Annotated in this window: 59 protein-coding genes, 1 tRNA gene and 1 pseudogene (1 of these 61 running past the window's edge); 36 read left to right on the top strand and 25 right to left on the bottom strand. The window is 63.7% G+C overall.

From position 1 onward, the window contains the following. From ACN0S5_RS05350 to ACN0S5_RS05360, 3 genes and pseudogenes are all read left to right on the top strand, one after another. A pseudogene (locus tag ACN0S5_RS05350) lies at positions 1-200 on the top strand (succinyl-CoA--3-ketoacid-CoA transferase); the annotation flags it as partial. A 318-nt stretch (positions 201-518) separates the two neighbouring features. Continuing rightward, a complete protein-coding gene (locus tag ACN0S5_RS05355) occupies positions 519-785 on the top strand; it encodes a hypothetical protein (protein ID WP_417206678.1) in 267 nt (88 codons plus the stop codon). Between the two features lie 102 nt (positions 786-887). Then, positions 888-1,733: a hypothetical protein gene (locus tag ACN0S5_RS05360; protein ID WP_417206680.1), complete on the top strand. Its 846-nt coding sequence runs from the start codon at positions 888-890 to the stop codon at positions 1,731-1,733. Between the two features lie 119 nt (positions 1,734-1,852). Here ACN0S5_RS05360 and ACN0S5_RS05365 read toward each other — a convergent pair whose 3' ends face one another. From ACN0S5_RS05365 to ACN0S5_RS05375, 3 genes are all read right to left on the bottom strand, one after another. After that, on the bottom strand, positions 1,853-2,308 hold the full coding sequence (locus tag ACN0S5_RS05365) for a phasin, PhaP (protein ID WP_417206682.1): 456 nt from the start codon (positions 2,306-2,308) through the stop codon (positions 1,853-1,855). A 241-nt stretch (positions 2,309-2,549) separates the two neighbouring features. Continuing rightward, complete coding sequence (locus ACN0S5_RS05370) at positions 2,550-2,999, bottom strand: phasin, PhaP (protein ID WP_417206684.1); 450 nt, start codon at positions 2,997-2,999, stop codon at positions 2,550-2,552. 122 nt (positions 3,000-3,121) lie between these two features. Then, positions 3,122-4,924 carry a PHA/PHB synthase family protein gene (locus tag ACN0S5_RS05375; protein ID WP_417206685.1) on the bottom strand — a complete coding sequence of 601 codons (1,803 nt, stop codon included), beginning with the start codon at positions 4,922-4,924 and terminating at the stop codon, positions 3,122-3,124. Positions 4,925-5,058: 134 nt separating this feature from the next. Between ACN0S5_RS05375 and phaZ the strand changes: the two genes are divergently transcribed. Next, positions 5,059-6,336, top strand: a complete 1,278-nt coding sequence (gene phaZ, locus ACN0S5_RS05380; RefSeq protein WP_417206687.1) for a polyhydroxyalkanoate depolymerase — start codon at positions 5,059-5,061, stop codon at positions 6,334-6,336. Positions 6,337-6,524: 188 nt separating this feature from the next. On the opposite strand, the gene ACN0S5_RS05385 is transcribed toward phaZ, so the two are convergent. From ACN0S5_RS05385 to ACN0S5_RS05400, 4 genes are all read right to left on the bottom strand, one after another. Further along, complete coding sequence (locus ACN0S5_RS05385; RefSeq protein WP_417206689.1) at positions 6,525-7,064, bottom strand: adenine phosphoribosyltransferase; 540 nt, start codon at positions 7,062-7,064, stop codon at positions 6,525-6,527. Between the two features lie 115 nt (positions 7,065-7,179). Further along, positions 7,180-7,800, bottom strand: a complete 621-nt coding sequence (locus ACN0S5_RS05390) for a LysE family translocator (protein WP_417206690.1) — start codon at positions 7,798-7,800, stop codon at positions 7,180-7,182. A 3-nt stretch (positions 7,801-7,803) separates the two neighbouring features. Then, positions 7,804-8,484, bottom strand: coding sequence for a DUF2927 domain-containing protein (locus ACN0S5_RS05395; RefSeq protein ID WP_417206692.1), 681 nt, complete (start codon positions 8,482-8,484; stop codon positions 7,804-7,806). A 10-nt stretch (positions 8,485-8,494) separates the two neighbouring features. Then, on the bottom strand, positions 8,495-9,376 hold the full coding sequence (locus tag ACN0S5_RS05400; RefSeq protein ID WP_417206694.1) for an S-methyl-5'-thioadenosine phosphorylase: 882 nt from the start codon (positions 9,374-9,376) through the stop codon (positions 8,495-8,497). Positions 9,377-9,704: 328 nt separating this feature from the next. Between ACN0S5_RS05400 and ACN0S5_RS05405 the strand changes: the two genes are divergently transcribed. Beyond that, complete coding sequence (locus ACN0S5_RS05405) at positions 9,705-11,339, top strand: SulP family inorganic anion transporter (protein WP_417206695.1); 1,635 nt, start codon at positions 9,705-9,707, stop codon at positions 11,337-11,339. Between the two features lie 80 nt (positions 11,340-11,419). On the opposite strand, the gene ACN0S5_RS05410 is transcribed toward ACN0S5_RS05405, so the two are convergent. Then, positions 11,420-12,073, bottom strand: coding sequence for a CatB-related O-acetyltransferase (locus tag ACN0S5_RS05410; RefSeq protein WP_417206697.1), 654 nt, complete (start codon positions 12,071-12,073; stop codon positions 11,420-11,422). Between the two features lie 228 nt (positions 12,074-12,301). Continuing rightward, complete coding sequence (locus ACN0S5_RS05415; RefSeq protein ID WP_417206699.1) at positions 12,302-12,907, bottom strand: flavin reductase family protein; 606 nt, start codon at positions 12,905-12,907, stop codon at positions 12,302-12,304. Between the two features lie 85 nt (positions 12,908-12,992). On the opposite strand from ACN0S5_RS05415, the gene ACN0S5_RS05420 reads away from it, so the two are divergent. Beyond that, the gene (locus ACN0S5_RS05420; RefSeq protein WP_417206702.1) at positions 12,993-13,478 is read left to right on the top strand and encodes a GNAT family N-acetyltransferase; all 486 of its coding nucleotides are present in this window, start codon (positions 12,993-12,995) and stop codon (positions 13,476-13,478) included. Positions 13,479-13,528: 50 nt separating this feature from the next. Beyond that, positions 13,529-14,293 carry an EcsC family protein gene (locus ACN0S5_RS05425; protein ID WP_417206705.1) on the top strand — a complete coding sequence of 255 codons (765 nt, stop codon included), beginning with the start codon at positions 13,529-13,531 and terminating at the stop codon, positions 14,291-14,293. 321 nt (positions 14,294-14,614) lie between these two features. On the opposite strand, the gene ACN0S5_RS05430 is transcribed toward ACN0S5_RS05425, so the two are convergent. The 5 genes from ACN0S5_RS05430 to ACN0S5_RS05450 all read right to left on the bottom strand — a co-directional run bounded on the left by ACN0S5_RS05430 (position 14,615) and on the right by ACN0S5_RS05450 (position 20,603). Further along, positions 14,615-15,043, bottom strand: a complete 429-nt coding sequence (locus tag ACN0S5_RS05430) for a c-type cytochrome (protein WP_417206707.1) — start codon at positions 15,041-15,043, stop codon at positions 14,615-14,617. Then, the gene (locus tag ACN0S5_RS05435; protein ID WP_417206708.1) at positions 15,040-16,350 is read right to left on the bottom strand and encodes a multicopper oxidase family protein; all 1,311 of its coding nucleotides are present in this window, start codon (positions 16,348-16,350) and stop codon (positions 15,040-15,042) included. The genes ACN0S5_RS05430 and ACN0S5_RS05435 overlap by 4 nt, the downstream gene beginning before the upstream one ends. After that, positions 16,347-16,781, bottom strand: a complete 435-nt coding sequence (locus ACN0S5_RS05440; RefSeq protein WP_417206710.1) for a c-type cytochrome — start codon at positions 16,779-16,781, stop codon at positions 16,347-16,349. The genes ACN0S5_RS05435 and ACN0S5_RS05440 overlap by 4 nt, the downstream gene beginning before the upstream one ends. Positions 16,782-16,881: 100 nt before the next feature. Further along, positions 16,882-19,134: a phosphoenolpyruvate--protein phosphotransferase gene (gene ptsP, locus ACN0S5_RS05445; RefSeq protein ID WP_417206712.1), complete on the bottom strand. Its 2,253-nt coding sequence runs from the start codon at positions 19,132-19,134 to the stop codon at positions 16,882-16,884. Between the two features lie 230 nt (positions 19,135-19,364). Further along, positions 19,365-20,603 (bottom strand): aspartate kinase, encoded by a 1,239-nt coding sequence (locus ACN0S5_RS05450; RefSeq protein ID WP_417206714.1) that lies wholly within the window; start codon positions 20,601-20,603, stop codon positions 19,365-19,367. Between the two features lie 225 nt (positions 20,604-20,828). On the opposite strand from ACN0S5_RS05450, the gene ACN0S5_RS05455 reads away from it, so the two are divergent. Next, positions 20,829-22,460, top strand: coding sequence for an FAD/NAD(P)-binding protein (locus ACN0S5_RS05455; protein WP_417206716.1), 1,632 nt, complete (start codon positions 20,829-20,831; stop codon positions 22,458-22,460). A 4-nt stretch (positions 22,461-22,464) separates the two neighbouring features. Here the strand turns inward: ACN0S5_RS05455 and ACN0S5_RS05460 are convergent, their stop codons facing one another. From ACN0S5_RS05460 to ACN0S5_RS05475, 4 genes are read right to left on the bottom strand one after another with little or no spacing between them, the layout of a single operon-like run. Continuing rightward, complete coding sequence (locus tag ACN0S5_RS05460) at positions 22,465-22,947, bottom strand: YybH family protein (protein ID WP_417206718.1); 483 nt, start codon at positions 22,945-22,947, stop codon at positions 22,465-22,467. Beyond that, positions 22,931-23,575, bottom strand: a complete 645-nt coding sequence (locus tag ACN0S5_RS05465; protein WP_417206720.1) for an SDR family oxidoreductase — start codon at positions 23,573-23,575, stop codon at positions 22,931-22,933. The genes ACN0S5_RS05460 and ACN0S5_RS05465 overlap by 17 nt, the downstream gene beginning before the upstream one ends. Before the next feature lie 55 nt (positions 23,576-23,630). Next, the gene (locus ACN0S5_RS05470) at positions 23,631-24,053 is read right to left on the bottom strand and encodes a DUF1178 family protein (protein ID WP_417206722.1); all 423 of its coding nucleotides are present in this window, start codon (positions 24,051-24,053) and stop codon (positions 23,631-23,633) included. A gap of 52 nt (positions 24,054-24,105) precedes the next feature. Continuing rightward, positions 24,106-25,335 carry a 3-deoxy-D-manno-octulosonic acid transferase gene (locus tag ACN0S5_RS05475; RefSeq protein ID WP_417206724.1) on the bottom strand — a complete coding sequence of 410 codons (1,230 nt, stop codon included), beginning with the start codon at positions 25,333-25,335 and terminating at the stop codon, positions 24,106-24,108. 927 nt (positions 25,336-26,262) lie between these two features. Here ACN0S5_RS05475 and ACN0S5_RS05480 point away from each other — a divergent pair. From ACN0S5_RS05480 to ACN0S5_RS05505, 6 genes are all read left to right on the top strand, one after another. Further along, a complete protein-coding gene (locus ACN0S5_RS05480; RefSeq protein WP_417206725.1) occupies positions 26,263-27,438 on the top strand; it encodes a tyrosine-type recombinase/integrase in 1,176 nt (391 codons plus the stop codon). Further along, positions 27,429-28,025 carry a hypothetical protein gene (locus ACN0S5_RS05485; RefSeq protein ID WP_417206727.1) on the top strand — a complete coding sequence of 199 codons (597 nt, stop codon included), beginning with the start codon at positions 27,429-27,431 and terminating at the stop codon, positions 28,023-28,025. Before ACN0S5_RS05480 ends, ACN0S5_RS05485 begins: the two co-directional genes overlap by 10 nt. Before the next feature lie 95 nt (positions 28,026-28,120). Next, positions 28,121-28,318, top strand: coding sequence for a helix-turn-helix transcriptional regulator (locus tag ACN0S5_RS05490; protein ID WP_417206730.1), 198 nt, complete (start codon positions 28,121-28,123; stop codon positions 28,316-28,318). 125 nt (positions 28,319-28,443) lie between these two features. Further along, positions 28,444-30,957, top strand: a complete 2,514-nt coding sequence (locus tag ACN0S5_RS05495) for a bifunctional DNA primase/polymerase (RefSeq protein WP_417206732.1) — start codon at positions 28,444-28,446, stop codon at positions 30,955-30,957. A 413-nt stretch (positions 30,958-31,370) separates the two neighbouring features. Beyond that, positions 31,371-31,988 (top strand): recombinase family protein, encoded by a 618-nt coding sequence (locus tag ACN0S5_RS05500; RefSeq protein ID WP_417206735.1) that lies wholly within the window; start codon positions 31,371-31,373, stop codon positions 31,986-31,988. Beyond that, a complete protein-coding gene (locus ACN0S5_RS05505) occupies positions 31,981-32,514 on the top strand; it encodes a hypothetical protein (RefSeq protein WP_417206737.1) in 534 nt (177 codons plus the stop codon). The genes ACN0S5_RS05500 and ACN0S5_RS05505 overlap by 8 nt, the downstream gene beginning before the upstream one ends. A gap of 13 nt (positions 32,515-32,527) precedes the next feature. On the opposite strand, the gene ACN0S5_RS05510 is transcribed toward ACN0S5_RS05505, so the two are convergent. After that, the gene (locus ACN0S5_RS05510) at positions 32,528-34,207 is read right to left on the bottom strand and encodes an AAA family ATPase (protein WP_417206739.1); all 1,680 of its coding nucleotides are present in this window, start codon (positions 34,205-34,207) and stop codon (positions 32,528-32,530) included. Between the two features lie 299 nt (positions 34,208-34,506). Here ACN0S5_RS05510 and ACN0S5_RS05515 point away from each other — a divergent pair, with 299 nt between their 5' ends. Further along, complete coding sequence (locus ACN0S5_RS05515) at positions 34,507-35,259, top strand: hypothetical protein (RefSeq protein ID WP_417206741.1); 753 nt, start codon at positions 34,507-34,509, stop codon at positions 35,257-35,259. Beyond that, on the top strand, positions 35,259-35,639 hold the full coding sequence (locus tag ACN0S5_RS05520) for a hypothetical protein (protein ID WP_417206743.1): 381 nt from the start codon (positions 35,259-35,261) through the stop codon (positions 35,637-35,639). The genes ACN0S5_RS05515 and ACN0S5_RS05520 overlap by 1 nt, the downstream gene beginning before the upstream one ends. A gap of 105 nt (positions 35,640-35,744) precedes the next feature. On the opposite strand, the gene ACN0S5_RS05525 is transcribed toward ACN0S5_RS05520, so the two are convergent. The 4 genes from ACN0S5_RS05525 to ACN0S5_RS05540 form a co-directional block, all read right to left on the bottom strand. Next, positions 35,745-36,098: a hypothetical protein gene (locus ACN0S5_RS05525; RefSeq protein WP_417206745.1), complete on the bottom strand. Its 354-nt coding sequence runs from the start codon at positions 36,096-36,098 to the stop codon at positions 35,745-35,747. Positions 36,099-36,216: 118 nt separating this feature from the next. Then, a complete protein-coding gene (locus ACN0S5_RS05530; RefSeq protein WP_417206748.1) occupies positions 36,217-37,338 on the bottom strand; it encodes a DNA cytosine methyltransferase in 1,122 nt (373 codons plus the stop codon). A gap of 69 nt (positions 37,339-37,407) precedes the next feature. Beyond that, positions 37,408-38,325, bottom strand: coding sequence for a NotI family restriction endonuclease (locus ACN0S5_RS05535; protein ID WP_417206750.1), 918 nt, complete (start codon positions 38,323-38,325; stop codon positions 37,408-37,410). A 259-nt stretch (positions 38,326-38,584) separates the two neighbouring features. After that, a tRNA-Thr gene (locus ACN0S5_RS05540) sits at positions 38,585-38,659 on the bottom strand. A gap of 274 nt (positions 38,660-38,933) precedes the next feature. On the opposite strand from ACN0S5_RS05540, the gene ACN0S5_RS05545 reads away from it, so the two are divergent. From ACN0S5_RS05545 to arsC, 5 genes are all read left to right on the top strand, one after another. Continuing rightward, positions 38,934-39,104 (top strand): hypothetical protein, encoded by a 171-nt coding sequence (locus ACN0S5_RS05545; protein ID WP_417206752.1) that lies wholly within the window; start codon positions 38,934-38,936, stop codon positions 39,102-39,104. Between the two features lie 7 nt (positions 39,105-39,111). After that, positions 39,112-40,383 (top strand): UDP-N-acetylglucosamine 1-carboxyvinyltransferase, encoded by a 1,272-nt coding sequence (gene murA, locus ACN0S5_RS05550; protein WP_417206754.1) that lies wholly within the window; start codon positions 39,112-39,114, stop codon positions 40,381-40,383. After that, positions 40,380-40,859 carry a DUF2948 family protein gene (locus tag ACN0S5_RS05555; RefSeq protein WP_417206756.1) on the top strand — a complete coding sequence of 160 codons (480 nt, stop codon included), beginning with the start codon at positions 40,380-40,382 and terminating at the stop codon, positions 40,857-40,859. Before murA ends, ACN0S5_RS05555 begins: the two co-directional genes overlap by 4 nt. A gap of 137 nt (positions 40,860-40,996) precedes the next feature. Further along, positions 40,997-42,298, top strand: a complete 1,302-nt coding sequence (gene hisD / locus ACN0S5_RS05560) for a histidinol dehydrogenase (protein WP_417206758.1) — start codon at positions 40,997-40,999, stop codon at positions 42,296-42,298. Between the two features lie 9 nt (positions 42,299-42,307). After that, entirely contained in the window at positions 42,308-42,655 is a 348-nt protein-coding gene (gene arsC, locus ACN0S5_RS05565; protein ID WP_417206760.1) for an arsenate reductase (glutaredoxin), read from the top strand. Positions 42,656-42,696: 41 nt separating this feature from the next. Here the strand turns inward: arsC and ACN0S5_RS05570 are convergent, their stop codons facing one another. Further along, positions 42,697-43,104 carry a hypothetical protein gene (locus tag ACN0S5_RS05570; RefSeq protein ID WP_417206763.1) on the bottom strand — a complete coding sequence of 136 codons (408 nt, stop codon included), beginning with the start codon at positions 43,102-43,104 and terminating at the stop codon, positions 42,697-42,699. 195 nt (positions 43,105-43,299) lie between these two features. Between ACN0S5_RS05570 and ACN0S5_RS05575 the strand changes: the two genes are divergently transcribed. The 13 genes from ACN0S5_RS05575 to ACN0S5_RS05635 all read left to right on the top strand — a co-directional run bounded on the left by ACN0S5_RS05575 (position 43,300) and on the right by ACN0S5_RS05635 (position 52,228). Then, entirely contained in the window at positions 43,300-43,779 is a 480-nt protein-coding gene (locus ACN0S5_RS05575) for a UPF0262 family protein (RefSeq protein WP_417206766.1), read from the top strand. 1 nt (position 43,780) lies between these two features. Continuing rightward, on the top strand, positions 43,781-44,227 hold the full coding sequence (locus ACN0S5_RS05580; protein WP_417206769.1) for a low molecular weight phosphatase family protein: 447 nt from the start codon (positions 43,781-43,783) through the stop codon (positions 44,225-44,227). A 52-nt stretch (positions 44,228-44,279) separates the two neighbouring features. After that, a complete protein-coding gene (locus ACN0S5_RS05585) occupies positions 44,280-44,693 on the top strand; it encodes a ketosteroid isomerase-related protein (protein ID WP_417206772.1) in 414 nt (137 codons plus the stop codon). Then, positions 44,693-45,274 carry a GNAT family N-acetyltransferase gene (locus ACN0S5_RS05590; RefSeq protein ID WP_417206773.1) on the top strand — a complete coding sequence of 194 codons (582 nt, stop codon included), beginning with the start codon at positions 44,693-44,695 and terminating at the stop codon, positions 45,272-45,274. Before ACN0S5_RS05585 ends, ACN0S5_RS05590 begins: the two co-directional genes overlap by 1 nt. A 12-nt stretch (positions 45,275-45,286) precedes the next feature. Then, entirely contained in the window at positions 45,287-46,183 is an 897-nt protein-coding gene (locus ACN0S5_RS05595) for a carbon-nitrogen hydrolase family protein (protein WP_417206775.1), read from the top strand. A gap of 69 nt (positions 46,184-46,252) precedes the next feature. Next, positions 46,253-46,471, top strand: coding sequence for a translation initiation factor IF-1 (gene infA, locus ACN0S5_RS05600; protein ID WP_005978431.1), 219 nt, complete (start codon positions 46,253-46,255; stop codon positions 46,469-46,471). A 135-nt stretch (positions 46,472-46,606) separates the two neighbouring features. After that, complete coding sequence (locus ACN0S5_RS05605) at positions 46,607-47,197, top strand: Maf family protein (RefSeq protein WP_417206778.1); 591 nt, start codon at positions 46,607-46,609, stop codon at positions 47,195-47,197. Next, on the top strand, positions 47,194-48,225 hold the full coding sequence (locus ACN0S5_RS05610) for a ribonuclease E/G (protein WP_417206780.1): 1,032 nt from the start codon (positions 47,194-47,196) through the stop codon (positions 48,223-48,225). The genes ACN0S5_RS05605 and ACN0S5_RS05610 overlap by 4 nt, the downstream gene beginning before the upstream one ends. After that, a complete protein-coding gene (locus ACN0S5_RS05615; RefSeq protein WP_417206782.1) occupies positions 48,222-48,404 on the top strand; it encodes a DNA gyrase inhibitor YacG in 183 nt (60 codons plus the stop codon). Before ACN0S5_RS05610 ends, ACN0S5_RS05615 begins: the two co-directional genes overlap by 4 nt. Further along, positions 48,404-49,648, top strand: a complete 1,245-nt coding sequence (locus tag ACN0S5_RS05620; RefSeq protein WP_417206783.1) for an aminotransferase class V-fold PLP-dependent enzyme — start codon at positions 48,404-48,406, stop codon at positions 49,646-49,648. The genes ACN0S5_RS05615 and ACN0S5_RS05620 overlap by 1 nt, the downstream gene beginning before the upstream one ends. Positions 49,649-49,707: 59 nt before the next feature. Further along, the gene (locus ACN0S5_RS05625; RefSeq protein ID WP_417206785.1) at positions 49,708-50,451 is read left to right on the top strand and encodes a 5-oxoprolinase subunit B family protein; all 744 of its coding nucleotides are present in this window, start codon (positions 49,708-49,710) and stop codon (positions 50,449-50,451) included. Continuing rightward, positions 50,448-51,455 carry a biotin-dependent carboxyltransferase family protein gene (locus ACN0S5_RS05630; protein ID WP_417206786.1) on the top strand — a complete coding sequence of 336 codons (1,008 nt, stop codon included), beginning with the start codon at positions 50,448-50,450 and terminating at the stop codon, positions 51,453-51,455. Before ACN0S5_RS05625 ends, ACN0S5_RS05630 begins: the two co-directional genes overlap by 4 nt. Beyond that, the gene (locus tag ACN0S5_RS05635) at positions 51,452-52,228 is read left to right on the top strand and encodes a LamB/YcsF family protein (RefSeq protein ID WP_417206788.1); all 777 of its coding nucleotides are present in this window, start codon (positions 51,452-51,454) and stop codon (positions 52,226-52,228) included. The genes ACN0S5_RS05630 and ACN0S5_RS05635 overlap by 4 nt, the downstream gene beginning before the upstream one ends. On the opposite strand, the gene ACN0S5_RS05640 is transcribed toward ACN0S5_RS05635, so the two are convergent. After that, positions 52,225-53,193, bottom strand: a complete 969-nt coding sequence (locus tag ACN0S5_RS05640; protein WP_417206790.1) for a zinc ABC transporter substrate-binding protein — start codon at positions 53,191-53,193, stop codon at positions 52,225-52,227. The genes ACN0S5_RS05635 and ACN0S5_RS05640 overlap by 4 nt on opposite strands. Positions 53,194-53,285: 92 nt before the next feature. On the opposite strand from ACN0S5_RS05640, the gene ACN0S5_RS05645 reads away from it, so the two are divergent. After that, a complete protein-coding gene (locus ACN0S5_RS05645) occupies positions 53,286-53,765 on the top strand; it encodes a transcriptional repressor (RefSeq protein ID WP_417206792.1) in 480 nt (159 codons plus the stop codon). Then, positions 53,762-53,909 carry the 5' portion of a metal ABC transporter ATP-binding protein gene (locus ACN0S5_RS05650; protein WP_417206794.1) on the top strand. It continues 653 nt past the right edge of the window, so the window shows 148 of its 801 coding nt (coding positions 1-148); the start codon lies at positions 53,762-53,764; its stop codon lies off the right edge, out of view. The genes ACN0S5_RS05645 and ACN0S5_RS05650 overlap by 4 nt, the downstream gene beginning before the upstream one ends.

Here is a 53,909-nt window from a genome sequence, read left to right on the forward strand (position 1 = left end):
TGGACCACACCAACAAGCACGGCGACAGCAAGGTGCTGAAGGCATGCACCCTGCCGCTGACCGGCAAGGGCGTGGTCGACCGCATCATCACCAACCTCGGCGTGCTGGACGTGGTCGAGGGCGGCTTGCAGATCGTCGAGACCGCCGAGGGTATCAGCGAGCAAGACCTGCGCGCCGCCACCCAGGCGACAATCCTGTAACCCCCCCTTGCCCCGCGCCGTTTCGGATGCGGGGCAAGGCCCAAGGGTAGGGCGGCGGTGAAGCTGACCGGGTGCCCGCAAACGCGATGGCCTGTCGTCGCGCCGCCGATGGAATCGCCTGAGTGACGCACGTCATGGGCGATCACCCTTTTCCTCGCTTTCGGAAAAATTGCATTTTCAGTGAATTCTCAAGACCGGCGCATAAATCGGTTGCGCCGTTGCGCGCGCGGGAGGAACCGTGATGGCGGGACAACTGCGCCTGTCATCGGTTGCCCGCCTGACATTATTTTCAAAACCGACAGTTTGAAAGGATATCCGATGCGTTCATTTGTTATCGCGCTTGTTTGCAGCCTGTGTGCCTCTGCCGTTTCCGCCAGCCCCCTGACCTGCTGGTACAACTCTACAGGGGCGTTTACCGGCGCCGATGGCGGCAGCAGGGGGCTGCCAGAGTCCAAATGGGGGATGTCCTATGCCATCCCCAATCCGGAGGGCAGCGGCTCTGACGACTATGCCTATGTCATCATCCTGCCGACCTACGACAGCGGCAATGACTGCCCGGAAAGCGCGGAGTTGCGCAACGAATAGTGCGCCGCGACCGCGGATAACCGACTTTATGCCCGGCCCGCCAGTGACGGCGGGCCGGGCAATGAAGTCACGTCAAACGCTTGAATGGATAGGAGATCCATGATGGGCTTTTTGCGAAACGTGGCGGTTGCGGTGGTCTTGGCCTGTGCCGGCCCCGCGATGGCCGATGGAGTTGACCCGCTTTACGATCAAAACGGCAACTACCTTGGCGATGTCGAGATTGTCGGGGATGTCGTCGATCAGACCGGGACCGAATATGCGCGCCTTGATATCCGGTCATTGCGCCTGACGCTCTATGTCGATCCGGACGCCGTCTATGTGATGCTGGACCCGAACAATCCGATCATCCGGGGGCAGACGCCGTTTCATGGCTACTGGATCGGGTGGAATCCGGATCCGAGCGGCAACTGGCGGCGGTGTGATTATGGCGTCTACCCCGATCATACCGGGCGTGAACACCAATTGTACGGTGATCTTACGTGGACCAACCTCCGGTATTCTGAGCAAGACGGCTTGGTGTTTGCGATCGATCTGGGCAAATGCGGTGATCAGGTCACAAATTGGGCGACCAACTATGCCGGAGCGGCCCTCGGCGGTCACGGCGCAGCGGCGATGGACCCGTGGGATTTCGGTCATGTGCGGGAGATTTGCGGCAATGCGTCGGACTGGCAGGAGCGCGTAACTGGCTGTTCCCGCGTCATTGCGCACCCGGAGGCCACCGTCGAGGATGTGACCTGGGGTCTTTGGAACCGCGCCTATGTGCGGTGCGGGCAATCGGTTCCAGACACAGAGATCGTCGCCGACCTGATGTCCGCTGTCCGGCTCGAACCTTATGTGTGGCAGGAGTATTTCCGCACCGCGGGCGGCTATGCCGGGCCGATCAATGGCGAGGTCTCATACGAGCTGTATGAGGCGGTGGGACGCTACGTGATGGGAGGGTGCCGCTAGGTCGTCGTCAGGATGCGACAGCGGCCATAAAAACGGGGCAGGATCCGAAGACCCTGCCCCATCTCATTGCGCCCGATTTGGGAGGAGAGGGCGCAAATGCCGGTTCGACCTGGGTCGAATTACTTGGCTTTGGCTGCGGCGGTCGCTTTCTTGGCGTTCGCTGCAACGTCGTCCGTGGCTTTCTTGACGGCGGCCGAGGCGTCCTGCGAGAAATCCTTGCCAGCGGCCATCAGCAGTTCGACGGTGTCCATCTGAACTTTCTTGGCGATCTCGGCAAAGTTGTTGGCGTTCTCGGCGGCGATTTCGGCCTGCGCCGAAGCGAAGTCGGACAGCGCCTTTGCATAGTCAGCGGGCTCTGCCTTGGCTTTGGACATGTCGGCCATCTTGGCCAGTGTGTCCTTGGTCCAGGCGGCCGACAGCTCGGTCGACTTCTTGGCGGCTTCCAGCGCGACGCTGGACAGCTTTTCGCTCAGCGTGGCGGTGGTCTTGAATGCGCCTTCCATGGCTTTGGTGTCCACGGGGAATGCGCCCATCATGTCTTTCATCATGGCGGAGAAATCGTCGGTCTTTGTCATTTGTTCAGGTCCTTGATTCTGGTGTTGCCGGGGCGGCGTTTGGTACTGATGAGAAGATGGATGCTGCGGTGCAGCATTTCAAGGGGAACCTCTGCGGTGCGTCAAAAAGTCGAGGAAAATTGCGCCTGGAGCACGATCAACGCAGGCAAAGAAAAAGGGGCAGGATCCGAAGATCCTGCCCCAGGACATTGCGCCTGATTGGGAGGAGAGGGCGCAATTTCTGTTTCGGTCGAAACCGAAATTACTTGGCTGCTGCGGTCGCTTTCTTGGCGGTCGCGGTCATCTCGTCGGTGGCTTTCTTGACGGCGGCGGTGGCGTCTTCGGAGAAGTCCTTGCCAGCGGCCATCAGCAGTTCGACGGTGTCCATCTGGACCTTCTTGGCGATCTCGGCAAATGCGGCCATGTTCTCGGCAGCCACTTCGGCCTGAGCCGAAGCAAAGTCGGTCACGGCTTTGGCGTAGTCAGCAGGTTCAGCCTTGGCTTTGGACATGTCGGCCAGTTTGGACAGCGTGCCTTTGGTCCAGGTTGCCGACAGGTCGGCGGACTTTTCGGCGGCTTCCAGCGCAACAGAAGACAGCTTTTCGTTCATGGCGGCGGTGGTTTTGAACGCGCCTTCCATTGCCTTCGTGTCGATGGGGAATGCGCCCATCATGTCTTTCATCATCGCGGTGAAGTCCTGAGTCTGTGCCATCTTGATAAATCCTTGTCTGTCGCTGTCTCGGGCCCGCCCCGTGTTCAGCAGCTATCAAGAATATGCATGCTGCGGCGCAGCATTTCAAGTGAAATTCTGCGCCGCAGCATATGACACGCAAGCTATTGAATTTGCTTCGCGGCCTTCAGTTTCACATAGGTTCCGGGTGCCGGACAGATCGGTTCATAGCCCGAATCACCGGGAATGCGGGCCGGTACTTTCTTGCCTGACCGCTTCTTCAGCCAGGCTTCCCAGTGCGGCCACCAAGAGCCGTCATGGAACTCTGCGGTCTTTTTCCAGCCTTCGAAATCAAGGCTCATGTCTTCGAGCACGTAGTGCCCGTATTTGCCCTTGGACGGTGGGTTGACGATGCCGGCGATGTGGCCGGACTGTCCCATGACAAATTGCTTGGAGCGTGAGCCCATCAACTGCACCCCGCGATACACGTCCCGCGCGGCGGCGATGTGATCGGTCTCTGTCGCGATGGACATCACCGGGACATCCACATCCTTGACGCTCAAGGTCTCTCCGAACATCTCGAACGTGCCTTCGGCGAATTCATTGCGCTGGCACAGGCCGCGCAGGTACTGGCTGAACATGCGACCGGGCAGGTTGGCGCCGTCGCCATTCCAGTACAGCAGGTCAAAGGCGGGCGGTGTCTCACCCATCATGTAGGACCGGATTGCAGGCCCGTAGATCAGGTCGTTGGAGCGCAGGAACGAAAAGGTGCGCGCCATGATGAAGGAGGGCAGGATACCTTCCTGATTGATTTCCTCTTCGATGCCATCGGCAAAGTCGTCTTGCAGGAAGGGCGTGAATTCGCCTTGATCGCTGAAGTCGGTGAGCGCGGTGAAGAACGTGGCCGAGCGCACGGATTTGTCGCCGCGCTTTTTCATCAGCGACAAGGTCAGGCTGAGCGTTGTGCCGGCGATGCAGTAACCGACCGCATTGACCTTATCGACGTCGCAGACATCCTTGGCGATCTCGATGGCTTTCAGGAAACCCTCTTCGACATAGGCCTCCAGCCCGACATCGCGATACTTGGCGTCCGGGTTGATCCAGCTGACAACAAACAGGGTATACCCCTGATCGACGACCCAACGGATCATGCTGTTCTGAGGCTTGAGATCGAGGATATAGAACTTGTTGATCCAGGGCGGGAACAGAACCACCGGGGTTTCCTGAACCTGCTCGGTGGTGGGGCTGTACTGGATCACTTCCATCATGCGGTTGCGATAGATCACTTCGCCCTGCGCGGTGGCGATGTTCTCGCCGATCTCAAAGGCATTATCATCCGCCAGCCGCACCACCAGTTCGCCATTGTTGGCCTCAAGGTCCGCGACAAGGTTTTCCAATCCGCGCACCAGACTTTCACCCTCTGTCTCGACGGCTTTCATCAATGCGTCGGGGTTGGTGGCAAGGAAGTTGGTGGGGGCGAACATGTCGACGATCTGCTGGCTGAAGTACCGCAGCCGACGCTTTTCCTTTTCGTCCATGTCCTCGATCGCATCGACGGCCTGATGAATGGCGTCGGCGTTGATGAGATACTGCTGCTTGACGTAGTTGAAATAGGGGTGGTTGTCCCAAAGCGGGTTCTTGAAACGTTTGTCGCTGGGGCCGGGATCCTCGGGGGCCTCCAGCTTGCCGCGCGCCAGCTGCTGCTGGGCCTCGACAAAGGTGGTGACGGTCTTGCCCCAAAAGCTGACCTGTTGCTCGATCAGTTTGGCAGGGTTGTTCACCCATTCCTGAACATAGGCCTGCGCCGCCTTGGCATACAGCGCGCTGTCGGGACCATTCAACGCCTGCGGCGTCGGGTGGCGTCGGGTCAGTGCCGAAACAAGTCGCTTGCTGAGTTCTTCAACTCTATCAAGGTTCTCCTCCAGCCGCGCACGACTTTCGCCTGCGGCAACCTCGTTTATTGTCATCGGAACTAAATCCCCCTATCCTTCGCAGTTGCAGAAACTACCGTCGTGGGTTTCGGGGGGCAAAGCGACGAATTGGCTCGGGCTTGGGTTTGCGGATACCCGCCGACCCCACGAAACGAAAAGGAGCAGCCGTCGTGCGCTACATGGCCACCTACGACCTGATGGAAAGCATTCGCAACACGAATGCCTGGATGGGCGCGACCGCGCGCACACTTGCATCTTACCCGATTTTCGCTGCTGTTCCTAATCCGGCGTTGACCTGGATGGCAGCCTGGGGTGCCGTTACCGAACGGACCTTTGAACGTATGGTGGTCAAGCCGGACTGGGGCATCCATACCTTCACCTGCGAAGACGGCAAGGACCACCTTGTCGATATCGCCACCGTGGTGGAAAAACCCTTTGGCAACCTTATACATTTCAACGTCTCCGGTCGTGCCGAACAGCCGCGCAAGATCCTGCTGGTCGCTCCAATGTCGGGCCACTATGCCACGCTTTTGCGTTCAACCGTCAAGTCGCTCATCGTAAATTGCGAAGTCTATGTCACGGACTGGCACAACGCCCGCGACATTCCGGTGAGCTGCGGCAAGTTCGATATCGAGGATTACACGCTCTACCTGATGGACTTCATGCGCCATCTGGGGCCGGACACCCACGTGATTGCGGTCTGCCAACCGGCCCCGCTGACGCTGGCGGCGACTGCCTATCTGGCCGAGCTGGACCCCGATGCGCAGCCGCGCACACTGACCCTGATCGGCGGGCCAATCGACCCGGACGCGACGCCGACGGATGTGACCGACTTTGGCCGCCGCGTGACAATGGGGCAACTCGAAGAGACAATGATTCAGCGAGTCGGCTTCAAGTCCAAGGGGGTGGGCCGGATGGTCTATCCGGGCCTGCTGCAACTGGCGTCCTTCATGTCGATGAACGCAGAGCGGCACTCTGCCGCGTTTCAGGATCAGATCGGTCGCGTCGCACGGGGCGAGGCCTCGGACCACGACGCGCACAACCGATTCTACGACGAATACCTTGCCGTGATGGACATGCCCGCCGAATTCTACCTGTCAACGGTGGAGCGGATTTTCAAAAATGGCGAAATCGCCAAGAACGAGTTCGTCGTCGACGGCCACAAGGTGGACATCGGCGCGATCACGAATGTCGCGGTCAAGACCGTCGAAGGTGCCAAGGACGACATCTCGGCCCCCGGCCAGTGTGTCGCCGCGCTGGATCTTTGCACCGGCTTGCCGGATGAGAAAAAGGCCAGCCATCTGGAGCCGGGTGCCGGCCACTATGGTATTTTCGCGGGCAAGAGCTGGCGCAACAACATCCGGCCGCTGGTGCTGGAGTTCATCGACGCCAATTCCGGGCAGGAAAAGCCCGGTCCGGTGGCCGTCAATCTGGCGGATCACCGCTGAACCGGCCTTGATCCAACAGGGCGCGCCTCACGGCGCGCGCTGCTATCGTCGTCCTTGCGCGCACAGCGCGCCGTCCTCCGGTTTGGCGCTGTTGTCGATAGGGGGCACCGGACGAAGCGCTGCAATAAAAAGGCCGGCATCCGATGATGTCCGGCCTTTTGTATTGTCGGGACCAGCGGCGCGCGCGGTCAATGACCGTCGAAGGCGCAGAGGGCGTGGACGTCCATATCCATCGCCTCCAGCCGCTTGCGGCCCCCAAGTTCCGGCAGGTCGATGACAAAGGCGCAGCCGATAATCTGGCCACCCAGCCGTTCGACCAGCTTGATACCGGCCTCTGCCGTGCCGCCGGTGGCCAGCAGGTCATCGACCAACAACACCTTTTCACCGGCTTGAATCGCGTCATCGTGGATTTCCACCACGGCCTCGCCATATTCCAGCTGGTAGTCCTCAGAAATCACGGCACCCGGCAGTTTGCCCTTCTTGCGGATCGGGACAAAGCCTGCGGACAACTGGTGCGCCACGGCACCGCCAAGGATAAAGCCGCGCGCTTCCAGTCCCACGACCTTGTCGAACCGCACACCCGCATAGGGGTGCAGCAACTGGTCGATGGCCATGCGAAACCCGCGCGGGTCGGCAAACAGCGTGGTCACATCGCGGAACATGATTCCCTCGTGCGGGAAGTCGACGATGGTCCGGATGTAGTCCTTGATCTCGGTCTTGCGCGGCATGGGCACTCCTCAGTCAGACGCCGCCCTTGCGGTAGCGCGGGACAGGGCGCGTTGGCAAGCCTTCTGGCGGCGGCGAATCCCTGTCCACGGCGGGAGGCGCTGCGGGGTGAGGGGTTCAGGCGCGGCGCAGCGTTACGGTCAGCAGGCCCATGCCGATCAGAGTGGCCCCACCGGCCCGCGTCAGCCCGGTCAGAACCGAAGGGCGCGAGATCATCCGCCGCAGCCGGTCGGCGGCCAGCGCATAGGCCAGCGCGTTGAGCGCGGCGAGGGTGACAAAGGTCGTGACCAGAACGGCGAATTGCGGCAGCAGCGGTGCATCGGTTGCAACAAACTGCGGCACGAAGGCAATGAAAAAGGCGATGCTTTTGGGGTTGAGCGCAGTCACCGCCATGTTGTGTGCAAACACGCCGCGCGCCGTGACCTCTGTCGCGGGCAGGCTTAGTCCCTTGCTGGGGGCGGAGCGGATCAGCTTCACGCCCAGCCAGACCAGATAGGCGGCACCAGCCCACTTCAGGATCGTGAACAACGTGGCGGAGGCGGCGACCAGCGCGCCCAGCCCCGCCAGCGACAGGCTCATGGCGATGAAATCGCCGCTGGCCACTCCGGCGGCCGAGGCGACGGCAACCGAGCGCCCCTTGCTGAGGGCATAGGACAGGACCAGCAGGACGGTGGGGCCGGGGATCAGCAGCAGCGCGGTGGAGGCGGCGACAAAGGCCAGCCAGAGGTTCAGGTCCATGGTTTACTCCTGCGGCGGATAGTGGCGGCGCAGCGCCATCAGGTCCTGCGCGCCCAGATCCTTGGATTCATTGTCGTCCTGGGAAAAGATCGACGTCCCGAGGTACGCCGGGTTGCGAATGTCGGTCAACAGGCCAAGCGCCTGCGTCAACTCCTCGATCATGGCGGATTCGTAGTGGCGGATGTTCAGCCGGGTGCCAAAGATGATGCGCGCGCGCTGGATCTCTCCGGTTCCGCTGCGCGACCAGACAATGACCCGCGCGCCGGTGACTGTGGCCCCGTCCACGCCCTCGATCCCGGTGCCGTCAATCGGCGCCTCGCCATCGGTGTCGATCAGGTAGATCCATATGTCCGCCTCGGCCCCCGGACTGACCTGCCGCAGGGTGATCCCTGCACCCGCCCGGTTGATGAACTTGATCGCCCGCACCAGCGCGGCGCGCGCGCGCTTCTGCTTACCGCCAAGAAAGACACGGTCGATCTGTGTCAGTTGCACGCGCAGCGGGCGGTCGACCGGCCAGCGCACAAGAGCCTTGCGGCAGGGCTCTCCGGGCGGGGCGGCGCAGGCGACGAGGCGGTAGAAGTCATCATCGCTCAGCAGTCCCTCGGTTTCGACATAGTCCTCGGCGCTTGCCGCCGCGCAGGGCGGGGCAAGCAGCATCAGACCAAAGAGGAAGGCACGCAGCATCGCAAAAGGCTCAGTTGCCGCCCAGCATCCGGCCCGCCACCGCATCAAGCTTGGCCAGCAGGGCAGGGTCGCGTTTTTCCGGAGCGGTGAGCAGGGCGTATTCCAGCGCGCGGTCGCAGCCGTGCGGGCAGGGCGCGCGGTCGGCCCCCAAGAGGGCAGGAAGGCGGCGGATCATCTGACGGCTCTTGTCGGCGTTGCCGGTCAGGGTCTTGATGATGTCGGTGATGTCCACCGCGCCGTGGTCCGGGTGCCAGCTGTCGTAATCCGTCACCATGGCGATGGAGGCATAGCAAAGCTCTGCCTCGCGGGCGAGCTTGGCCTCTGGCATGTTGGTCATGCCGATCACGTCGCAGCCCCAGACCTCACGGTACATCCTGGATTCCGCGAGGGTCGAGAACTGCGGCCCTTCCATTGCCAGATAGGTGCCGCCCTTGTGTACGGTGATCCCGGCGTCCTGCGCGGCGGTATAGCAGGCATCGCCAAGGCGCGGGCAGGTCGGATGCGCCACCGAGACATGCGCCACGCAGCCCGTTCCGAAAAAGGATTTCTCACGGCCAAAGGTGCGGTCGATGAACTGGTCGACAATGACAAAATCCCCCGGCGCCATCTCTTCCCGGAACGACCCGCAGGCCGAGGCGGAAATCACATCCGTGACCCCGATCCGTTTCAGCGCGTCGATATTGGCGCGGTAGGGGACGGTGGTCGGGCTGTGCACATGGCCGCGCCCGTGGCGGGGCAGAAAGGCCATCTTCACGCCTTCCAGAGTGCCGGTCAGGATCTCGTCCGAGGGTGTACCCCAAGGGCTGTCCACAGCGCGCCATTCGGCCCCTTCCAACCCGTCGATATCATAGATGCCCGACCCGCCGATCACGCCGATCATGGTGTCTGTCATGGCTGTTATCCTCTTGCCTCGCGGCCCCGCAGCGGTGGACCTTTGGTGTCCGTTATTCATTATCGGGCAAGGTTGGAGCAAGCGGCGAAGGCGTCTGCAAGGGAATTTTGTCGTGACGCAGAGCGACCATAGAGGGCGCATGCAGGTCTGGCCCCGCCGCCGCTGGCCCAAAGCCCTGCGGTCTGTGTGGCCACGCCAACACAAAAAGGCCGTGAACTTGGGTGCAAAGCGCGCTAAACGGCTGGCTTGCTGACCGGGCCGCCTGATGGGTGGCCAACCATGCTGCATTGCAGTATGGCCTGTTTGCGCGAACATGAGGACCGTCCCGATGAGAAAAGCCATTCTGGCGACTTTCGCCAATCGCCTAGCTTTGCCCGATCTGTCGCTGATGCCGGACGAAAAGCTGACACCGGCCCGGTGGCGGATCGAACTGCTGGCTGGCTTGACCGTGGCACTGGCGCTGGTGCCCGAGGCGGTGGCTTTTGCCTTTGTGGCGGGAGTTCACCCCTTGGTGGGGCTTTACGCGGCTTTCCTCGTTGGTCTGGTGACGGCGCTGATTGGCGGGCGTCCCGGAATGATCTCGGGGGCGACCGGGGCCTTGGCCGTTGTCATGGTGGCGCTGGTGGCGCAGCACGGGGTGGAATACCTCTTTGCCACGGTGGTGCTGATGGGCCTGCTCCAGTTGATCGCGGGCGCGCTGCAATGGGGCAAGTTTATCCGCCTTGTGCCGCATCCGGTGATGCTAGGCTTTGTGAACGGGCTGGCCATCGTGATCTTTCTGGCACAGATGGGCCAGTTCAAGGTGCCGGGAACAATGGAAAATACCGGGCACGGTGTTGGCGGCGGCGAATGGCTGTCGGGTACGCCGCTATACATGATGCTGGGCCTGACGGCGCTGACCATGGTCATCATCTGGGTGATGCCCAAGATCAGCAAAGTGGTGCCTGCGCCGCTGGTCGGTATTTTCATCGTGGCGGCGCTGGTGATCGGCTTTGGGCTGGACGTGCCGCGCGTGGGCGACCTTGCCTCGATCCAGGGCGGGTTGCCGACCTTTCATTTGCCGGCGGTGCCGTTCAATCTGGAAACCCTTGAGATCATCCTGCCGTATGCGGTGATCCTTGCCGCAATCGGGCTGATTGAATCGCTGCTGACGCTGAACCTTGTCGGCGAGATGACCGGCAAGCGCGGCGGTGCCAGTCAGGAATGTTTGGCACAGGGCGCGGCGAACGTCCTGACCGGGTTTTTCGGCGGCATGGGCGGCTGCGCAATGATCGGTCAGTCGATGATCAACGTGAAATCCGGCGCGCGGACGCGGGTGGCCGGGATCGCGGCCGCGCTGTTCCTGCTGATCTTCATCCTTTTCGCCTCCCCTCTGATCGAATTGATTCCGCTGGCGGCGCTGGTCGGGGTGATGTTCATGGTCGTGATCGGCACCTTTGCGTGGAACTCTCTGACGATCCTGACAAAAGTGCCGCTGATGGATGCTTTTGTGATCCTTCTGGTGACCGTCGTCACGGTGATGGAGGACCTTGCCGTTGCCGTTGTCGTGGGTGTGATCGTCTCCGCGCTGGCCTATGCTTGGAACAACGCGCGCCGCATCGACGCCCACACGCGCGAGTCGGTCACGGATCTGGGGGCCAAGGTCTATGAGATCCGCGGCCCGCTGTTCTTTGGCTCTTCCGAAGGGTTTGGAGAGCTGTTTGATATCGAGAATGACCCCGATACCGTGATTGTCGACTTCAAGGAAAGCCGCGTGGTGGACCAGTCTGCCTTGCAGGCGATCGAAGCCCTGGCAGGCAAATACGAGGCGGCGGGCAAACAGATCAAGCTGCGTCATCTGAGCCGCGATTGCCACCGTTTGCTGAACAAGGCAGGGCACCTGATGATCGACAGCGACGATGACCCCGATTACGAAATCGCGGTGGATTATCACGTGCGGACGGGCATTCTGGGCGGGCACTGAGGCCCCCCCGATTATGCAAATCTCCGTGAAGGGTTTCCAAGGGCGTCCCACGGGACGCCCTTTTTGCTTTGTCGGACCGTTCAGGCGGGCGCGTGTTTCTGAAGCGCGGCAATGTCGCCCGCCTCAAGGGCCGGACGCGCGGCGGCGACCGCCTCTGGCGGCCAGTCCCACCAGCCAAGCGCGGTGAGCGCCGCAATCTCATCCGGTGCAAAGCGCATCCTGACCACCTGAGCCGGGTTGCCGGTGACGATGGCATAGTCGGGGACCGCGCCGCGCACCACGGCACCCGCGCCGACGATCACACCGTTGCCGATGCGGGCCCCCGGCAGGATCATCGCGCCGTAGCCAATCCAGACATCATGGCCAATCACCATGTCTCGTGTGTCAGGCTGATAGCCCAGCATCGTGTCGGGATCGAAGACCGCGAATGGAAAGGTGCTGATCCCGTCGGTTGCATGGTTGGCGGAACTGCCGATGAAACGCACGCCATGGGCGATCTGGCAATATTTGCCGATTGTCAGTTTCTCCTGACTGAAGGGGAACAGGTAGGGGGCAAGCCGGGTCGCCCAGTCTTCTGGCGGATCAAAGTCCGAGGCATAGGTGAAATCGCCGACCTCAAAGCGCGGATGGTCGATCACGTTTTTCAGATAGACGGTGCCGCGATGCGGGCTGCCGTCGGGCAGGATGATGGGATAGGCCGTATCGGCCCCGGGCAGAGGGGATGGAACAGGCATGATGCCTCCTTTGAACGCTGGATAATGTCAGGGGTTCAAAGGTGCTGGTCCATCGGTGCCTCCATTACTTTGCCGGTCCGATACCACATCATGCCGCCGATTTCGAGGGCCAAGCGACATGAGAATACGCATGGGAGGCATGCCTTGGCAGGCCAAACGGCCGGAATGGGAGGGGGCGATCACGCCTCCGTTTGGAGACATGACCCCGCCCACCTGTCGCGCCCGACGCTACTCGCCCGGTCGGTTCAGGCTGAACTTCTCGCGCACCACGGTATAGTCGCGATAGCCCATCCGGCTGAGCGGGTTGTAGCGCAGCACGTCAAAGATGCCGTCCACGATACAGTCATCGCGCATATGCACACCTGTGACCTCGCCGAAGACGGCGAAATTCGCCTCACCGGGCAGTTGCACGATCTGCGTCAGCTTGCATTCGAGGTTTGCGGGTGCAGCGGCCACGCGGGCGCAGTTGATGGTGTCGCACTCGGCCTTTTCGATGCCCGCAAGTTCGAACTCGTCAACCTCGCGGTCCCACGGGCCGGACGTCTGGTTCATCACGTCTTTCATCGCGTATTCCACGATGTTGACACAAAAGACGCCGGTCTCGCGAATCTGGCTGACGCTGTCCTTGGTGTCGCCCCGGTCCGGCTTGGCGCTGGTTGAGGAGAACATCACCTGCGGCGGGAAATAGGCGACCGCGTTGAAAAAGCTGTAGGGGGCCAGATTGTCGTGGCCGTCGCTGCCACGGGTCGAGATCCAGCCGATGGGCCGCGGGGTCACGATGGCATTGAACGGGTTGTGAGGCAGGCCGTGGCCGTCTTCGGGGCGATAGAACAAGGATCGTGCTCCTGTTTGCGCGTGGGTTTTGCGCGTGATACGCGGCCTTGCGCGGAAATGCACGTGGGTTGGAGGCAGTCGGGCAGTGTTCACACTTGCACAGGAAACGCCAGACGACTGGTGGGAAGTCGAGGCGCTGTTCGACCTGGCCTTTGCGCCGGGCCGTTCTGCCCTGTCGTCGTATCGCCTGCGCGACGACGTGGCCCCGGTTGCCGCGCTGTGCCGATTGGCACGGGATGAGGCGGGCACGCTGGGCGGCGCGATTCGCTATTGGCCGGTCCGGGTGGGGACGCATGATGCCTTGTTACTGGGTCCGGTGGCGGTGCACCCCATTGCGCAGGGCGAGGGGCTGGGCGCGGCGCTGATCCGCGACACCTCGGCGCGGGCGGCAGAGCAGGGCTATGCCCGTATCCTGCTGGTGGGCGATGCGCCCTACTACGGGCGCTTTGGATTTGAACGGCTGGAGGGGGTCGAGATGCCGCCGCCGACCAACCCGGACCGCATTCTGGGCCTGCCGCTGTCCCCCGGTGCATGGGACGGCGTGACGGGTGAGGTGACGCGCGCAGCTTGATCGCGCGCCCGTCAGAACCCATCTTTGACTGGATCAGGGAGGGTTTCCGCGTGTCCGATACAAAACTGCCAGTGGTGCAGCACCAGACTGAAATCGCCGCCTTGGCCAAACGCTATCGCGAGGCGGATTCACTGGGGATGCAGGTGTTGTCGCTGATTGGCGGCCATGCGGGCAACCTGCTGGAACGGCTGCCCGACGCGGCCAAGGACCGGCTGGAAGAGGCGACCCGGCGCGCGTTGACGGCGGCCATGCATGCGGCGCAGCGGTCGCGCTCGGTGGTGCCGGACCAGAAACACTGGCTCAACACGGCGGTCGCCACAGCGATGGGGGCGGCGGGCGGATCGGCCGGGCTGCCCTCTGCTTTGGCGGAACTGCCGGTGACGGTGACGGTGCTGTTGCGCGCCATTCAGGGCGTTGCGGCGGATCACGGGTTCGACCCGAGCGACCCGGAGATTGCCCGCGAATGCCTGAGCGTCTTCGCCGTGGCAGGCCCGATGGAAGAGGACGACGGCGCGGAAATGGGTTTTCTGGCGGCGCGGGTGACAGTGACGGGATCGACGATCTACAGCCTGATCGCCCGGATCGCGCCCAAGCTGTCGATTGCCATGGGCCAAAAGCTGGCGACCCAGACCGTTCCGGTGCTGGGTGCGGTGGCAGGAGCGGCGACCAACTATGCCTATACCAGCTATTATCAGCAGATGGCGCAGGTGCATTTCGGCCTGCTGGCGTTGTCACGCCGCTCTGGCATCCCGCGTGAGGTGCTGGTGCGAGAGTTGAAAGAGGAAATGGTCAAAGCACGGTTAACACTGAATTAAGCTTAACCGTGCTATCTGAGTCGCATCGGGGCGGAAAGCCTCGTTGCAAACCACCCGCCCCACGAGAGTGTCGGTCCCGTATCGGGCCCGGCCAAGAGCAACGGGGCAGGGGATCTGCCCGCACAGAAAGTGCGGGTGGCGCTCTGGCCAGAATGGTAGGGGCGAATGTGTGTAGACAGTCCTGAACCCGGTCGCTTGCCGAAGGCTGCGACCGGGTTTTTTCGTACCCTTGTCTTTGCCAAGCGGCCGTTCGCGGCCAGTTGTCATTTGGCTGACACGCACACGCGACAGGGGGATGGCGCAAATCAGACCCGCAGTGCTCTAGTCGTGCGGCGGGTTCCGTCCGGCCTGTACGTCGCGTTCCCGTTCCGGCCATGTGGAGCGGATATAGGCGAGGATGTCCCAGATATCATCGTCGCTCAGGGCATCACCAAAACCGGGCATTCCGCTGGTAAACCCTTTGACGCCCAGCCGCTTGACCACTTCGGCCCCGCCCAGTTGCGTGTAATCGAAAAGTTGCGCGTTGCTGTGGTGCCAGGTGTGGCCGTTTTCGTCATGCGGCGGAGCGGGCAGCACGCCGTCCGGGCCGGGGCTTTGCCAGTCCGGTTGCCCTTCGAGGTTGGCGCCGTGGCAGGCGGCGCAGTTGTCCGCATATAGCGCCCGACCGTTGGCCAGATCGCGGGTGTCCAGTTCGTGCCCGGCCCATGCCGGGGCAACGGTGAGCGCCACAAGGGCAAATGCCGTTCTCATGCCACCTCGACCCATGTTTTCATGCCAGAGGCCTGATGCCCCAGCATGTGACAATGCAGCAGCCATTTGCCGGGGTTGTCAAAGACGCACAGGATGTCCCGCGTCTCTCCGGCCATCAGCAGGGTTGTGTCGCGCAGGTCCCCTTGGGTGCCCGTCGCGTCCAGTTCATAGAAATGATGCCCGTGCAGGTGGATGCCATGCGGAAAGGCCGTGTCGTTGATCAGGGTGATCCTTGCGGTTTCCCCTTGCTCAAAGCGCGCAAAGGGCGCGTCGCGCAGTCCGGAAATGCCGTTGAAGGCCCAGATGTCATCACCCGCATGGCGACCGCCCATGGCCCCGCCCTCCATCCGCAGGGTCAGGGCGCGTGGCGCGCCCGGTGTGGGGCGGTGTCCGGCGGGCAGGGGCTGGGTCGCGCTACGTCTGGCCGTGACTGGGGCGGTCCCGAGGGCCAGCTTGCCCATCTCGAAGGCCTGCTCCGGTGTCGGAAAGAGAAAGCGCACCACATCCGTCACATCGCCGATCACGTCAATCCGCTGCGCCGGGGCCAGCCGCAATTGATCCAAAGCGCGCGGCTCTGGCAACGCGCGGCCATCCAGCGCGACGATACGGGCGTCGATGCCTTCGAGGGCAACGGGAAAAATCCGCGCGGTCGCGGTGTTGATCAGGCGCAGGCGGATGCGTTCGCCGGTGTTGACGGTGGTCTGTGACAGGATCGCCTTGGCAAAGTTCCCCAACCGGCCGCCGTGGGCAAAGTCGTGCATATTGCCAAAACCGCCAGCCATCTCTCCGCTTTGTTCCAGCCGCCAGTCGTCGAGGATCACCGTGATGTCGCGGTCTACATCGGGCGGCGTCGTCTCTGTCACGATCAGCGGACCGTACAGGCCGCGCGCCACCTGTTCCCAGCTTTGATGGTGCGAGTGATACCAATAGGTGCCCGCGTCCGGCGCGACAAAGTCATAGCCAAAACCGCCCCCCGGCGGCACCGCGTCCTGCGTCAGGCCGGGCACACCGTCCATGGCGTTGTCGATGCGGATGCCGTGCCAGTGAACCGCTGTCGGATCGGCCAGTTGGTTGTCGAACGCGACGCTCAGGCGCTGGCCCTCGACCACCCGCAGTTCCGGCCCCGGTGTCGAACCGTTGAACCCCAGCATCGGGGTGGCCCCGTCACCGGGGTCGAGGATCTGGGCGACCACGGGTTCGGCGCGTAGCGCCATCGGCGTGGCCCCTGCGGCCACGCGCGGCAGCGCGGCAGCGGCCAGACCGGCAGCAAGAAAGCCGCGGCGATCTATCCGAAAGGGCGGCGTCATTTGCGGTAAACGCTGTGACAGGCCTTGCAAGCGGATCCCAATTCCGCCAGCGCCGGGCCAAGATCCTCGGCGCTGTCGAGAGAGGTCGAGACGTCAAGCGCGACGCTTTCCAGTTCCTCTGCCTTGGCGGTGAAATCCTCGAAGTCCTGCCAGATCACCGCCTTTGCCTCGGATTTCGGATCGGTTGCGTGGGTGTCAAAGAGGACAGGGGTCAGGGCGGCCTGTTCAGCGACCTCGGTCGCGGCGGCGCGCGCCGCCTCTGCGTCGAACGGGGCCATTCCCTTGGCCATGTTGCCCAGTACTTTCATCGCCTCGCCTGTCGCCTTCATCGAGTCCATGCGTTTGAGAACATCCGGGTTTTTCACGCCCCCATGGGCCAGCGCGGCGGCTGCGGAAATCACGAGGACTGTGGTCAGGAGACGGGTTTTCATAGGGGGCCTTTCGAAAGAGCCCGCAGGCGCGGGCAAAGATGAGGGGAGGCTCTGGCACGGGGGGCCGCCTGTCAATTCACGCTGCCGTCAGAATGCGCGCTCAGGCATTGTCGCGCAGGTAGTCCATGACCGACTGGCGCACCGATTGTTCACCGCGCAGCTTGGCCTCTTCGATCACGTCGCGGACCTCTTTGAGCGAATAGCGCATCAGCAGGCTTTTGACCGGTCCGACAGAGGCAGGGCGCATCGACAGCGAGCGCAGGCCGATGGCGGCAAGGCACAGCGCCTCGATCGGGCGACCGGCGTCCTCACCGCAGAAACTCAACGGGGTGCCCGAGCTTTTGCAGCGCGCCACGATGTCCTCGATGAAACTCAGAAACGACACGTTCAGCGTGTCGTAACGGCGGCGGACCATTTCGTTTTCACGGTCGGCGGCAAAGAAGAACTGCTTGAGGTCGTTCCCGCCAATCGACAGGAATTCCACCTCTTCAAAGAACCGCTGCGAGGCGTAGGCAAGGCTGGGCGTCTCCAGCATCGTGCCCACTTCCATCTTGGACGGCACCGGATGGCCCAGCTTGCGTTCGCGGGCCAGCACCTTGTCCACCTCGTCGCGGGCACGGGCGTATTCCTCATACTGCGCGATGAAGGGGAACATGATCGTCAGCGGGCGGCCATTTGCGGCGCGCACAAGCGCCTGCAACTGCATCCGCATCACGCCGGGACGGTCCAGCGCTACCCGGATCGCCCGCCAGCCAAGCGCCGGGTTCGGCTCATCCAGTGATTTCATGTAGGGCAGGACCTTGTCCGACCCGATGTCGAGCGTGCGGAAGATCACGCGCTTGCCTTGGGCGGCGTCCAGAACGCGGGCATAAAGATCCGCCAGCTCGGTCCGTCTGGGCATCTGGTTGCGGATCAGGAACTGCAATTCGGTGCGGAACAGGCCGACACCCTCGGCCCCGGAATCCTGCAACGAGGGCAGATCGGCCATCAGGCCCGCGTTCATCAGCAGTTGCATCCGCACGCCGTCGGCGCTGACGCAGGGCGTTTCGCGGATCGAGCCATAGCGTTCCTGCGCCTTGGCCTGCATCTCCATCTTGTCGCGAAAGGCGCTGACCACGGTTTCATCGGGGCGCAGGTGAACCACCCCCTGATCGCCATCGACAAGGATCTGATCGCCGTTCAGGGCCTCGTTGGTGATGCGTTCGGCATGGATCACCAGCGGAATGGCCAGCGCGCGGGCGACAATCGCGGCGTGGCTGCCGACCGATCCTTCCTCCAGCACCACACCCTTGAGCTTGCGGTTGTATTCCAGCAGTTCGGCGGGACCGATGTTGCGGGCGATCAGGATCGGGTTTTCGGGCAGTTCCGCGCCTGTCTGGCGGCCCTGTCCGGTGAGAATGCGCAACAGGCGGTTGGACAGGTCGTCAAGGTCGTGCAGCCGGTCGCGCAGGTAGGTGTCGTTGACCTGACTCATGCGCGCGCGGGCCGTGCTTTGTTCCTTTTCCACCGCTGCCTCGGCCGACAGGCCCCGGCCAATGTCCTCTTCCATCCGGCGCATCCAGCCTTTGGAATTGGCGAACATGCGGTACGCTTCGAGAACCTGAACCTGATCGGTATCGCCAGAGGTGCCCATCGAGGCCCCGGCCAGCATCTCATCGACGCTGATGCGCAGCGTTTCGACAGCTTCGTGCAGGCGGTGCAGTTCTTTGTCCGGGTCGTCGGCCACCGGATTTGTCACCACGACGCGCGGTTCGTGCAGCCAGACGTTGCCCATGGCGCTGCCTTCCTGTCCGGTGCCGCCCCGGAACAGCATCGACTGGGTGTGCCGCGCCTTCAGTGCCGCGCCTTCGCCGACAAAAGCGCCAAGCTCGCTCATCTCGGCGAGCACCATGGCCACCACTTCGAGCGCGTAAACCTCATCGGCGGTGAACTGGCGCGCCTGTTTCGACTGAACCACCAGCACCCCCAGCTTGGAGCCAAGCCGCTGGATCGGCACGCCGAGAAAGCTGGAATAAATCTCTTCGCCAGTTTCGGGCATAAAGCGAAAGCCGCGCTCTTTCGGGGCATCGGCGCTGTTGATGGTCTTGCCGGTGCGGGCGACGCGGCCAACAAGGCCCTCGCCCATCTTCATGCGGGTCTGGTGGACGGCCTCGGCCTTGAGACCCTGCGACGCGCAAAGTTCCAGCGTCTCGGTATCGCGGAACAGGTAGATCGAGCAGACCTCTGTCCCCATCGAATCCGCGGTCAGATGGGTGATCTTGTCCAGCCGCGCCTGACCGGCGGCTTCTTCGGCCATCGTGTCGCGCAAACGGCCAAGCAGCTTGCGGCTTTCCGATTCGGTGTTTGTCGGCATGGGCTTGCCCCCCGCGCGTCCCCGGTGGATGCGATCCGAAGGAATAGAGCATTCGGTCCGGCAAGGGAAACCGCTTTTCACCTTTGGAGGCGCAAAATTCCCGCTATGCGGGTGTCGCCTGCGTTTTGATCAAGCAGCGACCGCAATTGGCCGGGCATTGGTTAGATGCCTTGACCAAGAGAACGGCAATCATGAAACCGGGCACGACGTGCCGCCCCGGTCTTGCGGGGTTAGCTGGCCTTGTCGAGCTCAAACGCGTCGTGCAGGGCCTGCACGGCAAGTTCCATGTACTTGCGTTCGATCAGCACCGAGATCTTGATCTCGGAGGTGGTGATCACCTTGATGTTGATGCCGTCGTTGGACAGCACCTTGAACATCTTTGCCGCCACACCTGTGTGGCTGCGCATGCCGATGCCCACGACCGAAACCTTGGCCACATTGGTATCGGCAACGATGCCGTGAAAATTGATCTCGCCCTTGGCCTTGGCCTCTTCCATCGCCTTTTCGGCGCGCGCCACCTGATTTGTGGGGCAGGAAAAGGTCATGTCGGTACGACCCTCTTCCGAGATGTTTTGCACGATCATGTCGACATTCACCCCGGCCTCTGCCAGCGGCGTAAAGATCGCGGCGGCGATGCCGGGACGGTCGGCGACCGAAACAAGGGTCATCTTGGCTTCGTCGCGGGAATGGGCCACACCGGCCACAACATTGCTTTCCATGATCTCTTCCTCGTCGCAGACCAGCGTTCCCGCCGTGTCATCCATTTCCTCGAAGCTCGACAGCACCCGCAGCGGCACCTTGAACCGCATCGCCAGCTCGACAGAGCGGGTTTGCAGCACCTTGGCACCGAGGCTGGCCATTTCAAGCATCTCTTCAAAAGCGATCTTGTCCAGCTTGCGCGCCTTTTCGCAAATGCGCGGGTCGGTGGTATAGACGCCGTCGACGTCCGTATAGATATCACAGCGGACCGCGCCAAAGGCGGCGGCAAAGGCCACGGCGGTGGTGTCCGATCCGCCACGGCCCAGTGTGGTGATGCGGCCCTCGGGGGAAATGCCCTGAAACCCCGCGACCACGGCGACCTTCATGCCTTGCGCGAACTTGGCAGAGATATTGTCGGTCGGAATGTCCTCGATCCGGGCATTGGCGTGAACGCCGGTGGTCTTGACCGGCACCTGCCAGCCCTGCCAACTGCGCGCGGGCACATCCATTTCCTGCAAGGTCAGCGCCATCAGACCGGCGGTCACGTTCTCGCCCGACGATACCACGGCATCATATTCCCGCGCATCGAACAGCGGCGAGGTTTCCTCGACATATCCCACAAGCTTGTTGGTCTCGCCGGACATGGCGGACACGATGACAATGACGTCATAGCCCTTGGCCACCTCAACGCCCACACGCTTGGCGGCGCGGCGGATACGGTCCAGCGTGGCGACAGAGGTGCCGCCGAATTTCATCACGAGCACGGGCATCGAACGGTCCCCTTTTGATCGGTGGGCGTTTACGCTGCGTTGCAAGCCTGCGCAAGGGCGCTTTGGCAGGCGGTCCGCGCGGTGGGGATATCCGAACGGTGACACGCCCGGTAAGGTCGGCACAGCGGGGCGGTTTCGGTGCAGGATCTGCGGCAATCGACGGGCAAGATACCTGCATCATGAACGATTGGCTGCGTTGCATTTGTCCAAAAGGAAAGCGCCAAGATGGAAACAGGCGAACCCACCGCAAAGATTGCGGTAATCGGATTGGGTCCGCGCGGGCTGGGGGCGCTCGAATCGCTTGCCGCAAAGTCGCAAGGTGGTGCCGCGCCATTGGCTGTGGATGTCTTCGATGCCTATCCGGCCTGTGGCGCTGGCCCCAATTTCGACCCGGACGAAAGCCCGATTTGCCTTTTGAACATTCCGATGCGCGATATCGCGATACGCCCTCCGGCGTTTTCGCGGTGTGGAAGCTTTGCCGACTGGCTGACAGACGCGCCCGGTCCGGACACTTTCCCGACGCGCGCCGATCTGGGCCGTTATCTGGAGGCGCGGCTTGCCGACCTGATGGACCTTGGCATCCTGAAGGTGTCCCGATCAACACACCACGTCGCGGCGTTGCACCGTGACAGCAAGGGCTGGATGTTGCAGGTGGATGGCCAATTGCGCGGCCCCTATGCCGAGGTTCTGTTGACCGTCGGACAGCCAGAGGTCACCCCGGACGATCAACTGGCCGACTGGCAAGACCACACCGGACAGTCGGCGGGGGCACTGGCGCAGGCCTATCCGGCGAAACGGTTGATTGCCGCGGCGTCGGACTGGGCCGGAAAAACTGTCGCCATCCGTGGGCTTGCCTTGTCGGCCTTTGACGTTTTGCGCGCGCTGACAACGGCGCAAGGCGGGCGATTTGACCAAGGCCGTTACGTTGCATCGGGGCAAGAGCCTGCGCGCATCTTGCCCTTTTCGCTGGACGGTCGGCCACCCTATCCGAAACCCGGAACAGAGGCGCTTGATGCGCGGTTCGACCCGTTGCCTGAGGAAACCGCCTCCTTCGACGGGGCCATAGCCAAGGCGGCGCGCGCCACGCCAAGGCAGGCCCAAGCGCATCTGACCGCCGCGCTGGTGCCTGTGGTGTCGCGTATCCTGCGGGACTGCGGCGCGGCTGAGGAACGTGACGTGGTATCAGACTGGCTGGATACGGAATGGACGTCGCCGGGAGAACAGGAAAGCGAAGGGCCGCAAGAGACCCTGCGGTTGGGCATTTCAATTGCATGCGGGTCCAGCGCGCCGACAATCGGCTACACGGTTGGGCAGGTCTGGCGCAAATGGCAGGATGCATTGCGGACCGGGTTTAACGCCGCTCGAACACCGCCGGACACGGCCAAGGTCATTGTCGGCTTCGATGAAGGATTGAAACGCTATTCCTACGGGCCGCCATTGTCATCCAGCCTTGAACTGGCGGCCCTGATCGACGCCGGATTGGTCGATCTGGCGCTTGCCGCCGATCCAGACATCCAGATGACAGAGGCGGGCTGGACCCTTGAATGCGGCCCCCGGTCCGAGGCCGCGTCGGTGATGGTCGATGCGGTTCTGCCCTCTCCCGACCTGTCGTCGGTGACCCAGTCCCTTGTGGCGGGTCTTGTGGCCGAGGGGTGGTTAAGCCCGATTGCCGATGGACTGGCCGCGGACACTGTGGAGGATGGGCAGTTGATCGGTACTGACGGCCAGATCAAACCGGGGCTTTGTCTTTTGGGTCGACTGGCACTTGGCAGCGTTGTGGCGGCGGATTCGTTGCACGATTGTTTCGGCGCTTCGGGCGACCGCTGGGCAGAGGGGGTGATCGCGCGACTGGGCTAGGGGGCTAATCGTCGGGGCCAGACGGGCGTTCGCGGTAATCGACCGCATTTAGGCCGCCCGTGTTCACATGGGTTTCCTTGCCGGGGACGACATCGGTGTTCTGGGCGCTGACCGCGCGCCACCCATCCGCCTGCCGTTGGACCACAAAGGTCAGGATTGTGCGACGGTCGCCTGCATCCGTTCCGTCCGGCGCGATCTGGCCCGACAGAGTGAATCGGCATCGCACCACCGCAATGTCCGGTGACAGGTGGCGCACCTCGGTGCGACCGGCCCGAAGCGTGGACCGCGAAAAGAAGCTTTTCAACGCGTAGTCATGGGGTTTGGCGATTGCCTCACGTCCATGCCACCAAAGGCCGGTCACGTTCACGAAATCCGCGTCTTCGGTAAAGAGCGCGGCAATGGCGTCGCCGTCACGTTGATCCCATGCGGCGATGAAGGCCTTGGGGAAATCCTCTGGGCGGGAGGGGAGGTCAGTAGGGGTGCGCACGGCCATCCCAGGTCTCGAAACAGCCGGTGGTTTCGATCGACAGCGCGTCGATGCGGTCGGTCAGCCCCCGCGCCGCCTCATCAACGCTGATCTCGGCGGCGGTGCCGCCCATATCCGTGCGCACCCAGCCGGGGTGATAGATGCCCACAGCGATGCCCAGCGGTTTCAGGTCCGCGGCCAGATTGCGCCCGAGGTTCAGCGCCGCCGCCTTGGACGCGCGGTAGATATAGCTGCCGCCGGGTGCGCGGGTGCTTGAGGCCATTTGCGAGGAAATGATGGCGATGCGCGGGATGTCGGACAGTTGCAGATTGGGCAACAGCGCCTGCACCGTCAAAAAGACCCCGGTGACGTTCACCGCAAAAGTGTCCGCCCACATCTGGGCGGGGTAGCCGTCTGCCAAATTCTGGCCCTTGTCGAGGTAAACGCCGGCATTGCAGATCAGCGCATCAATCGGCTGCCCTTCCAGCCGTTGTGCCAGTGCCGCCTGCGAGGCGGGGTCAGTGACCTCAAGCGGCAGGTATTCGGGGTGATCGCGGGCGGTGCCCAGAACGGTATCGCCGCGCGCCACAAGGGCGCTGTCGAGGGCGGCACCGATGCCACGGTTCGCGCCGGTGATCAGGATCTGCATGTCGGGTCTTTCCGTTTGCGTCCGGTGCGTTTCTCGGCGCGTCTTCCGGGATGGGTCAGTTGCTCTTGCGGGTCGGCGTAAAGGGCAGCGGCGCGACCGGGATACCGTCGTCGATCAGGGCCTTGGCCTCTTCCCGTTTGGCCTCTCCCCAGATTGGCCGCTCCGGTGCATCGCCCGCGTGCATGGCCCGCGCCTCTTGGGCAAAGCGCCCGCCCACGTAGTCCGAATTCGCCTCTACATGTGCCTTGAGCCGGGCCAGGGCCTGTTCGGCGGGCGATTTGGGGGTGGTCAAATCCTTGGACTTGTCCGCATCGCCATGACCGACCCGAGGGGCCATAAGCGCCTTTTCCACCTCGCCGGAGCCGCACACGGCGCAGGCGACGTGCCCGGTGGCCCGCAGCTTGTCGTAGGCAGAGGCCGATTGGAACCAGCTGTCGAACTGGTGCCCTTCGGCGCATTTGAGGCTGTACTGGATCACGTCCCGGCTCCGGATGGCAATTACAGGAAAGATAAGGGAAACCGCTGGCGGTTCAAGCGTGCTCGGGCGCGGGCAGGTGGTCAAGGAGGGCCAAGGCAAGCGTGTCGAGGCTTGTGTCCTGCCGCAGGGCCGCCGCCGCCTGTTCCCCGGCGGCCTCTTGCGCGTCGCCTGCCTCAAGGGAAGAAAGCGCCTGTGCCAGATCCTCGGCGGTGCGGATTTCAATGCTTGCCTGTGCGGCCGCAAGACGGGCGTAGGCGGCGGCAAAGTTGCGGGTATCGGGGCCGTGCAAGAGTGCTGCGCCAAAGGCGGCGGGCTCATAGGGCGTGTGCCCGCCCCGGTCGCTGAGGGTGCCGCCAATGAACACCCGACCCGCGCGGGCATACCACAGCGGCATCTCTCCCATCGTGTCCGCCATATAGACCTGAGCGGTGCCCGGCACCTCGCCCAGGCTGCGCCGGGCCAAGGTGAGACCCATTTGCGCGGCCTCGGCGGCGATTGCGTCAGCACGGCGCGCGTGACGGGGCGCAAGAATCAGGCGCAGATCAGGGCTCTGTTTCAGGCAAAGGGCATGGGCGGTCAGCGCGATAGTGTCGTCACCTTCGTGGGTTGAGGCCGCAAGCCATGTCCGTGCTCTGGCAAAGGCGGCGTCGAGCATGGGATCGGCGGGGGGCGGTGGCGCGGTAAAGAAGGCCTTGAGATCTGTAACCGGCCCGCGTGCCGCAGACGGCAGGCCCAATGCGGCCAGCCGACCGGCGGACCCGCTGTCTTGCGCCGAGGCAAAGCTGACACGCGACAGGACCCTGCGCGCCAGTTGCGGAAACCGGCCCCATGTGCGGGCGGTGCCTTCGGTCATCCGCGCGCCCAGCAGCAGAACCGGACCGGGGCAGGTGAGAAAGCGGTTGGGCCAAAGCTCGGATTCCAGCGTGATATGGGCACATACGCGCCAGTCGCGCATCAGACGCGTGGTCGGATAATGCAGGTCCAGCGGGGCAAGGCGCGCCGCGACACGGGGCAGCTCCCAGCTTGCCACAAGGGCGACGCCGGTCTGCGTGTTGGCGGTGACCAGCCAGTGAAGATCGGGGCGCGCCGCGACCAGCCGTTCCAGAATTGGCCGCGCAGAGGCCAACTCGCCGTTCGAGGCTCCATGCAACCAGACAAACCGGCCCACTGGCGCGGGGCCGGGGGACAGGCGCTTGCGGGCCGCGACCGCCCCGTCCCGTGCGGCGGTCCGGGCCAGCGTGTAGGCGGCAAACAGACTAAGGAGGAGGCGATAGAGGAGCACGGCGATCCGTTCCAAGAGGCGCGGGCCGATGGCCCCGGACAGTCGGATAGGCCCTAGGGCGGGGCATTGGCAAGCCCTACGGAAGATGCAGAAAGCCCCGGCTGATTTTGGCGGTGATCCGGGCGATTTTGCAGGTTCGAACCGGGTTTGCGGCCGCTCTGCTGTGCAAGATGAAATGACCGGGTTTTACAACGGTTTGCGTCTGGTTTTGCCCGTATACCGGAGCGGACTAACGATTGGTGGTTGGCGGAAATTATTGCATTTTTCCATCATTAGGCCCGACATTTCGGCCAAATATTGAATGTTTGTTGTGGAAAACTGATCTATCCACGGGATCTCAGGCGATGTGGCCATCCGACATGGCGTTAAGGCTGGACAGCGTCTGGCAATGCGCAGGTGCCGGGCTGTGGGGCGTTTCGATTAGGCCCTGCGCCCATGCGGGTTAGCGGGTGAAGCGCCTGTGGATTTCGCCAAGCCTGCCGGGGCGAGCGTTACCATCCAGCGCGCGCCAAAAATCGCGTAAAGCGGCGTATGCAGTTGAAACGGGGTTTATAACCTGACGTCAATCTGTTGGACGGTGATCTTGTCAGTTGACATGAAAAGCCGTGGGTGCGGTGTCGATCTCTGCAAGAGGTCCGAATACCGCCCAATCGAGACGTCGGGGACAAAATCGCACTGTTTGAGAGACGGCACCATTCCGCATTGTCGCAGGCAGCGAAATGGTGCTGCTGGAGAGAATTGAACTCTCGACCTCTCCCTTACCAAGGGGCGGGCCTCCAGTTTCCCACGGTATCTGGCGGGCTCCGCGAATAGCCTAAACCCCTTTATTTGCAGTTTCTTGGGCGCTATAGTCGGCTCCGGTGGTATCGGCCCGTAAAGCCGAATAGCCCGCTGATCCGTTACCCGAGCGTTACCCCGGAGCCGCATATGAAGAAGAAGCTGACTGAGATGGCCGTGTCCAAGATCGCACCAGAGGCGGGGCGGCGGCTTGAGGTGTTCGACACGCTGACGCCGGGGCTCGCCCTGCGCGTGACCGAGCGCGGCAAAAAGAGCTGGTCGGTGATGTATCGGGTCGCGGGCCGGGGGCGTGAGGGCAACAGGGGGCCGCTGCGCCGGATGACCCTCGGGGCCTATCCCCTGATCGACCTCAAGGCGGCGCGTGAGAGGGCGCGGGCCGCAATCGACCTTGCCGACCGGGGCGACGATCCGGCGGACAAGCGCAAAGATGAGATGCGCCAGAAGGGTGAGCGGGTGTTCGAGGCCATCTGCGCCCGCTTCATCGAGCTTCACGCGAAGGCCCACACCGTTAAGTGGCGCGACACCGAGCGGCTGCTGGACACCTACGCGGTCCCGGCGTGGCGTGGCAGGCCCATCGACCAGATTGACCGGGCGGCGGCGCACGAGCTGCTGGACGACATTGCGATGGACCACGGGACCGGCGCGGCGCGCGAGGTCCGCAAGCACATCACTAAGCTGTTCAACTGGGCGGTAGACAGAGGCCTGTTGGCCGCGAGCCCGGTGGCCGGGATGCGCCGCCCCGAGCTGGGATACACGCCGCGCGAGCGGGTGCTGTCGATGGACGAGCTGCGCGCCGTCTGGGCGGCGGCGGGCAAGATGGGATACCCATTCGGGCCTATGGTGCAGCTGCTGATCCTGACGGCGCAGCGCCGGGCGGAGGTCGCCAACCTTGAGCGCGGGTGGCTGCTGCCCGACCAGCAGGCATTCGAGGTCCCGGCCAGCCACTACAAGACTGACCGCCCGCAGGTGGTGCCGCTTTCCGCGCCCGCGTTGGCCGTTGTCGAGGGCCTGCCCAAGTGGAACAGCGGGAACTTCATGCTGTCCACCACGGCGGGCAAGCGGCCCGTCTCGGGCTTCTCTAAGGCCAAGGCCCGGCTGGACAAGCTGTCCGAGGTGGAGGGCTGGACGCTGCACGACCTCCGCCGCTCCGCCGCAACGCACATGGCGCGCCTCGGGGTGGCGCAGGAACACATAGAGCGCGTCCTGGGCCATGCGATTGAAGGCGTGGCGGGGACCTACAACCGATACAGCTACCTGCCGGAGAAGCGGGCCGCGCTGGACGCATGGGGGCAGGAATGGGTGTGAAACCGAGGCTGACCAAGGCGGACGTGATGAAGGCCCGGCAGGCGTTCCACGCCATTGCTGACATCCCGGAATGGGAGCGTATCGCAGCCGCCACGTTCGGTGACGATGCAATCGCGCCCGCGACCGCCGCCGGGCCAGCCGCGAAGATTGCGGCGATCTGGTCATACATGACGCCTGCCGAGCGTGACGAATTCAACCGTGTCCTGTCAGCGGAGGTCGGAGAGATACCGGACACGCTGGCAATCGACGTTGGCGCGGCAGCGCAGATGATTGTCGAGAACGCGAAGGGGCGTGAGGGCAACCCGCCGGATTTCCCCGGATTGCGAGAGGCGGTCCAGACTTTGATGCAGGTTTGGAAGAACCAAGGCGGGACGGTCCAGCCGGGCAGGCTCTACACTACCGATGGCCGACAGCATCCGGGGGAACGGCCCATGCGCCCCACACCGACTGTGCGATTTGTCGCCGCCGGTGTCTTGCGGGCAATCCCCGAACACTACCGCATGATGAAGTGGCCGGACGCAAAGCGCCGTCTGTTGCATGATTGCTGGCGCCAAGTTGACCAGCTTCATCGAGCGCGGTCGCGCTAATGTCGGGCGTTTCCACCCCCGATTGGCGCGACCGACCTACGGTCTAGGCCCCCGTAGTCTCTCCCCAGATGACGCCATATCCGGGGATAAAGACCATGCCAGACGCAGACACACTGCTTACGATTGAGGAGGTTGCCGTGCGCACCCGCCTCTCCAAGCCCACCATCTACAAGCTGATCCGGCAGGGGGACTTTCCCCGCCAGCTCCGCCTCTGCGCCAACAAGGTCGCGTGGCTCGAACGCGAGGTCAGCGACTGGGTTGCCGCCCGAGCTGAGGCGAGGACAACGGGATGAAGGGTGAAGAAAGTAGCGCCCCCGGCGCGGGACAGCAGACCGGGGGCGAGGACAGGACCCGTCATCAAAACCCTGATGCCACGAGTATAGCCGGAAATTCCTCCACGACCGACCAGAAAGACTTGTTGGAAGCCGCGCAGGGCTACCTTGCGCGGGGCATGACGCCGATCCGCCTTGGCCCCAAGGCAAAGAAGCCGCTGGGCAAGCATGACGACAACACCATCACCGCCGACAACGCGGCGCTGCTGATAGACCATGGCGGCTACAACCTCGGGCTCCGGCTCGGGCCGGACCACGGCGGGCTTGTGGATTTCGACCTTGACTGGCCGGAGGCGCGCGCGCTTGCCGACCTCAACCTGTTTGCGCTCGCCCGGTTTGGGCGGTTCAGCGCGGCGGGCTCGCACCGTCTGGTCCTCTGCCCGGAATTAAAGGGCATCAAGAAATACGACATTCCCGAGTTGAAGGGCACCGAGGGCTTGCCGGAGGAACACGCCGTGTGCGTCCTTGAGGTCCGGGCGAACGGGCACACGATGGCCCCGCCGTCCGTCCATCCCGAGGGGGAGGCGGTGGCGTGGGAAAACGACCGGACGCCGCCGCGCTGGGAGGCCGGACTTGTGCTTTCGTCGGCGGGCCTGCTGGCGTTCCTCTCGGTGGTGGCGCGCTTCTACCCTGCGCAGGGCTCGCGCGATGACTTCTGTATGGCTCTTGCGGGCGCATTGCTGGCGGCGGGCCTCGGGCCTGACGACGCGGACAGGTGCATTGTCGCGGTGGCCGGGGCCGCAGGCGACGAGGAGGCGGGCAAGCGCCGCAAGGCAGGCCAGACCGCCGCCAAGGTCGAGGCAGGCGAGGCGGCAACGGGCATCCCGCGCGTGGTCGAGATGCTAAACCTGCCCGAGGCTGTCGGCAAGCGTTTCCGGCTCTGGCTGGGCATGGCCGGTCGCGAGGACGGGCGGACCCGGGTGGAAATGTCTGAGAACCGGCTGCACGAGACGCAGGACGCGGCGGAGGCCGCGATGATGGCCGCCGGGCTGCCAGTCTACCAGCAGATGGGGCGGCTGGTCCGGGCCGTCAGGCTCGACGTGTCCGAGCTTGATGGCGACGTGGTGCGGCAGGAGGGGGCGCTTGTCGTCCGCGACGTGCAGCCCCACAGCCTGCGGGACCTGATGACCCGCGTGGCCAACTTCGTGAAGGTAGTCGAGACAGAGGATGGGACCAAGGACAAGCCCGTTGGCCCGCCGGTTTCACTGTCGCTGGCCTACATCCAGCGGGTGCGCGAGGGCGGCGGGCGGCTCCCGGTGCTGCGCGGCATCGTGGAATGCCCGACGCTCCGGGCCGATGGGACCGTGCTGGCGCAGGAGGGGTATGACGCAGCCTCGGGCCTGATATTGGGCACCGGCGGCGCGACCTTCGACGCCGTTCCTGATGCGCCGACGCAAGAAGATGCGGTTGCGGCGCTGGCAAAGCTAAAGTGGATCATCGAAGGCTTCCCGTTCGTGGAGGACGGTGACGGGCGCTCGCCGTCGCGCTCTGTGGCCCTGTCCGCGATGCTGACGGCGGTGTGTCGCCGGTCCCTGCGCACGGCTCCGATGCACGGTTTCACGGCCCCGACCATGGGGACCGGAAAGAGCCTGCTGACCGACGCAGTGGCGCTGCTGGCGATGGGCCGTGCCGCCACCGTGCTGAACCAGTCGGGCGACGGGGACGGGGAGGAGGAGCGCAAGCGCCTCATGTCGGTCTTGATGCAGAGCGATCCCGTGGTGGTGATCGACAACGTGGACCGCCCGATGGGAGGCGCGCGCATGTGTTCGATCCTGACGCAGGAGACGTGGCAGGACCGGATGCTGGGCGGCAACGACCAGGGCCACGTATCGACGCGGACCCTCTGGCTGGTGAACGGCAACAACCTTGAGTTCCGCGAGGACATGAGCCGCCGCGCGATCCTGTGCACCATGGACGCAGGGGTAGAGCGGCCCGCCGAGCGGAAGTTTGACGTCGACCTCAAGTTGGAGGTGCCGAGGCGGCGGCATGAGCTGGTTCCGGCGGCGCTGACCGTCCTGCGCGCATTCATCGTGGCCGGACGCCCCGGGCTGGAAAAGCTGACTCCGTTCGGTGGCTTCGAGGACTGGTCCAACCTCGTGCGCGGCGCGCTGGTATGGGCGGGCGAGCCCGACCCACACGACACGCAGGCCGATGTGGCAGCTGTCGATTCAGTCCGCGAGGAGCTTTCGAGCCTGATCGAGGCATGGGAGCAGATGATTGACATCGGCGCGGTGGTGACGGCGGGCGAGCTGGTCCGGCGTGCGGGCGAGGAGGCCGCAGGTGGCCCCGGGCGCGATGGGCTGATGCTGGCGCTTGATGCGGCCTGCCCGAGGGGCGCAAGCCCGAAGGCGGTGGCGTCGTATCTGAAGCGGGTGAAGGGCCGGATCGTGCGTGGCCGGAAGATCGTGGCCTTCAAAGGGGAGAACAACGCCCTCGCATACCGGCTTGTGAAGGTGGCGGAATGGTGGCCGCCGGGCATCCGGGGCTTTCGGGGCTTCTCTCCCCCCAGCCGCGCGCGGCGGGCCGTTCCAACCGTATCCGGGGGGCTCCGCCCGTCTGCGTTCCTTACGGATACCGGCCTTTACTGTTCCCTTGTGTGAATCCTCCGCGCCGGGGGGAAAGAAACCCTGAAAACCCTGAATGCCCTGAGATGGGTGAATGACCCATTGGAGAAACACTGAGCCGCGCGCTGTGCGCCGCAGAAAAGGTAGCTGTCGAAAACACCGAAACCCGCGTTTTGCGCCCCTCCTAAAAGGCCGCGCCTGATCCCGTTGGCCGCGCCACACGATCCGCGATCCGCCGCGCCGATCCCCTTTGCCTGATCTTGCTGGGCAATCGCCACCCCGCAAGGGTCGCGCGATCTGGCCGCCTGAAAGCCCAAATTCGCAGGCGTTTATCCCCGCCGCGAAGGCCACCCCCGGAGCGACCGGCACAGGGTGCTTTCGGATAGACGGTCCAACTGTGTTCGCGGTATGTTCTACCTATGGTTGAGCTAAGAAATGGAGCAACAACAATGGACTGTCCGAAAGCACCTCCGCGCCGCGCCGCGATCTACGCCCGGGTATCGACCGGCGAACAGACGCCCGAGAACCAGCTTATCCGCTTGCGAGAGGTGGCAGAGCGCGCGGGCTGGGCGGTTGTGTGCGAATATGTCGAGACGGCATCCGGCGCCAGCCGCGCGCGGCCCGGGCTGGACGCGATGGTGAAGGACGCCGCACGCCGCCGGTTCGACGTGGTGATGGCGTGGGATGTATCGCGCCTCGGGCGATCCCTGCGCGATCTGGTGGACCTATTCGAGACGCTGCGCAGCGTTGGCTGCGACCTCTTTCTGGAACAGCAGGCGCTCGACACCTCGACCCCGGCTGGCCGGGCGCTCCTGCAAATGTCGGGCGTGTTTGCAGAGTTCGAGCGGGCGATGATCGTGGAGCGCACGAAAGCCGGGATGGCCCGCGCCCGAGCGCGCGGCAAGCAGATCGGTCGCGCCCCGGCCTCTGAAGCGCTGATCGACGCGATCCGCGCCCTGCGCGCGGACGGGATGGGAATGGACCGGATCGCGCGCAACCTGAAATGCGGCAAGGGCCTGAGCCAGCGGGTTTGCCAAGCGTTCGACAAGGAGATGGCAGATGGATGAAGACAGGTTTGACGCGGTGGCGCGCCGCGTGTCGGACGGCACCCCCGGAGGTCCGGCCTATCGCGTCGGCAAGCGCGGATTGAAGATCGTGGAGGAGCTGGCCGCGCGCGGCGTTGCCGAGGCGACGATGGCCAAAGCCCTACGGATGGGCAAGGATGCCTTCCGCGCTGCGAAGCGGCGAGATCCTGCTGTGCAGGAGGCCATCGACCGGGGCCGCGCGACGGAACACGACAAGCTCGTGGGTGTCCTGCATGATCTGGCAATGGCGGGCCAGTATGTCCCGGCGATGTTTCTGTTGAAGACCCGCCATGGATACCGCGAGGGTGAGCAGGTCGGGGTTAGCGTGAACATCGACACCGGCGGCGTTCTGGTTGTGCCGAATAAGATGACGATGGAGGAGTTCCTTGAAGCCCAGCGGCAGGCTGGCCTATACGACAGCCCCCAGCGGCCCGATACCGTGGAGCGCATCCCCGGCCAGCGCACTATCGAGGCGGTGCTGGACCCGGAGACTAAGCGGGGGGATTAGGCGACAGAAGGCCTTATTCTTTTGCGTCCAAGATGGCTTTCAAATCGGCAGCAACAGTCCCTTCCGTTTCGAGACGCAACAATTGTTTCGGCGTCGCGTCCACTTCGATATGCAGAAGAGATTTCAGTTGTTTAAAGAGCTTTTTGCCTTTCACGGTGCCAGCATAGTGGTAATCAAGCTCTTTTTTCGCGTCGTCCAGAGATGGCGTACCGGAACCGCCCGCATAGAACTTCTCATTCTTATTAATTGGTGAGCGTTTTGATTGAAACGCTTTAGGATCAGAGGATTTTTTCCACGCTTCGGCCAGGAAGTCTTCTGCTTCGTCTTCCGTGATGTCAAGACAAGCAATCAAGTGCTCACGGGTACACAAATAACCTTCTATGTCTGATGGTTCGGTTATCCATAGGCTACAACCACTACCTGCAAATTTTTTCCTGAGAGTTTCTTTTTCGGCGGAAATCATGAAGTCACCGTCTCGATGCACAACAAGTTTTGATATGCCTAGCATCGCTTTCAGAGAACTTGCACCATCCGCCGTGGGAAGGTTTTCGCTACCGAAGACTGGCCAAATTGCTGTTCGTTTGCTGTGGTCTGGCCACTGATCCACTATCGCTTGCAAGAGCGGCGTGTTTTGATCCTCCGTTATGATTAGAATAGACTTGTCCAGCAACCCCCATCCCATCTTCTCGCGGATAACCTTGTCGTCTGTTGCGACACCACCATCGGCCAACCACGCCATTTTTACCTTGCTAGATGCGGTGCGAATTACATGTGGGCTATGTGTCGTGAGAATTACTTGGGTAGAGAAATCCACCGAAGCTTCCTCGATAGCTCTTATGAGCTTTTCCTGCCTGTCTGGGTGCAGGTGTGCGTCTGGTTCGTCGATCAACAATGCTGATGGCCGAAAAAGTATCAAATATGAGAAAATCTGGATGACTTGGAGAACGCCTGTCCCGGCCAACTCAAGTGGCGACCAACAAGCCGCGTCCATGTTTTCTGTATTTATCAGAGCCTGAATACTGAAATGGTCGCCTTCCTCAAACGTAACATCGAGTTCTGTTGGGCCGAGGACTTTTGAAACCCACTTTTCCAAAAGCTTTAAATCATCTTCACTTGTATCTTTGATGAGCAGCAAAATGTTGCGCAGTACGCTATTGGCATCGCCACTTGCGGCACTTCTGAATACTGGTTGTCGGCTCTTTTTTTCTTCGTCGGATGGAATGCCAGCTAGTCCAGGAATATATGCTGTAAATGGTTTAATTCTATTTGATAAAAGGGTGTACAGATTTTGAGGCAATTTCTTTTTTTGCCGCAAGTCGATCTGAATGGCATCGTTTCGGCCTCGTTTAATCGGGATAGTTCCCGAATCCTCTTGGTCGTCGTCTATGAAATCAAGAGTGACAAAAACGGAAATATCGCCTTGATCGCCCCGTCCTTCACGAAGTTCTTGATTGTGACCAACTACCTTGGCATCCAGTGTGGGAAAATAATCCAGTGATTGGACGGCTACACTCCGCGCTTGGTTGTTTTGGATCTTGACATCTGCCACGCATCGACAAGCCCAATGAAGAGCTTGAAGAAACGAGGACTTTCCTGAACTATTTTGACCAACAAGAATGGTAACGTCGGCAAGTTCTACCTTGGCACTTTTGATAGCTTTGAAATTGTCGACAGTGATCGCCTTAAGTCTCAATCGGGAATCCTCACTGAGTTGACGCTTCCACACACGGCCTCGATCAATTATTCGAGGCAATCTCGGTTCACCTGAGGGACGAGTGTTCATTTATTTGTAACACCTTGAAGCGTGAGCGCAATGACCTGCGAAGTGCTCGCTGCAGCGATTGCGCATGCACGATAGCCCTCGCCTGAAGGCAACAACGATTACCGCTCTGCCGCCCCATGCGCTCGCGCTATAGTTGCGCATCCGGGGCAGTGGCGACCCTGACAGCGCAGTGGCAGCGCGTCGGCCCCCAAATTTGAGAGGACCGACCGATGACCGCAACGCTTTCCCCCGACGACACTCCCCCGACTTTGCCTGCCGCCGGGACGCTCTATGGCCTGCCCGAACTGGCCGAGGCCCTCGCCACCGCGACCCGGCTTGAAGAGAAGCACCGGGCTATGATCGACCGGCTTGAGGCCGCGATCTTGAAGCAGGCGCAGGACGCCGCCGACAGTGCGCGCCGCGCGGGGTTCGGCAAGCTCGACGCCCAGAACGCCGGAACGAAGATGGCCGCGAAGGCCCGCAACGATGTTCGCGCTGCGTCTGACGATGACCGCTGGGCGATCTTGCGCCAGCTCGACGCGCTGTCCTCGGGCCTGTCCGCCTCGGACGTGCTCTGGGCTTCGCCTGTGGTCGCCTTGGCGCGCGCCGGTATGGGCAGCGACAAGCGCACGAACCATATGGCGCAGCTTTCGGGGGCTGGCCCGGCGGAGTTGCGCACGGCAGCTGCGCTGGCCGCCGCCACGCTGGATCGGGTTCTGGGGGCCAGTGTCGCGTCCCTTCTGGACCGGACGCCAGTGAAGCAGCGGATCGTGTCGCCGCATGAACTGGCTGAACGCCTGATCGGAGACGATGTGCGGCAGGCCCGGGCCGCAATCGCGGCGGTGAAACAGGCGCACCAGCGCGCCCTGAATGCCGACCGTGAATTTGCGTCTGGCCGCCGCAAAGCAACGGCCCGGATCGCGTCGGCACTGGCCGACCGGGACGCGGCGAAGAAAGCGGGCGCGGCGGTGGAGGCGGGGTGATGGATATGGTCTGGTCGCGGCGGATCGCAGAGGCATACTCGACCCTGTTCCCGCGCCGCCTTCGTCAGGCCCATATGGCGCTGGTCTCCTGGGCCGAGGAAGCCAACCCTGACGGCTGGCCCAAACCCTCGGATGTGGAACGCTTCGCGCGGCTCTACGGTGTGCCGCGCGGCCCCCTAGGGGCCTTGGTCGGGATGCTGTCGCGCCAGCCGGTGAATGACCGGCGGGTCGTGGTTTGGGTCGATGCCGTGCGCGATCCCGATGCCGCCACGCCGCACCTGATCCGCCAGCACGACCACAAGGTGGTCCGCGCCTTCGGATGGTTCTGCGCTACGACTGATCTGGGTTGGCTGAATTTGCGCAGGCGCGTCCTGCATTGACCCTTTTAGGGACCGCTTTCAGCGGTGGCCGTGCTGGCCTCCCTTGGACCCACGGCGACAGGGCCGCGCGGCGATAGTCCGGCGCGGCCCTTTCCGGGTGATACTTTAGCGCTTGGCGAAGCGGGGGCGGTGCTCCTCCCGGGTCATCGCGTCAAGCGCCCGGGTCAGGTCGCGGAGGCGCGACAGCTCCACATCGTTAGCCTCTCCCTTGAACCAGTCGAACATGTAGGCCAGCGCGCCGCACATGACGGTGAGGAGTTCGCTGCGCTCCATGTGCCGATACTCCCCCGTCCACTGTCTGACCGTCATTGCTGCGAGGTCTGTGAGGACCATAGCCGGAATATCGGCATAGATGTTACCGGGGCAGTCCAGCCCCCGGATTTCTTCGGACGCCGCCACAAGCTCATCGCCCAAAGCGGCCATGTCCGTGGCAGTGTAGGTCATGTCATCGCCATCCACGTATCTTCTCCTTTTCCATCCGGCCCCATCGGCCAGAGGTTGGAGAAGTCTCATGTCGCGCGCCTTGTGTCGGTCGCGCCAATCGGGCGCTGAATTGGCGGGGATTAGTGCGACGGGGTCAGGCGGCAGCCTCGCCCTTAGCAGCCATGAGCCGCATCAGGTGGTCGCCAACGGCCTTGCCCAAGAGGGGCGGGACCGCGTTGCCGACCTGCACATACTGTTCTGTCTTCGACCCGGCAAACTCAAACCAGTCAGGGAAAGCTTGCAGCCGCGCGGCCTCGCGCACCGATATGGCGCGGTCCTGATCCGGGTGGATGTAGGCCCCCCAGTGGATGTCGCACTTAGTCAGGACGGTGCAGGAAAGCCCGTCCCATGTCATGCGCCCGTATCGCTTGGTATGGTCCGACCGCTTGGCCCGCTTCATGCCCTCGGGCAGCAGGTCATGCGGAATGTCACGCCAGCTCCCGCCGGGCGGGATGAAGGGCAGCCGGTCCATATTGACCTTGCCCAGCCTCGGGGCCGCGTGATTGCCCACGGTGGTCGCGTTGCCGCGCATCCGGCGCTGGTATTTGGTCGGCTTGCCGTCAGCGTAGGCAACCCGGCCCGGGTCCTCGCCATTGTCGAGCGGGGGAAGGTCCCCGATTGCGTCTCTGATCTTGGTGAACGGGTCCGCCCGGCCCGGCCCGTGTGTGGGCTCCGGGTGCGAGATGGGCGCACCGACGCGGTTGCCGATGAACACGACGCGCCGCCGTTCCTGTGGCACCCCGTAGTCCTCTGCGCGCAGCACCGCGTCTTCCACGGCATACCCGAGGGCCGCAAACTCCGCCTTGATTGCCCGGACGGCTTCCCCGTTGGCGATGGAGTAGATGCCCGTGACGTTCTCCATCACGATCCACTCGGGCCGCAGGCCATCGACAATCCGCAGGTATTCCCGGAACAGAGAGGCCCGGGCGTCGTGCATCCCGCGCTGGTGGTTGTAGACAGAGTAGGCCTGACAGGGCGGGCCACCGACTAGAACCGACAGCTCGCCTTTGCGCAGCCCCGTAACCTCCATCAGGCGCTCAACGGAAAGCTCCTCAATCGGCCCGGGGATAAACTTCGCCCTCGGGTGCGTGGCCTCAAATGTCCGGCCAGCCGCGTCAAAGAGGTCATTGCCCGCAAGCACGGTGAAGCCTGCCATCTCAAGCCCGGCGGACAGGCCGCCAGCCCCGCAAAACAAGTCTATCGCCGTGTATGTCATCGGGCTCGCCTCCGCTTTTGTTCTCATTTTGTCCCAGACTTACCTTACAGGGGGTTAACTGGGCAACTTCTATTTCTGGGCCTTCGCCGTGATCCGCGCCTCAAACTCGCCCTGTGACACGGGGACGCCACCCGTCAGCCCGAGGGTGGCGCTCTCCAGCGTGGTGTAAAACTCCTCAATGACCTCAAGCTGGAACGGTGCGCCGGGTGCGGCCTGCTTGAAGTCAACGAGGAACCAGACAATGTCCGCATTCGAGAGGTGCGGGACCCGCTCCATCTTTCCCATCGAGTAGAAGAACGGGGCGTCAACGACCACGGCCATCTTCTTGCCCCACCGCCGGAGGGTCGGCACCTTGGTCAAGAGCTGCGGCATCAGGCGCTTGACCCCGCTGCTGCGGTAGTCCGGGCGGCGCTTCTCTTGGGCCATCGACAGCTTGCCCTGCGTCAGCTTGAGGTGATCAAACTCAATGCTCATCTTCTTGCCGGAGAAGTAGACGGCCTGCACCTCTACGGCCACCCAGTTCATCGGCGCGCCGTCCGCCGCGTTCGACTTCACAAGGATCATGTCAATGCGGCCCACGTCCTCGCCCGGGTCACTGTCGAGGTTGCCGGTTGATTCGAGGAAGCCCACTTCACCGGCGCGCAGTGGCGATGGGTCCGCAAGAAGGCTCTCACCGATCTTGTCGAAGGCCGTGCCGTCCTGATGGAAGCGCCAAGGGCAGAGAGCGCGCAGCCGCCCGCGTTCCCCGTCTATCGGCTCGATGGTCCCGGCATCCTCTTGGTAGATGCGGATTGAGCAGACGCCGCCGGGCTTGGTGCAGGTCGGGTGTGGGCTGTCGGTGCGGAATGGGCAGGGCAGCTCCTCCGCCTGCTGCTGGGCCAGCTTGTCGCGCAGGACGTTGAGCCGGTCGGCCTCTTTGGGTTTCAGTGTCCCGAGGGCGTCCTTCTCCTCAAGGGCAACCATCCGGGCCAGCTCTGCCTTCGACATGGCCGACCCGCCTACGTCATGCCCGGCCAGCCGAACGCGGTCCCAGTCACCTAGGTCTTTGAATGGGTGTCCATACCACTCCGCAATGTGAAACCGCTCTTCTGCCAATGGGTTGCCTCCGCACCTTGCGGTGCATTGGACAACTTCCACAACATGTAGTCAATGATTCACCGGGCTCTGAAATCCGCCGGGTAATGCTGGGGTAACGCAGGCGCAGGGCCGGAGCGATCACTTAAGCGCTTGATTTGTAAGGGAGGGATGGTGCTGTGAGAGAGGATTGAACTCTCGACCTCACCCTTACCAAGGGTGTGCTCTACCACTGAGCTACCACAGCATCCGTTTTCCAGATAGCTACCCCGGGCGTTACCCCGATGCAAGCGGGCTCTGGAAAAGCCCTTTAGTTTCAGCCGCCTCTGCGCCCAGAGCTTCCCCTTACCAAGGGAGTGCTCTACCTCTGAGCTACAGCAGCGTGTGGCGGGCCTCTTAGACCCAATTTTCTGACCGTGCAAGAGGTCGATTGGAAAAATACGCAGTTGGCTGGCCCGGTTCCCCTGCGATGGCCGTGTCACGGGCTGGACCCGGTTTCGAGGCTGCGGTACACCCGCGCCATGGAGCGGCAGGATAATCAACGCGGGCAAGGCGGCAACGACGACAAGGAAGCGCGGCTGAAAGCGGCGCTGAAGGCCAATCTTGCGCGCCGCAAGGCGCAGGCCCGTGCCCGGAAAACACCGGCGGACACCGCTTCTCAGGACAAGAGTGCGCCGCCGAGCGAGGACTAGGACAGGTATGGATTCGATTGTTGTGACCGGGAATGGCCCGCTGAACGGGGATATTCCCATCGCGGGCGCAAAGAATGCCTGCCTGACGCTGATGCCGGCGACCCTGCTGAGCGAAGAGCCGTTGACGCTGACCAATGCGCCGCGCCTGTCGGACATTCGCACCATGACGTTGCTGTTACAGTCCCTTGGGGCCGAGGTCTCGACTTTGGCGAATGGCAAGGTGCTGGCGATGTCCTCGCACGGGTTGACCACGCAGCGGGCCGACTATGACATCGTGCGCAAGATGCGCGCCTCGATCCTTGTGCTGGGGCCGCTGCTGGCGCGGTTCGGCTATGCCGAGGTCTCGCTGCCGGGGGGCTGCGCGATTGGCGCGCGCCCGGTCGATCTGCACCTCAAGGCGTTTGAGGCGATGGGCGCGGAACTGGACCTGCGCGACGGCTATGTCCACGCCAAGGCCCCCGCAGGCGGGCTGCGCGGCGGTGTGGTGGAGTTTCCCTTTGTGTCGGTTGGGGCCACGGAAAACGCGCTGATGGCGGCGACGCTGGCCAAGGGCACCACAGTGCTGAAAAACGCGGCGCGCGAGCCGGAGATTGTCGATCTGGCACAGTGTCTGCGCCAGATGGGCGCGCAGATCGACGGCGAGGGCACCTCGACCATCACGATCCAAGGCGTTGACCGGCTGGGCGGTGCGACCCACTCGGTTGTCACCGACCGGATCGAACTGGGCACCTACATGCTGGCTCCGGCGATCTGCGGCGGTGAGGTGACCTGCCTTGGCGGGCGGATCGATCTGGTTGCGGCCTTCTGCGAAAAACTGGACGCGGCGGGCATCGACGTCGAAGAGACCCCCGCCGGGCTGAAGGTGCGGCGCAGGAATGACCGGGTGCGCGCCGTGGACGTGACGACAGAGCCGTTCCCCGGCTTCCCGACCGATTTGCAGGCGCAGATGATGGCGCTGCTTTGCGTCGCGGAGGGCGAGTCGCTGCTGGAAGAGAAAATCTTTGAGAACCGCTTCATGCATGCGCCGGAGCTGATCCGGATGGGCGCGAAGATCGATGTGCACGGCGGCTCGGCCCGTGTCACGGGCGTCGAGCGGCTGAAAGGCGCGCCGGTCATGGCGACGGACCTGCGCGCCAGCGTGTCGTTGATCCTTGCCGGGTTGGCGGCAGAGGGGGAGACGGTGGTGAACCGGGTCTACCATCTGGATCGCGGCTATGAGAACGTCGAGGACAAGCTGTCGGCGCTGGGTGCAAGGATCGAACGGATCAAAGGCAAATGACCGAGGACGCGCGTTTCGAAGATGGTGGTGAGCGGCCATTGAATCTAGGGGCTTTGGACGCCGAGGATTTGCAAGTGATTTCCAGCCTCGTGCAGGACGCGGTCCTGCCGGTGACGGAAATTCGCTGGCAGGCATCGAAGCGGCGGCTGGGTCTGTTGTTGAACCGCATCCGCTGGGAGGATGTGGAGGCCGCGAAAAAACGCGGCCGTCCGGCGGAGCGGGTGCAATCGCTGCTGGTGATCGACAACGTTTTGGGCGTGGCGAGCCAGGGGGTCGATCGATCCGACAAGGATATGATCCTTCAGGTGCTGGCGATCAGTTTCGAACCGGGCGAGGATGCGGACGGGGCGGTGGTTCTGACGCTGGCCGGGGACGGGGCCTTGCAGGCGAAGGTGGAGGCGCTGGAGGTGTCGCTGCGGGACGTGACGCGGCCCTATGTGGCCCCCTCGCGCAAGCTGCCGGATCATGGTGCCTGAGCGGAAGGCCGCACAGGCTGTCCACGCGTGGACAGATCCCCGCCCATCTGAAATCAATGGGTTACAGAGACGTTTTTACCTACTGTTAAGGTTTGCGCAGACGCCGTCGATGTGACCGGGAACTCTTGGAGGGGCCGATGCCCGTATTTCTGGACAGCCGTCAGGATGGTTTCGAAGCCGCCTTTCAGACACTTCTGAACGCCAAGCGCGAGGACAGCCCGGACGTGGATTTGGTTGTCGCCGGGATCATCGCCGATGTGCGCGCACGCGGCGACGCGGCGGTGCTGGAACTGACGGCGAAATTCGACCGGCTGGACCTGAACGCCACGGGGCTACGGTTCACCGATGCCGAGATCGAGACATACTGCGCGCAGGTCGCGGACCCGGAGCGGCAGGCGCTGGAAACCGCCGCCGAACGCATCCGCGCCTATCACGTCCGCCAGATGCCGCAGGATCAAAGCTGGACCGATCCGGAGGGTGCGACACTGGGCTGGCGCTGGTCGGCGGTCACGGCGGCGGGGCTGTATGTGCCGGGCGGCTTGGCGTCTTATCCGTCATCGGTGCTGATGAACGCGATTCCCGCCAAAGTCGCGGGGGTCGAAAGGCTGGCCATCTGCGTGCCGACGCCGGACGGGGTGGTGAATCCGCTGGTCCTGCTGGCGGCGCGGATTGCCGGGGTGGATGAAATTTACCGCATCGGCGGCGCACAGGCGATTGCGGCGCTGGCCTATGGCACCGACAGCATCGCGCCGGTCGACAAGATCACCGGACCGGGCAATGCCTTTGTCGCCGCCGCGAAACGGCGGGTGTTTGGCAAGGTCGGCATCGACATGATCGCTGGCCCGTCCGAAATCCTTGTCATTGCGGACGGCGAAAACGATCCCGACTGGATCGCGCTGGACCTGATGAGCCAAGCGGAGCACGACGAAAGCGCGCAATCGCTGCTGATCACCACGGATGCCGAATTTGGCCGCGCCGTGGCCGAGGCGGTGGACAAGCGCCTGGAAACGCTGGAACGGCGGACCATCGCGGGCGCGTCATGGCGTGACTATGGCGCGGTGATCACCGTGGCCGATCTGGACGAGGCGGCGCAGCTGTCGAACAGAATCGCGCCTGAACACCTTGAACTTTGCGTGGCCGAGCCTGAGGCGCTGGCCGACAAATGCCAGCACGCGGGGGCGATTTTCCTAGGCCAGTGGACGCCCGAGGCCATCGGCGACTATGTCGGCGGGCCGAACCACGTGCTGCCCACCGCGCGCTCTGCGCGGTTCTCCTCCGGTCTGTCGGTGATGGATTTTCTGAAACGCACGACACTGGCGCGCATGACACCCGAAGCGCTGCGCGCCATTGGCCCGGCGGCCGAGGTGCTGGCGCGTTCGGAAAGCCTAGAGGCGCACGGGCTGAGCGTGACCGCGCGATTGGACAAACTGAACCGATAGGAGAGGGCTATGGCCGTTGTTATCTTTCACAATCCCAAATGCTCCAAATCGCGCGAGACGCTGGCGTTGATCCACGCGGCGGGCGTCGATCCGGTTGTGGTGCCCTACCTGAAAACCGGCTGGACCAAGCCGCAGTTGCAGGCGCTGTTCGCGGTGGCGGGACTGGAGCCCGCCGAGGCGCTGCGCACGGCGGGCGGTGCGGCCAAGGATCTGGGTTTGACCGCCGGGGAGGTGTCGCAGGAGGCGATCCTTGACGCCATGGTGGCGCATCCCGAACTGGTGGAACGGCCGATTGTCTGTTCGCCCAAGGGGGTGCGGCTGTGCCGTCCGCCGGAACGGGTGTCGGAGCTGCTGTAGGGACGGCGCGCCGCCGGGACCGCGCGCCATCGGGGGCCGGATCACAGCCGGTTTGCCTGCGCCGCGACGTTCTTTTTGATCTGCGCCTCTGTCTGATCCATCTTGAATTGCCGCAGGATCACCTTGTTCTTGAACAGTTTTTTGCAGTTCACCTCTTTGCGGTACTTCTTGACGGTCACATGCTTGGGCGCATATTTTTTGCGCTTTTTTGTGATGTAGGCGCATTGCGTGACGTAGGGCTTTTTGCCTGTCCGGTTCTCGGCCTGTTCGGTGATCCGTTCACTTTGGGCGAGGCGCAGGCCGAAGTCCTTTGAGGGGGTCGCGGCGGCGGCACCGGGCAGGATGGCAATGGTGGCGGTGGCGGCGATGAGCAGCGCGGCAAGGGTGGTGCGCAGGGAATTGGCAGGGGTCTTGGGACGGCGGCGGGCAAGGGGCTTTGAAAGGGTCATGGGGTTGTCTCCGTTTTGGTGTGGTCTCGGCGTCGTTCTGGCCGCCGATGCCCCCAGACACGCGCCAATTGCGGGCCGGGTTTCAGGCGGTGAGGAATACCCGACCGCCCGCGCCGCGTGCTTTTGCGCCCTTGGTGGCATTGCCCCCGCGCGCAGGCCGCGCTAAGCCGAATTCGAGCTTTCAGGATGCCAACCATGACCCGCATCGCGCATATCGAACTGGATGACGCCAATCTGCCGCCGCCGACGCCGGAGATTGAGCAGGAGCGCCGCGTGGCGATGTTCGACCTGATGGAAGAGAACTCTTTTGTGCTGCCCCCGCGTGAGGACCGGCCCGTGCCGCCGGGACCCTACAACGTCGGCCTGTCGATCCGCGACAAGCGGCTGGTTTTTGACGTGACCGCAGAAGGCCATGAAAAAGCGGCGGAATTTCATCTGTCGCTGTCGCCCTTCCGGCAGGTGGTGAAGGACTATTTTCAGATCTGCAAAAGCTATTTTGACGCGGTCAAGACGCTGCCGCCCAGCCAGATCGAGACCATCGACATGGCGCGGCGCGGCATCCACAACGAGGGCGCGCGCATCCTGCAAGAGCGGCTGGAGGGCAAGGTGGAGGTCGACGACGATACCGCGCGGCGGCTGTTCACACTGGTCTGTGTGCTGCATTTCGGAGGCTGAGGTGCCGGAGTTGCCGCAGTCGGTGTTGTTCGCCTGCGATCATAACGCCGTGCGTTCGCCCATGGCCGAAGGAATCATGAAAAAGCTGTACGGCACAGAGACTTATGTGCAGTCGGTCGGCGTGATGAACGATCTGGAGATCAACGGTTTTGCCATCGCCGCCTGCCGCGAGATCAACGTGGAGCTGGAACGCCACCGCTCGCGCAGCTTTGAGGAGATGGAGCAGATGGGCGAAATGCTGTCCGGCTTCGATCTGATCGTCACGCTGTCGCCGGCCTCGCAGCGGCGCGCTTTGGAACTGACGCGGTATTATCATCTGACGGTGGAATACTGGCCGGTGATGGACCCCACCGGCATCGGCGAGACGCGTGAGCAAAAGCTGAATGCCTTTCGGCAGACGCGGGACCAACTAGTGTCTCGGTTGAGCGGGACGTGGGAATCGGCCTAAAGCAGGCCGGAGTCCGGGGTATTTTTACAAAGAAGAAACAGGGGACGTGCGGATGGCAACGGCGAAAGACGTGGTGGCGGGGTATTTTGCGGCCTTCAATGCCGAGGATACGGCGGGGATGCTGGCCTGTCTGTCCGAGGACGTGGCGCATCACGTCAACGAGGGGCAGGTGCGGGTCGGCAAGGACAAGTTCGCGGCGTTTTGCGACCATATGAGCCGCTGTTACCGCGAGGAACTGACCGATATGGTGATCTTCGAGGCCGAGGCCGAGGCCGAGGGCGGGGCGCGGGCGGCGGCGGAGTTTGTTGTCAACGGCACCTATCTGGAAACAGATGAGGGGCTGCCGGAGGCGCGGGGGCAGACGTACCGTCTGCCAGCGGGGTCGTTCTTTTCGCTTGAGGGCGGCAAGATCACCCGCGTTGTGACCTATTACAACCTTGCGGACTGGATGAAGCAGGTCTCCTGATGCGGGTCGAGGTGCTGACAGGTCAGGCGCTAGAGGCGGCGTTGGATGACGTCGCAAGGCTGCGGATCGCGGTGTTTCGCGCCTTTCCCTATCTGTATGACGGGGATTTTGCCTATGAGCGCGGGTACTTGCAGACCTATCGGGACAGTCCGGGGGCGGTTCTTGTCGGGGCGTTTGACGGGTCTCGGTTGGTTGGGGCTGCCACGGGAACGCCGATGGAGGATCACGCCGAGGATTTCGCCGGGGCCTTTGCGGGTACCGGGCATGATCTGTCCGAGATTTTCTATTGCGCCGAGTCGGTGCTGTTGCCCGCGTACCGGGGGCGCGGCATCGGCCATCGGTTCTTTGATCTGCGCGAGGCGCATGGCCGGGCGCTGAACCGGCGCTATTGCACGTTCTGCGGGGTGGTGCGGCCTGCGGATCATCCGTTGCGGCCTGAGGGCTACGCGCCGCTGGACCCGTTCTGGCGCAAGCGTGGTTACGCCCCATTGGTCGGGGCTGTTGCGCAGTTTCGTTGGAAAGACATCGACCGGGATGCGGAGACGGCAAAACCTTTGCAATTCTGGATGCGGGCGCTTTGAAAGGGATGTGAGATGAAGGTTGCAACAGCGTCGTACCCGCTGGATTTCCTTGCTGATTGGCAGGCTTATGTAGCCAAGCTGACGCAATGGGTGAGCGAGGCGGCAGGGCAGGGCGCGGACCTGTTGGTGTTCCCGGAATATGGCGCGATGGAGCTTGCCACGCTGGACGGGCGCGACGTGGCGCTGGATCTTGAGGCCTCTATTCATGCGGTGGCCGCGCGGGTGCCAGAGGTAGATGCGCTGCATTCGGATCTGGCGGGGCGCTACGGCGTGCATATCCTTGCGGCCTCTGCGCCGGTCATTGACCCCTCGGTGGCGGCGCGGCCTGTGAACCGCGCGCGGCTGTTCACCCCCACCGGCGGCATGGGGGTGCAGGACAAGCAGATCATGACCCGGTTCGAGCGCGAGGATTGGGACATTGCCCCCGGTGGCCCGCTGCGGCTGTTCGATACTGCGCTGGGCAGGATCGGCATTCTGATCTGTTACGATTCGGAGTTTCCCCTGCTGGGCCGCGCGTTGCGCGAGGCCGATATTCTGCTGGTGCCTTCGGTCACAGAGGCGCTGTCAGGGCATTCACGGGTTCGGATCGGTGCGCAGGCCCGCGCGCTGGAGGCGCAATGCGTCGCCGTCATGTCCTCTGTCGTGGGCACCGCCGACTGGAGCCAGTCCGTCGATGAAAGCGTTGGCCGGGGGGCGGTGTTTGGCCCGCCGGATATCGGCTTTCCGGCCACCGGCATTCTGGCCGAGGGGGCGCTGAACGCGCCGGGCTGGACCTATGCCGAGGTCGATCTTGACGCCATCGCGCGGGTCCGTCAGGACGGTGTCACCCTGAACCGGGCCCACTGGGTGGACCAGTTGGGACGGGATGACGCGGTGGATGTAACAGTCCTGCGCGCGTTTGTGACTTGAAAACCGCGCGCGACAGGCTCATATTGCGCCCGCCGCGCCGAGAGCGCGGTTTTCGATTCAGGAGAGACCATGGCCAAGGAAGATACGCTCGAATTTCCCGGTGTCGTGAAGGAACTCCTGCCGAACGCGACGTTCCGGGTCGAGCTTGAAAACGGCCATGAGATCATCGCGCATACGGCAGGAAAGATGCGAAAGAACCGCATCCGTGTCCTCGCAGGCGACAAGGTACAAGTTGAGATGACCCCCTACGATCTGACCAAGGGGCGCATCAACTACCGCTTTAAGTAAGCCGTTCCAGCGGCGGACGCGACCTGCGCCCGCTGCGGACCGGGCTCGCGCCGTGCCGCGCGGCAAGACGAATTGCGTCCGGACGCCGGGCGCGATAGGGCGCGTGCCAGAGTTCCGTTCAGAAGGCACGCCGCCATGACCGACCGTCCTCGCCTTATCCTTGGCTCTGGTAGCCCGCGCCGCCGCGAATTGCTGGCGCAATTGGGCGTGACCGCCGACGATATCCGCCCGCCCGACATCGATGAAGACCCCATGAAGGGCGAGTTGCCGCGCGCCTATTGCGTGCGGCTGGCGCGCGAAAAGGCGCAGGCGATCCCCGCTGACGCGGAGGAGATCGTGCTGGCGGCGGATACGACCGTGGCGCTGGGCCGTCGCATTCTGGGCAAACCTGCGGATGAAAAGGAAGCGGCGCAGTTCCTGACCTTGCTGTCGGGGCGGCGGCACCGGGTTGTCACGGCGGTGGCGGTGCGGCGTGGCGATCAGATCTGGGAAAAGGATGTGGTCACGCAGGTCAAGATGAAGATGCTGTCCAACGAGGAGTTGAACGCCTATCTGGCCAGCGAAGACTGGCGCGGCAAGGCCGGTGGCTATGCCATTCAGGGGCCTGCCGGCGCGTTCATTCCGTGGATCAACGGGTCTTTCACCGCTGTTGTTGGCCTGCCGCTGACAGAGACGGCGAATCTGCTTCAAGCGGCGGGTTATCCGCTCTACAAACCGGCGTCATGAAGGGCAGAACAATTGCATTGGACCAGTGGGGCGACCGCGAGGCGGCGGCGCTGCTGGTCGACGGACGGCTGGAGGACCTGTTGATTGACAGCGACCTGCCGCGTCCGGGAACCATGTATCGCGGCATCGTTGAGCGGCCCATGAAGGGGCAGGGCGGGTTGTTCCTGCGCACACCGGACGGGCCTGCGTTTCTGCGTCAGGTCAAGGGTCTTAGCCCCGGTGATCGGCTGCTGGTGCAGGTGACGGGCTATGCAGAGCCGGGCAAGGCGATTCCGGTAACGGCGCGCCTGTTGTTCAAGTCGCGCTATGCCATCGTGACGCCGGGGGCGCCGGGCCTCAATGTCTCGCGCCAGATCCGGGACGACGATGTGCGCGATGCGCTGCTGGAAATCGCCCATGAGACGGTGGCGGAGGCGGGCTTGCCCGAGGGGGCTGGTTTGATCCTGCGGTCCTCGGCGCATCCCGACGCGGCGGATGCGGTGATGGACGATATCCTTGCCATGATCGAGCTGGCCAAGGCGGTGATGGCGGATGTCGAGGGAGAGGCCGAAATGCTGGTCGAGGGCGATGGACCGCACGCGCTGGCGTGGCGGGAATGGACCGCCCCGGCAGAGGTGGACGAGGCCGAGGGCAGTTTTCAGCGGCACGAGATTGGCGAGTTGGTCGAGGCACTGCGCCAGCCGAAGGTTGCGCTGCCCACGGGGGGCAGCATGATGATCGAGCGGACTTCTGCTCTGGTGGCGGTGGATGTGAACACCGGCGGCGATACCTCGCCTGCGGCGGGGTTGAAGGCGAATATTGCCGCTCTGCGCGATCTGCCCCGGCAGTTGCGGTTGCGCGGCTTGGGGGGTCAGATTGTGGTTGATCCCGCGCCGATGGTAAAAAAGGACCGCCGTCAGGTCGAGGCTGTCATCAAGGCGGCGATCAAGACCGAGACGATTGAGACGGTGGTCGCCGGGTGGACGACGCTGGGCCTGCTGGAATTGCAGCGCAAGCGCGACCGCGTGGCCCTGACGGAGGTGATATGAGCTGTCCGATCTGCGCCCGCGCCAGTGACGCGGATTATCGCCCGTTTTGTTCGAAACGCTGCGCCGATGTGGATCTGGCAAAGTGGCTGGGCGGTGGCTATGCCATCCCCTCGGACGATCCCGAAGACATGGAAGAGGCCGCGCGCGCCGTGGTCGAGGAAGACAGGAAACCGCACTGATGTTCGATGACGCACTGCTGAGCGAAATCCGGGGCCGCTTTGCCCATGTCGAGGACTGCCCCTTTACGGGGAAGCGCATTTTCTTCGAAAATGCCGGGGGCGCGCTGACCCTGAACACGGTGGTTGAGACCTCGGCGCGGTTTGCCGCGATCCCGGACAATCAGGGGCGCGACAACCCGGCGTCCAAGGCGCTGGTCGAGGTGATCGCAAAGGCGCGCGAGGATGCGCGTCTGTTTCTGGGGGCCGAGGGCGGCGCGGTGATTGTGGGCGAAAGCGGCACCGAACTGCTGTTCCGGTTGATCCGCGATGCGTGCCTTGGGGCCGGACCGGGTGAGGCGTTGGGCTCGACCGTGGAACATCCTGCGTCGCGCAGTGCGATGGCGCGTTGGGCGGCGCAGGCGGGGCGTGAACATGTGTTGATCCCGCACGACGACGCGCTGGGGCAGGTCACGCCAGAGGCCTATGCCGCCCATGTGACGCCGCAGACGGCGGTGGCGACGGTGCTGCACACCTCTCCGGTGACGGGGATGGGCATGGATCTGGAGGGCATCGTGGCGGCGATCCGCGCGGTTGCGCCCGAGTGTTTCATCATTGTCGACGGCATTCAGCACGCCTGCCACGGACATATCGACGTGGCCGCGACGGGTGTGGATGGCTATGTCGTCTCGCCTTACAAGATGTTCTCGCGCCACGGTTATGGCATCGCCTGGGCCTCGGACCGGCTGACGGCGCTGGCGCACGATTCGCTGGTTGGCGGGCCTGCGGGCAACTGGGAGCTGGGCACCCGCGATACCGGCGCGTATGCGACGTTCTCTGACGTGGTGTCCTATTTCGACTGGCTGGGCGGGCAGGTGTCCGATGCCGGGGATCGCGCGGGGCGGATTACCGCCGCGCGCAAGGCGATCCACGCCCATGAGGCGGATTTGTGCAAGGCGATGATCCACGGCACCGGCAATCTGACGGGACTGGCCGATCTGCCGGGCGTGACCATCGTCGGCGGCACGGACAATCCGGCGCGTGAGGGGCTGGTTGGCTTTTGGGCGGACGGCCACGGCTCTGGCGATCTGGTGACGGCGCTGAACGCCCGTGGCATCCGCACGCATATGCGCAAGGCCGATCACTATTCGGGCAATATCCTGACGCCGCTGGGGCAGGGCGACTGCGTGCGGGTGTCGCTGGCGCATTACAACAGCCTGGACGAAGTGCGCGCCTTTCTGACGGCGATGCGCGAAATTCTGGGCTGAGGCTGTAGGGGTTGGACATTGCGCCTTGGCCGTGATGGGCTGGGGCGCAGGAGAGACCCATGCCCGATGATGTGACCCCCGATTGCCCGAGAATTGCACCCATCGGACTGGATGGGGTGATCGTCCGCTTTGGCGAGACGCTGTCGGAACCCGCCAACCGCGCGGCCTTGGCGTTTCGGGCAGCGGTAGAGCGGGATGTGCCCGAGGGGGTCGAGGAATGCTCGACCTCTTTGGTGTCGACCTATTTGCGGTTTGATCCTTTGCATCTCTCATTGGCGGCGCTGGTCACGGCGTTGGAACAGCGGTTGATAGGCACGGACTGGTACGCCGCGCCGCTGCCCGAGGGGCGGCGGCTGTTGCGTATCCCCACCGTTTATGGCGGCAACTTTGGCCCTCAGTTGGAAGAGGCCGCAGCGGCGGCGGGGATGGACGCCGATGCGGCGATTGCCGCGCTGTCGGGCGCGCGGGTGCGGGTCAGCGCCATCGGCTTTGCCCCCGGTCAGCCCTATCTGGGGACGCTGCCCGAGGCATGGGACATTCCGCGTCAGGCAGGATTGACGCCGCGGGTGCCCGAGGGGGCGCTGGTCGTCGCGATCCGACAGTTTGTGCTGTTTTCTGTGTCCGCGCCAACCGGGTGGCGACAGGTGGGGCGCACCGCCGCCCCCCTGTTTCGGCCCGGCAGCGAGGTGCCGTTCCTGCTGCGCCCCGGTGATGAGGTGCTCTTTGACGCGGTCGAGGCGGGGGCTTGGGACCGTCTGGCGGCGGACCCAAAAGGCGGGATCGTGACGGAGCCGTTGGCATGAGCGCGCTGGAGGTCTTGCAGGCCGGACCGGGGGTCACGGTGCAGGATTTGGGGCGACCCGGCTATCTGGCGCTGGGCCTGTCTCGTGGTGGGGCTGCGGACCGGATCGCGCTGGCCGAGGGCGCGGCGCTGTTGCGGCAACCTGTCGGGACGGCGCTGGAACTGGCGGGCTTTGGCGGGCGGTTTCGGGCGGATGTGCCGTGCCGCATCGCCTTGAGTGGCGCGCCGATGCGGGCGACTCTGGACGGCGCGCCGCTGGTCTGGAACGCCAGCCACCAGATGCCCGCAGGGGCGGTGCTGGATATTGGTGGCGCGCAGTCGGGTGTCTACGGCTATCTGACGGTCAGTGGCGGGTTTGACCTGTCCGAGGCGCTGGGCGCGCGGTCTGCGCATCTGAGCGCGGGTCTGGGCGCGGTTTTGCAAGCGGGCGATGTGCTGCCCTTGGCACCGGATGCGGGCCGCACGGTGGGTCAGGTCTTGGACGCCGCCGCGCGGTTTGATGGCGGCACATTACGTGTCCTTCCCAGTCTGCAAACCACGATGTTCCCTGAGGAGATGCGCGCGCGGTTTACCCAAGAGGTGTTTCGCCGTGACAGCCGGGGCAACCGGATGGGGATTCGCATTCTGCCGCCGGAGGAGGGCTATGGCCTGACCTCTGGCCAGACGATTGTGTCTGAGGTGATCACGCCGGGCGACATACAGATCCCCGGCGACGGCGCGCCCTATGTCCTGCTGTACGAATGCCAGACCACCGGCGGCTATCCCCGCATCGGCACGGTCATTCCCGCCGACCTGCCGCGCGTGGCGCAGGCCGCGCCGGGGGCGGAATTGCGGTTTCGGTTTGTCACTCGGGATGAGGCGCTGGAGGCCGAGGCAGGCTATCGCCGGATGCTGGAGGCATTGCCGGGCACGGTGCGCCCCCTGATTCGCGATCCGGCGCAGATGCCGGACCTGTTGTCCTATTCCCTGATCAGCGGCGTTACCGCCGGAGAGGAGCTGTCATGACATCTGTCGATCTGAATGCCGACATGGGCGAAAGCTTTGGCCCGTGGGTGATGGGGCAGGATGCGGATTTGCTGGAGGTTGTGACGTCGGCCAATGTGGCTTGCGGCTTCCATGCGGGCGACTGGGACGTGATGGCCGACACGATGGCCACGGCGCGGGCGCGGGGCGTGGGCATCGGCGCGCATCCCGGTTTCGCCGATTTGCAAGGGTTCGGGCGGCGGCGGATGCACCTGCCGGAGAAAAGCCTGCGCCATATGGTGCAGTATCAGTTGGGCGCGGCGCTGGGCATGGCGCGGGCCGGGGGCGCGCAGGTGCGGCACCTGAAGCTGCACGGCGCTCTGTCCAACATGGCGTCCGAGGATGAGGCGCTGGCCGAGGCCTGTTACGGGGCGGCGTTGGAGGTCGCGCCAGAGATCATCGTCATGGTGCTGGCGGCCACCGCGCAGCAGCGGGTGGTTGAGCGGTTGGGGTGTCTCTGGGCCGGAGAGATCTTTGCGGACCGGGCCTATAACGCCGATGCGACTTTGGTGGATCGGCGGTTGCCGGGGGCGGTGCTGCATGATCCTGAGACCGCCGCGCCGCGTATCGTCAAGATGGTGCAGGCGGGGGCGATCCTGCCCGAAGACGGCGCGCCGATCCCGGCGGCCATCGACACGATCTGTCTGCATGGCGACGGGGCGACGGCGCTGCCGATGGCCCGCGCGGTGCGCGCGGCGCTGGAGGCGGCGGGAATCAGGGTCAAGGCATTCGAGGGGCGGCGCGGGGCGGTCTAGAGACCTGCACAGGTCATGATCCGCCGCGCCATGTCGGCGATCAATTCCGGGTACAGCGTGGCCCCCTGCGGCAGATCGGTGCCCAGCGGGTCCAGCGTGGCGGTCGGCACGCCGCTGCCCTCGACAATGTTCAGCAGACGCGGATCGGTGCCCGGCTCGATCAGCAGGCAGGCGGGTTTGTCTGTCGCCAAACCGTCGCGCAGCGCCGCAAGGCGGGCGGGGCCGGGGGTGTTCGCCTCGGCATCCGAGATGGCCCCCAGCACGGTCAGGCCGAAGTGATCCTCGAAATATTGGTAGGCGTCATGGGCCACGGCCAGCGGGCGTCCGTTTAAAGGGGCAAGGGTGGTACTCGCCTCGGCCACTGCCTTGGCGATGGTGTCGGCACCGGAGCGGGCGTTGGCGCGGTATGTCTCGGCGTTGTCGGGATCGGCGATTGCCAGCGCATCGGCGATCTCTGTCAGCCAATGGGTCGCATTCTCGGGTGAGAGCCAGACATGGGGGTCGTGCAGGCCGTGCCCGTGGTCATCATCGTGGTCGTCATGCTCTTCGGCATGGTCCTCATGGACTTCGTTATGATCGTCGTGGTGTTCGTCTTCGTCATGGTCGTGCGGAAAGAGCCCGGTGTCGCGCGCGGGCAGCAGATGGGTGGCGGGCAGCTCCGCCAACGGCAAAGAGCGGGCGGAGACGGCCAGCGTGCCGATCTGTCCCGCCAGTTGCGGGGTCAGGTCCGGACCGATCCAGATCACCACATCCGCCCCGGAGAGGGCGCGCGCCTGACTGGGTTTCAGCGCCATGTGGTGCGGCGAGTCGCCCGGCTGCAACAGCCGGTCCGGCGTGCCCAGATCGCCCATCACAATGGCCGTCAGGCTTTCGACCGGGCCGATATCGGTGACAACCCGCGGCACCTCGGCCAGAGCAGGGGGGGCGAGGGTGAGAGAGGCGGCAAACAGCATTGGGCGCAGCATGGGATACTTTCGAATGTTATATCATAACGTCTTCGTCTTGTAGGGCGGAATGTTATACCATATCAACCCTAAATCCGCAGGAGACTCGCATCATGGACACCATAGGGTTTGAACGTCACGATCACCGGCACTGCATCGCGACCGCGTTGCAGACCGTCGAGGAGACCTGCGATGAGCAGGGGCTGCAACTGACGCCGGTGCGGCGGCGGGTGCTGGAGATCCTGTTGGCGCGGCACCGGGCGATGGGGGCCTATGATGTGCTGGACGTGTTGCGCGAAGAGGGGCGCGGCTCGCAGCCGCCGGTGGCTTACCGGGCATTGGATTTCCTTGTGGCGCACGGGTTTGCGCATCGGATCGAGCGGTTGAACGCCTTTGTCGCCTGCGCCGCCCCCGGAGAGCGGCACGCGCCCTGTTTCCTGATCTGCCGAAACTGCTCTGCCGTGGCCGAAACGCCCGGGCGGCGCGCGTCAGAGGCGCTGCGCGTCTCCGCCGGAGAACTGGGGTTTCAGGTCGAGCGGGTCGCGATCGAGGCCGAGGGCCTGTGCCCGGCCTGCGTGGACCCGTCGCGATGAGCGCGCTGATCGAGGCGCATGGTCTGGCCGTGTGGCAGGGCCCGCGCGAGGTGCTGCGCGACGTGGATTTTACCATCGCCCCCGGCGAGATCGTGACCGTGGTCGGCCCCAACGGATCGGGCAAGTCGACCCTGCTGCGCGCGT

This window comes from Antarctobacter sp. (assembly GCF_048262615.1).
GTDB lineage: Bacteria > Pseudomonadota > Alphaproteobacteria > Rhodobacterales > Rhodobacteraceae > Antarctobacter.

What these genes read in the sequence shown, in the direction of transcription:
- ACN0S5_RS05620 (WP_417206783.1), top strand. Translation starts at nt 48,404, where the DNA reads ATGTTCGATGACGCACTGCTGAGCGAAATCCGGGGCCGCTTTGCCCAT.
- murA (WP_417206754.1), top strand. Translation starts at nt 39,112, where the DNA reads ATGGATTCGATTGTTGTGACCGGGAATGGCCCGCTGAACGGGGATATT.
- ACN0S5_RS05355 (WP_417206678.1), top strand. Translation starts at nt 519, where the DNA reads ATGCGTTCATTTGTTATCGCGCTTGTTTGCAGCCTGTGTGCCTCTGCC.
- ACN0S5_RS05395 (WP_417206692.1), bottom strand. Translation starts at nt 8,484, where the DNA reads ATGCTGCGTGCCTTCCTCTTTGGTCTGATGCTGCTTGCCCCGCCCTGC.
- ACN0S5_RS05530 (WP_417206748.1), bottom strand. Translation starts at nt 37,338, where the DNA reads ATGACATACACGGCGATAGACTTGTTTTGCGGGGCTGGCGGCCTGTCC.
- ACN0S5_RS05610 (WP_417206780.1), top strand. Translation starts at nt 47,194, where the DNA reads ATGAAGGGCAGAACAATTGCATTGGACCAGTGGGGCGACCGCGAGGCG.
- ACN0S5_RS05535 (WP_417206750.1), bottom strand. Translation starts at nt 38,325, where the DNA reads ATGTCGAAGGCAGAGCTGGCCCGGATGGTTGCCCTTGAGGAGAAGGAC.
- hisD (WP_417206758.1), top strand. Translation starts at nt 40,997, where the DNA reads ATGCCCGTATTTCTGGACAGCCGTCAGGATGGTTTCGAAGCCGCCTTT.
- ACN0S5_RS05595 (WP_417206775.1), top strand. Translation starts at nt 45,287, where the DNA reads ATGAAGGTTGCAACAGCGTCGTACCCGCTGGATTTCCTTGCTGATTGG.
- ACN0S5_RS05365 (WP_417206682.1), bottom strand. Translation starts at nt 2,308, where the DNA reads ATGACAAAGACCGACGATTTCTCCGCCATGATGAAAGACATGATGGGC.
- ACN0S5_RS05490 (WP_417206730.1), top strand. Translation starts at nt 28,121, where the DNA reads ATGCCAGACGCAGACACACTGCTTACGATTGAGGAGGTTGCCGTGCGC.
- ACN0S5_RS05400 (WP_417206694.1), bottom strand. Translation starts at nt 9,376, where the DNA reads ATGACAGACACCATGATCGGCGTGATCGGCGGGTCGGGCATCTATGAT.
- ACN0S5_RS05555 (WP_417206756.1), top strand. Translation starts at nt 40,380, where the DNA reads ATGACCGAGGACGCGCGTTTCGAAGATGGTGGTGAGCGGCCATTGAAT.
- ACN0S5_RS05370 (WP_417206684.1), bottom strand. Translation starts at nt 2,999, where the DNA reads ATGGCACAGACTCAGGACTTCACCGCGATGATGAAAGACATGATGGGC.
- ACN0S5_RS05465 (WP_417206720.1), bottom strand. Translation starts at nt 23,575, where the DNA reads ATGCAGATCCTGATCACCGGCGCGAACCGTGGCATCGGTGCCGCCCTC.
- ACN0S5_RS05375 (WP_417206685.1), bottom strand. Translation starts at nt 4,924, where the DNA reads ATGACAATAAACGAGGTTGCCGCAGGCGAAAGTCGTGCGCGGCTGGAG.
- ACN0S5_RS05480 (WP_417206725.1), top strand. Translation starts at nt 26,263, where the DNA reads ATGAAGAAGAAGCTGACTGAGATGGCCGTGTCCAAGATCGCACCAGAG.
- ACN0S5_RS05360 (WP_417206680.1), top strand. Translation starts at nt 888, where the DNA reads ATGGGCTTTTTGCGAAACGTGGCGGTTGCGGTGGTCTTGGCCTGTGCC.
- ACN0S5_RS05410 (WP_417206697.1), bottom strand. Translation starts at nt 12,073, where the DNA reads ATGCCTGTTCCATCCCCTCTGCCCGGGGCCGATACGGCCTATCCCATC.
- ACN0S5_RS05630 (WP_417206786.1), top strand. Translation starts at nt 50,448, where the DNA reads ATGAGCGCGCTGGAGGTCTTGCAGGCCGGACCGGGGGTCACGGTGCAG.
- ACN0S5_RS05390 (WP_417206690.1), bottom strand. Translation starts at nt 7,800, where the DNA reads ATGGACCTGAACCTCTGGCTGGCCTTTGTCGCCGCCTCCACCGCGCTG.
- ACN0S5_RS05440 (WP_417206710.1), bottom strand. Translation starts at nt 16,781, where the DNA reads ATGAAAACCCGTCTCCTGACCACAGTCCTCGTGATTTCCGCAGCCGCC.
- ACN0S5_RS05520 (WP_417206743.1), top strand. Translation starts at nt 35,259, where the DNA reads ATGGATATGGTCTGGTCGCGGCGGATCGCAGAGGCATACTCGACCCTG.
- infA (WP_005978431.1), top strand. Translation starts at nt 46,253, where the DNA reads ATGGCCAAGGAAGATACGCTCGAATTTCCCGGTGTCGTGAAGGAACTC.
- ACN0S5_RS05430 (WP_417206707.1), bottom strand. Translation starts at nt 15,043, where the DNA reads ATGAGAACGGCATTTGCCCTTGTGGCGCTCACCGTTGCCCCGGCATGG.
- ACN0S5_RS05515 (WP_417206741.1), top strand. Translation starts at nt 34,507, where the DNA reads ATGACCGCAACGCTTTCCCCCGACGACACTCCCCCGACTTTGCCTGCC.
- ACN0S5_RS05485 (WP_417206727.1), top strand. Translation starts at nt 27,429, where the DNA reads ATGGGTGTGAAACCGAGGCTGACCAAGGCGGACGTGATGAAGGCCCGG.
- ACN0S5_RS05385 (WP_417206689.1), bottom strand. Translation starts at nt 7,064, where the DNA reads ATGCCGCGCAAGACCGAGATCAAGGACTACATCCGGACCATCGTCGAC.
- ACN0S5_RS05500 (WP_417206735.1), top strand. Translation starts at nt 31,371, where the DNA reads ATGGACTGTCCGAAAGCACCTCCGCGCCGCGCCGCGATCTACGCCCGG.
- ACN0S5_RS05625 (WP_417206785.1), top strand. Translation starts at nt 49,708, where the DNA reads ATGCCCGATGATGTGACCCCCGATTGCCCGAGAATTGCACCCATCGGA.
- ACN0S5_RS05455 (WP_417206716.1), top strand. Translation starts at nt 20,829, where the DNA reads ATGGAAACAGGCGAACCCACCGCAAAGATTGCGGTAATCGGATTGGGT.
- ACN0S5_RS05640 (WP_417206790.1), bottom strand. Translation starts at nt 53,193, where the DNA reads ATGCTGCGCCCAATGCTGTTTGCCGCCTCTCTCACCCTCGCCCCCCCT.
- arsC (WP_417206760.1), top strand. Translation starts at nt 42,308, where the DNA reads ATGGCCGTTGTTATCTTTCACAATCCCAAATGCTCCAAATCGCGCGAG.
- ACN0S5_RS05575 (WP_417206766.1), top strand. Translation starts at nt 43,300, where the DNA reads ATGACCCGCATCGCGCATATCGAACTGGATGACGCCAATCTGCCGCCG.
- ACN0S5_RS05450 (WP_417206714.1), bottom strand. Translation starts at nt 20,603, where the DNA reads ATGCCCGTGCTCGTGATGAAATTCGGCGGCACCTCTGTCGCCACGCTG.
- ptsP (WP_417206712.1), bottom strand. Translation starts at nt 19,134, where the DNA reads ATGCCGACAAACACCGAATCGGAAAGCCGCAAGCTGCTTGGCCGTTTG.
- ACN0S5_RS05570 (WP_417206763.1), bottom strand. Translation starts at nt 43,104, where the DNA reads ATGACCCTTTCAAAGCCCCTTGCCCGCCGCCGTCCCAAGACCCCTGCC.
- ACN0S5_RS05635 (WP_417206788.1), top strand. Translation starts at nt 51,452, where the DNA reads ATGACATCTGTCGATCTGAATGCCGACATGGGCGAAAGCTTTGGCCCG.
- ACN0S5_RS05405 (WP_417206695.1), top strand. Translation starts at nt 9,705, where the DNA reads ATGAGAAAAGCCATTCTGGCGACTTTCGCCAATCGCCTAGCTTTGCCC.
- ACN0S5_RS05435 (WP_417206708.1), bottom strand. Translation starts at nt 16,350, where the DNA reads ATGACGCCGCCCTTTCGGATAGATCGCCGCGGCTTTCTTGCTGCCGGT.
- ACN0S5_RS05505 (WP_417206737.1), top strand. Translation starts at nt 31,981, where the DNA reads ATGGATGAAGACAGGTTTGACGCGGTGGCGCGCCGCGTGTCGGACGGC.
- ACN0S5_RS05545 (WP_417206752.1), top strand. Translation starts at nt 38,934, where the DNA reads ATGGAGCGGCAGGATAATCAACGCGGGCAAGGCGGCAACGACGACAAG.
- ACN0S5_RS05590 (WP_417206773.1), top strand. Translation starts at nt 44,693, where the DNA reads ATGCGGGTCGAGGTGCTGACAGGTCAGGCGCTAGAGGCGGCGTTGGAT.
- ACN0S5_RS05615 (WP_417206782.1), top strand. Translation starts at nt 48,222, where the DNA reads ATGAGCTGTCCGATCTGCGCCCGCGCCAGTGACGCGGATTATCGCCCG.
- ACN0S5_RS05605 (WP_417206778.1), top strand. Translation starts at nt 46,607, where the DNA reads ATGACCGACCGTCCTCGCCTTATCCTTGGCTCTGGTAGCCCGCGCCGC.
- ACN0S5_RS05645 (WP_417206792.1), top strand. Translation starts at nt 53,286, where the DNA reads ATGGACACCATAGGGTTTGAACGTCACGATCACCGGCACTGCATCGCG.
- ACN0S5_RS05585 (WP_417206772.1), top strand. Translation starts at nt 44,280, where the DNA reads ATGGCAACGGCGAAAGACGTGGTGGCGGGGTATTTTGCGGCCTTCAAT.